Source organism: Pseudomonas sp. 3HC3 (assembly GCF_044904505.1).
GTDB classification, from domain to species: domain Bacteria; phylum Pseudomonadota; class Gammaproteobacteria; order Pseudomonadales; family Pseudomonadaceae; genus Aquipseudomonas; species Aquipseudomonas putida_Y.
Genome location: NZ_JADDRH010000016.1, coordinates 1 through 57,671 on the forward strand (window position 1 = coordinate 1; position 57,671 = coordinate 57,671).

General features: G+C 62.7%; 45 protein-coding genes (1 of these 45 running past the window's edge). 31 read left to right on the top strand and 14 right to left on the bottom strand.

From position 1 onward, the window contains the following. A partial coding sequence (locus INQ47_RS19080; protein WP_404702336.1) for an amino acid adenylation domain-containing protein occupies nt 1–5,281 on the top strand: 5,281 nt, incomplete at its 5' end. Between the two features lie 55 nt (nt 5,282–5,336). Next, entirely contained in the window at nt 5,337–6,290 is a 954-nt protein-coding gene (locus INQ47_RS19085) for an alpha/beta hydrolase (RefSeq protein WP_404702337.1), read from the top strand. A gap of 203 nt (nt 6,291–6,493) precedes the next feature. On the opposite strand, the gene INQ47_RS19090 is transcribed toward INQ47_RS19085, so the two are convergent. The 6 genes from INQ47_RS19090 to pvdM all read right to left on the bottom strand — a co-directional run bounded on the left by INQ47_RS19090 (nt 6,494) and on the right by pvdM (nt 15,790). Continuing rightward, nucleotides 6,494–8,920, bottom strand: a complete 2,427-nt coding sequence (locus INQ47_RS19090; RefSeq protein ID WP_404702338.1) for a TonB-dependent siderophore receptor — start codon at nt 8,918–8,920, stop codon at nt 6,494–6,496. A gap of 241 nt (nt 8,921–9,161) precedes the next feature. Next, on the bottom strand, nt 9,162–10,811 hold the full coding sequence (locus INQ47_RS19095) for a cyclic peptide export ABC transporter (protein WP_104961110.1): 1,650 nt from the start codon (nt 10,809–10,811) through the stop codon (nt 9,162–9,164). A 16-nt stretch (nt 10,812–10,827) separates the two neighbouring features. Then, nucleotides 10,828–12,162: a lysine N(6)-hydroxylase/L-ornithine N(5)-oxygenase family protein gene (locus tag INQ47_RS19100; RefSeq protein ID WP_051101449.1), complete on the bottom strand. Its 1,335-nt coding sequence runs from the start codon at nt 12,160–12,162 to the stop codon at nt 10,828–10,830. A gap of 115 nt (nt 12,163–12,277) precedes the next feature. Further along, complete coding sequence (locus tag INQ47_RS19105; protein ID WP_051101450.1) at nt 12,278–13,138, bottom strand: formylglycine-generating enzyme family protein; 861 nt, start codon at nt 13,136–13,138, stop codon at nt 12,278–12,280. 14 nt (nt 13,139–13,152) lie between these two features. Continuing rightward, entirely contained in the window at nt 13,153–14,427 is a 1,275-nt protein-coding gene (locus tag INQ47_RS19110) for an aminotransferase class V-fold PLP-dependent enzyme (protein WP_129933962.1), read from the bottom strand. Nucleotides 14,428–14,443: 16 nt separating this feature from the next. Beyond that, complete coding sequence (pvdM, locus tag INQ47_RS19115) at nt 14,444–15,790, bottom strand: pyoverdine-tailoring dipeptidase-like protein PvdM (RefSeq protein ID WP_404702339.1); 1,347 nt, start codon at nt 15,788–15,790, stop codon at nt 14,444–14,446. A gap of 219 nt (nt 15,791–16,009) precedes the next feature. On the opposite strand from pvdM, the gene INQ47_RS19120 reads away from it, so the two are divergent. Next, the gene (locus INQ47_RS19120) at nt 16,010–17,638 is read left to right on the top strand and encodes a twin-arginine translocation signal domain-containing protein (protein WP_064493130.1); all 1,629 of its coding nucleotides are present in this window, start codon (nt 16,010–16,012) and stop codon (nt 17,636–17,638) included. A gap of 140 nt (nt 17,639–17,778) precedes the next feature. Here INQ47_RS19120 and INQ47_RS19125 read toward each other — a convergent pair whose 3' ends face one another. Genes INQ47_RS19125 through INQ47_RS19135 form a run of 3 tightly spaced genes read right to left on the bottom strand, consistent with a single transcriptional unit; the run spans nt 17,779 to nt 22,329 of the window. Continuing rightward, complete coding sequence (locus tag INQ47_RS19125) at nt 17,779–19,182, bottom strand: efflux transporter outer membrane subunit (protein WP_404702340.1); 1,404 nt, start codon at nt 19,180–19,182, stop codon at nt 17,779–17,781. 3 nt (nt 19,183–19,185) lie between these two features. Continuing rightward, nucleotides 19,186–21,150 (bottom strand): MacB family efflux pump subunit, encoded by a 1,965-nt coding sequence (locus INQ47_RS19130; protein ID WP_404702341.1) that lies wholly within the window; start codon nt 21,148–21,150, stop codon nt 19,186–19,188. Continuing rightward, nucleotides 21,151–22,329, bottom strand: a complete 1,179-nt coding sequence (locus INQ47_RS19135; RefSeq protein ID WP_064493133.1) for an efflux RND transporter periplasmic adaptor subunit — start codon at nt 22,327–22,329, stop codon at nt 21,151–21,153. 213 nt (nt 22,330–22,542) lie between these two features. Between INQ47_RS19135 and INQ47_RS19140 the strand changes: the two genes are divergently transcribed. From INQ47_RS19140 to INQ47_RS19150, 3 genes are all read left to right on the top strand, one after another. Continuing rightward, entirely contained in the window at nt 22,543–23,019 is a 477-nt protein-coding gene (locus INQ47_RS19140) for a sigma-70 family RNA polymerase sigma factor (RefSeq protein ID WP_404702342.1), read from the top strand. Between the two features lie 168 nt (nt 23,020–23,187). Further along, nucleotides 23,188–23,667: a histidine kinase gene (locus INQ47_RS19145; protein ID WP_252459851.1), complete on the top strand. Its 480-nt coding sequence runs from the start codon at nt 23,188–23,190 to the stop codon at nt 23,665–23,667. Nucleotides 23,668–23,739: 72 nt separating this feature from the next. Next, on the top strand, nt 23,740–25,065 hold the full coding sequence (locus INQ47_RS19150) for an MFS transporter (RefSeq protein ID WP_252459850.1): 1,326 nt from the start codon (nt 23,740–23,742) through the stop codon (nt 25,063–25,065). Between the two features lie 372 nt (nt 25,066–25,437). On the opposite strand, the gene INQ47_RS19155 is transcribed toward INQ47_RS19150, so the two are convergent. Then, nucleotides 25,438–27,120, bottom strand: a complete 1,683-nt coding sequence (locus tag INQ47_RS19155; RefSeq protein ID WP_010954959.1) for an electron transfer flavoprotein-ubiquinone oxidoreductase — start codon at nt 27,118–27,120, stop codon at nt 25,438–25,440. Nucleotides 27,121–27,655: 535 nt separating this feature from the next. On the opposite strand from INQ47_RS19155, the gene INQ47_RS19160 reads away from it, so the two are divergent. The 9 genes from INQ47_RS19160 (at nt 27,656) to INQ47_RS19200 (ending at nt 34,541) form a co-directional block, all read left to right on the top strand. After that, entirely contained in the window at nt 27,656–28,405 is a 750-nt protein-coding gene (locus INQ47_RS19160; protein WP_003254232.1) for an electron transfer flavoprotein subunit beta/FixA family protein, read from the top strand. Continuing rightward, a complete protein-coding gene (locus INQ47_RS19165) occupies nt 28,406–29,335 on the top strand; it encodes an electron transfer flavoprotein subunit alpha/FixB family protein (protein ID WP_252459849.1) in 930 nt (309 codons plus the stop codon). 75 nt (nt 29,336–29,410) lie between these two features. Beyond that, a complete protein-coding gene (locus INQ47_RS19170; protein ID WP_252459848.1) occupies nt 29,411–30,232 on the top strand; it encodes an ABC transporter substrate-binding protein in 822 nt (273 codons plus the stop codon). Nucleotides 30,233–30,241: 9 nt separating this feature from the next. Further along, a complete protein-coding gene (locus INQ47_RS19175; protein ID WP_252459847.1) occupies nt 30,242–30,595 on the top strand; it encodes a DUF4398 domain-containing protein in 354 nt (117 codons plus the stop codon). Then, a complete protein-coding gene (locus INQ47_RS19180) occupies nt 30,592–31,404 on the top strand; it encodes an OmpA family protein (protein ID WP_404702343.1) in 813 nt (270 codons plus the stop codon). The genes INQ47_RS19175 and INQ47_RS19180 overlap by 4 nt, the downstream gene beginning before the upstream one ends. Nucleotides 31,405–31,575: 171 nt before the next feature. After that, nucleotides 31,576–33,018: a PLP-dependent aminotransferase family protein gene (locus INQ47_RS19185; RefSeq protein WP_252459845.1), complete on the top strand. Its 1,443-nt coding sequence runs from the start codon at nt 31,576–31,578 to the stop codon at nt 33,016–33,018. A gap of 64 nt (nt 33,019–33,082) precedes the next feature. Next, entirely contained in the window at nt 33,083–33,517 is a 435-nt protein-coding gene (locus tag INQ47_RS19190; RefSeq protein WP_404702344.1) for a hypothetical protein, read from the top strand. A 130-nt stretch (nt 33,518–33,647) separates the two neighbouring features. Further along, nucleotides 33,648–33,902: a YkgJ family cysteine cluster protein gene (locus INQ47_RS19195; RefSeq protein ID WP_003254220.1), complete on the top strand. Its 255-nt coding sequence runs from the start codon at nt 33,648–33,650 to the stop codon at nt 33,900–33,902. 33 nt (nt 33,903–33,935) lie between these two features. Beyond that, nucleotides 33,936–34,541, top strand: coding sequence for an START domain-containing protein (locus tag INQ47_RS19200; protein WP_404702345.1), 606 nt, complete (start codon nt 33,936–33,938; stop codon nt 34,539–34,541). A gap of 283 nt (nt 34,542–34,824) precedes the next feature. On the opposite strand, the gene gltA is transcribed toward INQ47_RS19200, so the two are convergent. Beyond that, nucleotides 34,825–36,114 (bottom strand): citrate synthase, encoded by a 1,290-nt coding sequence (gltA, locus tag INQ47_RS19205; protein WP_021784847.1) that lies wholly within the window; start codon nt 36,112–36,114, stop codon nt 34,825–34,827. Nucleotides 36,115–36,466: 352 nt separating this feature from the next. Here gltA and sdhC point away from each other — a divergent pair, with 352 nt between their 5' ends. From sdhC to INQ47_RS19260, 11 genes are all read left to right on the top strand, one after another. Further along, nucleotides 36,467–36,853, top strand: a complete 387-nt coding sequence (gene sdhC / locus INQ47_RS19210) for a succinate dehydrogenase, cytochrome b556 subunit (RefSeq protein ID WP_008091902.1) — start codon at nt 36,467–36,469, stop codon at nt 36,851–36,853. Next, the gene (sdhD, locus tag INQ47_RS19215) at nt 36,847–37,215 is read left to right on the top strand and encodes a succinate dehydrogenase, hydrophobic membrane anchor protein (protein WP_003254214.1); all 369 of its coding nucleotides are present in this window, start codon (nt 36,847–36,849) and stop codon (nt 37,213–37,215) included. The genes sdhC and sdhD overlap by 7 nt, the downstream gene beginning before the upstream one ends. Nucleotides 37,216–37,218: 3 nt before the next feature. Beyond that, nucleotides 37,219–38,991, top strand: a complete 1,773-nt coding sequence (gene sdhA, locus INQ47_RS19220; protein WP_003254213.1) for a succinate dehydrogenase flavoprotein subunit — start codon at nt 37,219–37,221, stop codon at nt 38,989–38,991. Between the two features lie 11 nt (nt 38,992–39,002). After that, nucleotides 39,003–39,707 carry a succinate dehydrogenase iron-sulfur subunit gene (locus INQ47_RS19225; RefSeq protein WP_003254212.1) on the top strand — a complete coding sequence of 235 codons (705 nt, stop codon included), beginning with the start codon at nt 39,003–39,005 and terminating at the stop codon, nt 39,705–39,707. A gap of 246 nt (nt 39,708–39,953) precedes the next feature. Then, nucleotides 39,954–42,785, top strand: coding sequence for a 2-oxoglutarate dehydrogenase E1 component (locus INQ47_RS19230; RefSeq protein ID WP_021784848.1), 2,832 nt, complete (start codon nt 39,954–39,956; stop codon nt 42,783–42,785). A 42-nt stretch (nt 42,786–42,827) separates the two neighbouring features. After that, entirely contained in the window at nt 42,828–44,051 is a 1,224-nt protein-coding gene (gene odhB / locus INQ47_RS19235; RefSeq protein WP_021784849.1) for a 2-oxoglutarate dehydrogenase complex dihydrolipoyllysine-residue succinyltransferase, read from the top strand. Between the two features lie 96 nt (nt 44,052–44,147). After that, nucleotides 44,148–45,584 (top strand): dihydrolipoyl dehydrogenase, encoded by a 1,437-nt coding sequence (gene lpdA / locus INQ47_RS19240; protein WP_252459841.1) that lies wholly within the window; start codon nt 44,148–44,150, stop codon nt 45,582–45,584. 172 nt (nt 45,585–45,756) lie between these two features. Continuing rightward, nucleotides 45,757–46,923 (top strand): ADP-forming succinate--CoA ligase subunit beta, encoded by a 1,167-nt coding sequence (gene sucC, locus INQ47_RS19245; RefSeq protein WP_003254205.1) that lies wholly within the window; start codon nt 45,757–45,759, stop codon nt 46,921–46,923. Next, entirely contained in the window at nt 46,923–47,807 is an 885-nt protein-coding gene (sucD, locus tag INQ47_RS19250; protein WP_003254203.1) for a succinate--CoA ligase subunit alpha, read from the top strand. The genes sucC and sucD overlap by 1 nt, the downstream gene beginning before the upstream one ends. 403 nt (nt 47,808–48,210) lie before the next feature. After that, on the top strand, nt 48,211–49,524 hold the full coding sequence (gene brnQ, locus INQ47_RS19255) for a branched-chain amino acid transport system II carrier protein (protein WP_252459840.1): 1,314 nt from the start codon (nt 48,211–48,213) through the stop codon (nt 49,522–49,524). A gap of 235 nt (nt 49,525–49,759) precedes the next feature. Next, entirely contained in the window at nt 49,760–50,509 is a 750-nt protein-coding gene (locus INQ47_RS19260; protein ID WP_176682173.1) for a DUF599 domain-containing protein, read from the top strand. Between the two features lie 67 nt (nt 50,510–50,576). On the opposite strand, the gene INQ47_RS19265 is transcribed toward INQ47_RS19260, so the two are convergent. Next, the gene (locus INQ47_RS19265) at nt 50,577–50,861 is read right to left on the bottom strand and encodes a hypothetical protein (protein ID WP_176682489.1); all 285 of its coding nucleotides are present in this window, start codon (nt 50,859–50,861) and stop codon (nt 50,577–50,579) included. 153 nt (nt 50,862–51,014) lie between these two features. Here INQ47_RS19265 and INQ47_RS19270 point away from each other — a divergent pair, with 153 nt between their 5' ends. The 4 genes from INQ47_RS19270 (at nt 51,015) to INQ47_RS19285 (ending at nt 54,748) form a co-directional block, all read left to right on the top strand. After that, a complete protein-coding gene (locus tag INQ47_RS19270; protein ID WP_021785473.1) occupies nt 51,015–51,491 on the top strand; it encodes a PaaI family thioesterase in 477 nt (158 codons plus the stop codon). Further along, the gene (locus INQ47_RS19275; protein ID WP_252459839.1) at nt 51,488–51,970 is read left to right on the top strand and encodes a PaaI family thioesterase; all 483 of its coding nucleotides are present in this window, start codon (nt 51,488–51,490) and stop codon (nt 51,968–51,970) included. The genes INQ47_RS19270 and INQ47_RS19275 overlap by 4 nt, the downstream gene beginning before the upstream one ends. Nucleotides 51,971–52,039: 69 nt before the next feature. Continuing rightward, nucleotides 52,040–53,944 carry a molecular chaperone HtpG gene (gene htpG / locus INQ47_RS19280; RefSeq protein WP_404702346.1) on the top strand — a complete coding sequence of 635 codons (1,905 nt, stop codon included), beginning with the start codon at nt 52,040–52,042 and terminating at the stop codon, nt 53,942–53,944. A 78-nt stretch (nt 53,945–54,022) separates the two neighbouring features. After that, complete coding sequence (locus INQ47_RS19285) at nt 54,023–54,748, top strand: dienelactone hydrolase family protein (protein ID WP_404702347.1); 726 nt, start codon at nt 54,023–54,025, stop codon at nt 54,746–54,748. 390 nt (nt 54,749–55,138) lie between these two features. Here INQ47_RS19285 and INQ47_RS19290 read toward each other — a convergent pair whose 3' ends face one another. Further along, entirely contained in the window at nt 55,139–56,002 is an 864-nt protein-coding gene (locus INQ47_RS19290) for a pirin family protein (protein WP_404702348.1), read from the bottom strand. Nucleotides 56,003–56,118: 116 nt separating this feature from the next. Here INQ47_RS19290 and INQ47_RS19295 point away from each other — a divergent pair, with 116 nt between their 5' ends. Continuing rightward, nucleotides 56,119–57,126 (top strand): amidohydrolase family protein, encoded by a 1,008-nt coding sequence (locus INQ47_RS19295; RefSeq protein ID WP_404702349.1) that lies wholly within the window; start codon nt 56,119–56,121, stop codon nt 57,124–57,126. 134 nt (nt 57,127–57,260) lie between these two features. Here INQ47_RS19295 and fabB read toward each other — a convergent pair whose 3' ends face one another. Continuing rightward, nucleotides 57,261–57,671, bottom strand: the 3' portion of a protein-coding gene (gene fabB, locus INQ47_RS19300) for a beta-ketoacyl-ACP synthase I (protein ID WP_176682179.1). It continues 810 nt past the right edge of the window; the window shows 411 of its 1,221 coding nt (coding positions 811–1,221); its start codon lies off the right edge, out of view; its stop codon occupies nt 57,261–57,263.

Here is a 57,671-nt window from a genome sequence, read left to right on the forward strand (position 1 = left end):
CAGCGAGCTGGCCTACTGGCAAGGGCAACTGGCCGGTGCGCCGCTGGACCTGCCCGAGGCCGAGCTGGGCGCCAGCCTGCAGAACCGTCACCGCCAGAGCGTGCAGGCACGCCTGGATGCCGAGCTGACCCGACGCTTGCTGCAACAGGCCCCGGCGGCCTACCGCACCCAGGTCAACGACCTGCTGCTGACCGCCTTGGCCCGGGTGGTGTGCCGCTGGAGCGGCGCCGATTCGGCGCTGGTGGAGCTGGAAGGCCATGGCCGCGAAGACCTGTTCGACGACATCGACCTGAGCCGTACGGTGGGCTGGTTCACCAGCGCCTACCCGGTGCGCCTGACCCCGGCCGCCGAGCTGGGCGCCTCGATCAAGCAGGTCAAGGAACAGCTGCGCGGCGTGCCGCACAAGGGCATCGGTTTCGGCGCTTTGCGCTACCTGGGCGACGAGGCTGCGCGCGCGAGCCTGGCCGGGCTGCCGGTGCCGCGCATCACCTTCAACTACCTGGGCCAGCTGGATGGCCAGTTCGATGAGCGGGCGCTGTTCGTGCCCGCTGCCGAAAGCGCAGGTGAGGAGCAGAGCCCGCTGGCGCCGCTGGGCAACTGGCTGGTGCTCAATGGCCAGGTGTATGGCGGTGAGCTGAGCCTGGCGTTCAGCTTCAGCGGGCAGATGTTCGCCCGCGCGACGATCGAGCGGCTGGCGCGGGCCTACGAGGCGGAGCTGGCGGCGCTGGTCGAGCACTGCCAGGCGCCGCAAGGGCTGACGCCGTCGGACTTCCCGCTGGCGGGCCTGAGCCAGGCGCAACTCGACGCACTGCCGGTGGCGGTGGCCGAGGTCGAAGACATCTACCCACTGTCGCCGATGCAGCAGGGCATGCTGTTCCACAGCCTGTCCGACGAAGGCGACGACCTGTACGTCAACCAGCTCAGCCTGCCGGTCGAGGGGCTCGAGCAAGAGCGCTTCCGCGCCGCCTGGCAGCATGTGATCGGCCGTCACGAGATCCTGCGTACCTCCTTCCACTGGGAAGGCGGCCAGAGCGCGCCGTTGCAGGTGGTGCACCGTCACGTCGACGTGGCTATGACCGTGCTCGAATGGCGGGCACGATCCTTTACCGCCGCCGACCTCGAGGCGGTCGCCCGCGCGCAGCGTGGCTTCGACCTCGGCCAGGTGCCGCTGCAACGCCTGTTGCTGGTGCGCACGGGCGACGCCGAGCACCAGCTGGTGTGGACCAGCCACCATATCCTCATGGACGGCTGGAGCAGTTCGCAGTTGTTCGGCGAGGTGCTGCAGCACTACGCCAGCGGTGAAGTGACCGGCGACAGCGGCCGCTACCGTGACTTCATCGCCTGGTTGCAGGAGCAGGATCAGGGGCGCCTGCAGGACTACTGGCAGGGCCGTCTGCGCCTGCTCGATGCGCCGACCCAACTGAGCCAGTCGATTCACCCGCGGCACACTGCCGACCTGCCGGGGCACGAGGCGCTGTACACCCGTTGGGACGCCCAACGCACCGCCGCCTTGCAGCAGCACTGCCGGGCCCAGGGCATTACCGCCAACACCCTGATCCAGGGTGCCTGGCTGTTGCTGTTGCAGCGTTACACCGGACAGCGCAGCGTGGCCTTCGGCGCTACAGTGGCCGGTCGTCCCGAGAGCCTGGCCAACGCGCAGCACATGCTTGGCCTGTTCATCAACACCTTGCCGGTGATCCAGACCCTCGAGCCGACACAGCGCCTGGATCGGTGGCTGCAGCAACTGCAGGCCGACAACCTGGACCTGCGCGAGCACGCCCATGCGCCGCTGGCCGACATCCAGCGTTGGTCGGGGCAGGGTGGCCAGGCCCTGTTCGACAGCATCATCGTGTTCGAGAACTACCCCATCGACCAGCGCCTGGAACAGGCCCAGGGCGGCCTGCGCTTCGGTGCCTCGAGCAGCCACGACGTCACCAACTTCCCCATGGACCTGGCGGTAACCCTCGGCGAAACCCTGGCCATCGAGTACCTGTTCCTGCGCAGCCACTTCACGCCCGAGGCCGTGCAGGGCATTCGCGCACTGATGGAGACCTTGCTGCAGTCGATGATCGACAGCCCTGTCGAATACATCGGCAACCTGCAACGGCTCAGCCCGGCGCAGTATCAGGCGCTCGACGCCTGGGGCGCGGTGCCGGCGCAGGCCGGCGAGCGGGTGATGCTGGCGCAGCTGATCGCTCGCCAGGCGGCCGCGCGGCCCGAGGCCATCGCCGCCGAGTGTGCCGGCCAGAGCCTCAGCTACGCGGCGCTGGAGGCCCGTTCCGACGTGCTGGCGCGGCAACTGCTCGCCCGTGGTGCCGGCCCGGAGGTACTGGTGGGCGTAGCCCTGGAACGCTCGGTGGATATGCTGGTGGCCCTGTTGGCGGTGTTCAAGAGCGGTGGGGCTTATGTGCCGCTGGACCTGGACTACCCGGCCGAGCGCCTGGCCTTCATGATCCAGGACTCCGGCATGCGCCAACTGATCGGTCGTGCCGACCTGGGGCAGCGCCTGGCCCTGCCCGAGGGCCTGGAACCGCTCGACCCGGCGACCCTGGCGTGCGAAGCCGGTACGCCGGCCAGCGTGTTCCCGGTGCCGGGCGAGCACAGCCTGGCCTACTTGATCTACACCTCTGGCTCGACCGGTGTGCCCAAGGGCGTGGCGGTCAGCCATGGACCTTTGAGCATGCATTGCCAGGCTATCGCCGAGCTCTACGAGATGGAGGTCGGCACCCGAGAGCTGCACTTCATGTCGTTCGCTTTCGACGGCGCCCACGAGCGCTGGCTAACCACGCTGGCGGTGGGCGGTACGCTGATCCTGCGCGACAACGAACTGTGGACGCCCCAGCAGACCTGCGAGGCGCTGAGTCGGGGCCGGGTCGACATCGCCTGCTTCCCGCCCGCCTACCTGAAGCAGGTGGCCGAATATGTGCAGCGCAGCGGTGTCGAGCCGCCCCCGGTGCGTATCTATTGCCTGGGCGGCGACGCGGTGCCGGAGCAGACCTTGGCCGAGGTGCGCGAGGTGCTGCGGCCACGCTACATCACCAATGGCTATGGTCCGACTGAAACGGTAGTCACGCCGATGCTCTGGAAGGCCTCGGCCGAAGAGCCCTGCGGCGCGGCCTACGCACCCATCGGCCGGGTCGTGGGGCAGCGCTCGCTACGGGTGCTGGACGATGACCTCAACCCATTGCCGGTCGGTTTCGCCGGGCAGCTGTTCATCGGTGGCCATGGCGTGGCTCGCGGCTATCACCAGCGACCATCGATCACTGCCGAGCGGTTCGTGCCGGACCCATTCGGTGAGCCTGGTGCGCGTTTCTACCGTTCCGGGGACCTGGTGCGCCTGCGTCAAAGCGGGATACTGGACTACGTCGGGCGTCTGGATCACCAGGTGAAGGTGCGGGGCTTCCGCATCGAGCTGGGCGAGATCGAAGCCAGCCTGCGCCAGCAACCGGGTGTCGGCGATGCCGTGGTGATCGCTCGCGACGGCGTCTCCGGCAAGCAGTTGATCGGCTACGTTGCGGCCACCGCCGAGGTTCGCGGCGATCAGCTCAAGGCCGCCCTGGCCGAGATGCTGCCGGCCTACATGGTGCCGTTGCAGGTGATCTGCCTGGAGCGCCTGCCGGTCTCGCCCAATGGCAAGCTCGACCGCAAGGCCCTGCCGGAGCCCACCTTCGACCTGGCCAGCCATGTGCCCCCGCGCTGCGAGGAGGAACAATGGATGGCGCAGATCTGGGCCGAGGTGCTGCAGGTCGAGCAGGTGGGGATCGCCGATAACTTCTTCGAGCTGGGTGGCGATTCGATCCTCAGCCTGCAGGTTATTTCGCGGGTGCGCAACCATGCGCAACTGAAACTGGAGCTCAAGCTGCGCGACCTGATGCGTTGCCAGACCATCGCCAACCTGTTCGACCAGCAGGGCGTGTCGCGGGTCAGCGGCGAGCAGCAGGCCGTGGTGGTGGAGGGCGCCTTCCCGCTGATCCCGATCCAGGAGTGGTTCTTCACCGCGCAGACCCATGCGCCGGAACACTTCAACCAGGCGTTGATCCTGCGTGCCAACCAGCCACTGGATGCGCGGGCGCTGGAGCGCACACTGACCTGCATGCTCGGCCAGCACGATGCCTTGCGCCTGCGTTTCACCCACGAGCAGGGGCGCTGGATCCAGCGTTACCAGCCGTTGCAGGAGTGCCTGCAGCGCCTGGGCGACGACCCGCTGCTGTGGGTGCGCGAGGTGGCCGACGAAGAGGCGCTGGAGGACCTGGCCAATGAGCTGCAACGCAGCCTGGACCTGGCCCAGGGGCCACTGATGCGCGGCTTGCTGGCGACCGTGGGCAATGGCCAGGTACGCCTGCTGCTGGTGATCCACCACCTGGTGATCGACGGTGTGTCCTGGCGTGTGCTGCTGCAGGACTTGCAGGAGGCCTACCAGGCTTTCCTCGCCGAACGGGAGCCGCAGCTGCCGCTGCGCACCAGCAGCTTCGGTGAATGGGCCGCTGGCCTGGCCGGCCATGCGGTGACCCTGCGCGAGCGTGAGCTCGAGTACTGGGTGGCGCAGCTCGACCGGCAGGACGGGCCGCTGCGCTGTGACAACCCACGTGGCGGCAATCTCATGTGCCACCGCGAAGAGGCCGCGTTCAGCCTGGATGCGCAACGGACCGCACAGTTGCTCAAGGAGGCGCCCGCGGCCTACCAGACGCAGATCAACGACCTGCTGCTGACTGCGCTGAGCCGGGCCCTGTGCCAATGGGACGACAGTGCGTCGGCGCTGGTGCTGCTGGAAGGCCATGGCCGCGAGGATCTGTTCGAGCAACTGGACCTGAGCCGTACCCTGGGCTGGTTCACCAGCATGTATCCGGTACGCCTGAGCCCGGTGTCCGAGCCCGGGGCGTCGATCGTGGCGATTCGCGAGCAGTTGGCCCAGGTGCCGGACAAGGGCATCGGCTACGGCGTGCTGCGCCACATGGACGAACCGTGGGTGCGCGCGCGCCTGGCCGACCTGCCGCAGGCGCAGGTCACCTTCAACTACCTGGGGCAGCTCGACCAGAGCTTCGATGCCGAGCAGGCGCTGTTCCTGCCCGCGCCGGAGAGCGTTGGCGACAGCTTCTCGCAGCAGGCGAGCCTGGCCAACTGGCTCGAAGTGGTAGGCCAGGTGTTCGACGGCAAGCTGTCGTTCCGCTGCATCTACAGCAACCGACGCTTCCGCCAGGGCACCATCACGGCCTTCATGGAACAGTTCCAGGCCGAGTTGGTGCTGTTGATCGAGCACTGCCTGCAGGTCCAGGCCAACTGAATTTTCCTTCTTCTGACAGGCCGGATGCGGGTGCGTCCGGCCCAGGAACCGAGCCATGCCACTGAATCCTGAAATTGCCGAATTCCTCGACCTGGTCGACGCCAGCCCAGGCGATGGCCAGTCCATGGCCTTTCACCGCTCGACCCCCGCTCAGGCGCGCGACGCCTTCGAGCAGGCCTCCGTGCGCATGCGTTGGGAAGCGCCACAGGTGCACAGCGAGGACCTGCATTGCCAGGCTCGCGATGGCGCCACCCTGACGCTGCGTCTTTACCGGCCCTGCGCGCCTGCCGAGCAACCACTGCCGGTGCTGCTGTACCTGCACGGCGGTGGATTCGTGGTGGGCAGCATCGCCTCGCACGATGGTGTCTGTCGCGAGTTCTGCGCGCGCACCCCCTGCGCGGTGCTGACCGTCGATTACCGGCGCGCCCCGGAGCAACGCTTTCCGGTGGCGCTGGACGACTGCGCCGATGCCTTGGCGTGGCTGGCACACAACGCGCGCGAGTGGGGGCTGGATGCCAGCCGGGTGGCCGTGGGCGGCGACAGTGTCGGCGCGACCCTGGCCAGCGTGCTGGCGATCGACGCCGCCCACCTGGGTGGGCCTGTCCAGCCGCGGCTGCAATTGCTTTGCTATCCAGTGGCCGATGCCTCGAAGAGCTGGGAGTCGCGTACGCTGTTCGCCGAGGGCTACCTGCTGGAAAGCGCCACCCTGGAGTGGTTCTACGATCACTATGCGCGCCAGGCCGAGGACCGCTCGAACTGGCGTTTCTCGCCGCTGCTGGCCACCGGCTTGCAGGGCGTGGCGCCGGCATACATCGGCCTGGCAGGCTTCGATCCACTGCTAGATGAAGGGCAGGTCTATGCGCGTCACCTGCGCGAGCAGGGGGTGACGGTCAGCAGCGAAGTGTTCGAGGGGTTGGTGCACGACTTCCTGCGCATGCGCCTGGTCACGGCCGAGATCGACACGGTGTATGCGAGGTTGGCACAGGTGCTGCGTGATGCCTTGAACTGATGTTTTGCACTGGATATCGAGGGCCGCTATGCGGCCCTTTTGCGTTGCCCCGCGGGCAAGCCCGCTCGTGCAGATGAGCACAGGGCTTGAGAGTGACGGGGGGCTGTGGGGGCGGGCTTGCCCGCGAATAGGGGGGCGTTGCTGCGTGGGGTGTGGCGCCAGGCCCACGACCCAGGGCCTGGCGCCCTGGGTCGTGGTTGCGGTCAGAACTTGTACTGCACGCTGGTCATGAAGTTGCGGGGCGCGCCGTACACGCCCCAGCTGTCGACGTAGGAGAAGTACTTGCGGTCGAAGACGTTGTTGAGGTTGAGCGATGCGCTCAGGTTCTGGGTGATGTCGTAGCGCGCCATGAGGTTGGTCACGGCATAGCTGCCCTGGGTGAAGGTGTGCAGGTCCTGGCCGGTCTTGCTCTGCCAGTTCACGCCACCGCCGATGGTCAGCTTGTTGTCCAGAATGCCGGGCAGGCGATAGGTGGTGAAGGTCTTGGCGCTGTGACGGGGGTTGTTGGTGACGATGCGGTTGTCGTCGGAGTCGGTGCTGACGCTGTAGGCGTAGCCGGCGAACGCCTGCCAGCCCTCGGCCAGCTCGCCGTTGAGCTCCAGCTCCACGCCCTCGGTGGTGGTGCCCTGCTCGGCGCGGTAGATGTCCGGCGCACGCACATAGACGGGCAGGTTGTCCTGTTCGATGCGGAACAGCGCCAGGCTGGCGTTGAGTTTTTCGTCGTTGAAGCTGCCTTTCACGCCCAGCTCGTAACCGGTGCCTTCCTGTGGGTCGAGGGCCTTGAACTTCTCATCGTGCACGCCATAGGGCTGCGGGTTGAAGATCTTGGTGTAGCTGCCGTAGACCGACCAGGTGTCGTTGAGGTCGTAGACCACGCCGGCATAGGGCAGGAATACGCCGTGGCGGTTTTCGTCGCTCTTGTTGTCGAGCGTCGGATCGTTCCAGTTCTGGTAGTCGCTGGTGCGTCGCCAGTCGGTGACGCGACCGCCGAGAATCACGGCCAGGTCGTCGGTCACGTGGAAGCGACCGGTCATGTAGGCGGCGTACTGGTTTTCCTGGATGTAGGTCTTGCCGACGGTGGTGGTGTCCGGGCGCGGGCCCTGGCCTTTCCAGTCCCAGATATTGTCGATGGTGCCGTCATAGCCGGTCCAGGGACCGAACCAGCCACCGTGATCCGGGGTGTTTTCGGTGTAGCGGGACAGGGTGACGCCGGTGATCAGCTCATGCTCGTGACCGAACAGGGTGAACGGGCCGGTCAGGTAGGCGTCGAGGTTGTTCTGGCGAGGCTTGCCCGACCAGCGGTTGGGGTACATGTAGGCGCCGGAGCCGTCCACCGAACTGATCTCGCCGTTCATGTAGTTGATCAGCTCGTCGAAGTCCATGACGCTGTGGCTGAGCTCGACCTTGCCGCTCCAGCCGTTGTCGAACTGATGCTCGAGGGAGGTGAAGACATTGGTCTGTTTGCGGTCGTTGTACGACCAGGTCGGCGAACTGTTCTTCGAGCGGCTGAAGTCGGTCTTGCTGCCGTCGGCGTAGCGGACCTGGAAGCCGGTGCGCAGCGGGTCGTTGACCTGGGTCTTGAGGTAACTGAAACCGACGGTCAGCATGGTTGCTTCGCTGAGGTCGAACTCGGAGATGCCGTAGATCAGCTGCGTATCCTGCTCGAGGCGGTCGACGAAAGAGTTCTGGGTCTTGTAGTCGACCACCAGACGCCCGCGGACGTTGCCGCTGTCGGTCAGTGGGCCGGAGACGTCGAATCCGGTGCCGTAACGGTCCCAGCTGCCAGCTTCGGCGGTCACGCTGCCCTGGAAGGTCGCGGTCGGGCGCTTGCGGATCATGTTGATGGTCGCCGACGGGGTGCCGGTGCCGCTGATCAGGCCGGTGGCGCCACGCACGATCTCGACACGGTCGTACATCGCCGTGCTCTGGGTGGTGTTGTCCAGGCGAGGGGAGGTGGGAACACCGTCGATCTCGAAGTTGTTGATCTGGAAGCCGCGCGACCAGTAGGTGTCGTTCTCGGCGCCGATGCCGGTGCGGAGCACGGTGATGCCTGGGGTGGCCTCGAGCACCTCGGTCAGGTTGGTCAGCTTCTGGTCGTCCAGGCGCTGGCGGGTGACCACGGTGACCGATTGCGGGGTTTCCTTCTGGCTCAGGTTCAGGCGCGTCGAACTACTGGACATGTAGGTGGTGTACAGGCCGGAGCCTTCGGTGATCGAGCCCGGCGCCATGCCCGAAATCGAGGTCGGGCTCAGCTCCAGTGCGGCCTCGCCGGCACTGGGTGGCGGCATCAGCAGGATGGTGTGGCCGTCCACGCGGTAGGACAGGCCGCTGCCCTGGAGCATGCGCTGCAGCACCTCGTCGGTCGACAGCGAGCCGGATACCGGGCTGGACTTCAAACCTTGCACCAACTCTGGGCTGTAGAGGATCTGCATCTGAGTCTGCTGGCCCAGTTGCTGCAAGGCGGTGGACAGCGGCTGGGCGGCGATGTTGACGGAGACCTGCTCGGCGTGCGCTGCGCTGCTCCCCAGCAGCATCAGGGCGAGCAGGGCGCCCGGCAGTACCGTACGGTTCGACTGCGATGGACGTACGGCGCGTGCCAGAGGGGTCGGGGACAGATTTGGGCGGTGCATGGGTGAAAGGGACTCCTGAAGGAAGTGGGCAGTTTTTCTTTTGGAATAATCAGTAACTGATAATTAGACGCATCACGGATTGAAAACCGGAAAAACAGAATCAACAATCTGTCCTTTGCGATTTATCTGATGAAAACCCCGAGCGGTAATGCTATGGCGTCGACTGTTCCAGCTTCCTTGCGGGCGGATCGCGGCGCCGTGCCCCGGACAGGCCGGGCCGTGCGCCGCGCTCGTGGAGTGGTCAGGCCGGGACGTGCTGGGTGACCACGCGACCGGCTTCCATGCGTACCAACTGGTCGGCGATATCGAAGTAGCGATCATCGTGGGAGATCACGATGATGGTCTTGCCCAGGCGCTTGAGGTCGGGCAGCAGCTCGGTGTAGAAGATCCGGCGGAAGGTCGGGTCCTGGTCGGCTGCCCACTCGTCGAACACCAGCACCGGGCGATGCTCCAGCCAGGCATTGATCAGCGCCAGGCGCTTGCGTTGCCCGGTGGACAGGTCGGTGGTGGTGAACTTGCCGTCCTGGATGCTCACCTTGTGTGAGATTTCCAGGCGTTCCAGGTACTGGTTGGCATCTTCGGGAATGCTCTGTTCACCCTGGATCACATCGTCGAACAGGTAGTAGTCGGCGAAGATCGTGGTGAACAGCTGGCGATACTGGTCCCTGTCGCTGGCATCGATGATCTTGTCATCCAGTGCGATATGCCCCTGTTGTGGTGCGTAGAGTCCCAGCAACAGCTTGATCAGCGTGGTCTTGCCACAGCCGTTCTCGCCGACGATGAAGACGATTTCGCCCTGTTCGATCCGCAGGTTGACCGGCCCCAGTTGGAAGGGCGCGGCATCGCCCACCGCTGGGAAGGCGTAGCTCACCTCGACCAGTTCCAGGCTGCGCACCGTGGCCTTGGCAGCCGGTGCGTCGGTCAGCAGCAGGTGCGGCTCGGGGGAGGAGAACTGCCGGGAAAGATCGGCGATGCGCTGGAAGGCGATGCCGGCACGGCCGACGATGGGCAGCGTGCCGATCAGGTGTTCCAGCGGGCCTTTCATGTACAGCAGCACCAGGACGAAGCCACTGATGACCGCTTTGTCCTGTCCAGGGCCGGCACCGTGCATCAGCAGTGCGACGCCGATGACCACGAAGAACAGCATGGAGCCGAAGGTCTTGGCGATCACGAAGGTGTTGATCGCGCGGATCTGGGTCTTGCAGATGAAATCCGCGGTGGCCTGGATGCCATGCACGAACATGCGGTGGCGACGTGGGCGGTGGATGCGCAGTTCCTTCGCGCCACCGGCGACGGCGTTGTACTGGCGTTGCAGGTCGTCCTCGGCGTCGCGGGCGGCCATGAAGCCACGCACGCCTACCGATTGCGCCAGGTACTGGGCGCTCGTGCCCACGGCGATGGCCGCCAGCATCAGCAGGAACATCGGCCATGACAGCATGGCCAGGTAGCCCAGGCAGCCCAAGGTCACCGTCAGCGAGATCGCCAGGGGCGCGAAGGCGAAGGCGAAGTCGCTGATGGTGTCGACATCATGGGTCAGTACCGGAATCAGACGGTGGCTGCGAAAGCGCTCGATCTGCTCGATCGGCGCGGCGAGCACCTTCTCCCCCAGTGTTTTACGCAGGCGGGCGATGATGTGCTGGCCGACATAGTTGGTACCGATATCCGACAGGATCGTGCTCACCAGTGCCAGCAGGCACAACCCGGCAAAGCCCAGGATCAGGCTGTGCCCCAGGTCGCCCTCGGCGTGCAGCGCGCCGTTGATGGTGGCCAACAGCGTGGTCACGCTCAGGCCCCCGATCATGCCGAGGAAGATGGACAGGGTGACGATCGGCCAGAATGGCCTGAGCAGGGCCAGCAATTCACGCAGGGCCCCGCGGTTGGAAGTGCTCATCGGCTGGTTCCCGTCCTCAGGCGCAGGTCTGGCGCAGGCTGGCCGGCGCGTTGCTGGCCTGCTTGCCCAGGTGCTGGTAGAGCGACTGGCCGATCTCCGCCGCGCGTGCCGGCAATACCGACAGCAGCGTGTCGCTCAGGCCGTGGGAGGCTTCGCAGAACCCTTGCAGGTAGACGTTGGCGCCGAACTCAGGGTTGGCCAGCGCGCGGTAGTCGCGGTCCACCTCGAAGTCCTTCAGGTGCTGCTGCAGTGGCGCCAGCAATTCGCGGTGCGAGCGGCGTTCGTAGCCGGTGGCGAGGATCACCGCGTCGTAGCGGTGGGTCTGGCGCACATCGGTGGCCAGGTCGCGCAAGGTCAGCTCGATGCCTGCGGCAGTTTCCACCACATCTTCGATGGTGCGGCGGCACAGTACGGCGTGGCGGTGCTGATGGGCGACCTTCTGGCGGTAAAGGATGCCGTAGATGCGCTCGAGCAGGTCGACGTCGACTACCGAGTAGTTGGTGTTGTGGTATTCGCTGACTAGCTTCTCGCGCTCGGCGTGGGGCTGGTTGAACACCAGGTCGGTGTACTCGGGGGCGAAGATCTCGTTGACGAACGGGCTGTCGTCGGCCGGTTTGAGGGCCGAGGCGCGCAGGATCATGTCGACCTTTACCGATGGATAGCTGTCATTGAGATCGATGAAGGCCTCGGCGGCGCTCTGCCCGGAGCCGACCACGGCGATGCGCATCGGCTTGCCTTCGTTGCAAGGCAGCTGCTGCAGTGCGCTCAGGTACTGGGAGTGGTGGAATACCCGCGGGTCGTTCTTGAAGGCGCGGAAGGCGTCGGGGATCTTCGGCGTGCCGCCGCTGCCGACCACCACCGAGCGGGCACGGCGCTGGGTTTCACGGCCCTGCGGGTCGCGGGAGACGATGCGCAGGTGGTCGACCTTGCCCTCGCGTAGCTCAGGTTCGATGCGCAGCACTTCCTCGCCGTACACCGCCTGGGTGGCGAAGTGCTCGGCGGCCCAGCGCAGGTAGTCGTTGTACTCCAGGCGGCAGGGGTAGAATGTGCCCAGGTTGATGAAGTCGGCCAGGCGCTGCTTCTGGTGCAGGTAGTTCACGAAGCTGTAGGGGCTGGTAGGGTTGCGCAGCGAAACCAGGTCCTTGAGGAAGGAGATCTGTAGCTCACTCTGGGTGGCCAGGGTGTTGCCGTGCCAGCGGTAGTCGGTCTGCTTGTCGATGAACAGGGCGTCGAGGGCGTGGCCGTTGGTCTCGGCGAGCTCTTCCAGGGCGATGGCCAGGGCCAGGTTGGAAGGGCCGAAGCCGACGCCGATGAGGTCGTGGATTTTTTCGGGGGAAGAGGTCTGGCTCATGGTTGCGGTTCCTTGGATGGTCGAGTGGGGCGCCGCTGAAGGGCGCCCCGTGTCCTGCGCAAGTACACCGATAGGAACGAGCCTGCTGGCGGAGAATTTACCGCCGCCGGGCGCTTTACAGCTCGCGGACCACGCGGAATCCGATCCAGTCGCCACGGTCGTCGCGCACTGTGGTGTTGCGGTTGCCCGAGCGCGAGAAGATCGGCGCCTCGCCCCAGTCGTTGCCGCGGATCGAGATCTGCCGGCAGTCGGCTTCCTTCCTGGCGCTGCCGTCGGCCGGCGCGCCGACATAGCTGTCGTGGTAACAGTCGGCGACCCACTCGTAGACGTTGCCGTGCATGTCGTACACGCCGAAGGCATTGGCCGGGAAACTGCCCACCGGTGAGCTGTAGCTGAAGCCGTCCTTGGGGCCGTAGACGTTGGCGTTCTTGCTGATCTCGAGATTGGCGTCCGGCTCGAACGGGAACATGCCGGTGCTGCCGCCGCGTGCGGCGTATTCGCGCTGGGCTTCGCTGACCATGGCGTAGTGCTTGCCGGTCTTCTTCGACAGCCAGGCCACATAGTGCTCGATGTCTTCGTAGCTCATGCACACCGCCGGCTGGCGAGGGCCTTGCTGGTAGCTGGGCTTGCTGTTGGTGCAGCGCCGTCCGGGACGATCGTCGCCGTCGGCGATGACGATGCCGGTGGCCTTCTGGTAGTCGGCCCATTCACCGGCGGTGATCTGGAAACGGCTGATGGCGAACGGTTTGGCGAAGGTCACCGGATGCTGCGGACCTTCGTCGTCCTGGCGGCCCATCTCGTCGGGCGGAGTGCCCATGGTGAAGGTGCCGGCGGGCAGCACGACCATTTCCGGGCAGGTCTTGTCGCAGTCGCGGAACACCGTGCCGGGCTTGTCCGACGGCTGCGCGGCCAGGGCCGGTAGGCTGCAGGCGGCCAGCACGGCGGCCAGGGTGAGGCGGTGCAGAGGTGCGCTCATGGAAGATGCCTTGTTCAAAGTTGCTGGGTAATGAGGGACATGGCCCGGTCTATCTGCTGCTCGTCGTTGAGCAGGCTTGGCGCCAGGCGGATCACCGGGCCGACGTCGCGATATACGGCGTCGCACATCACCTTGTTGGTGGTGAGGTGCGCGGCGACGGCGTCGGCGTCACGATCCTTGATGCGGAAGAAGGTGAAACCGGCGGAGAACTGTTCGCTGCGCGGGGTCACCAGCTGGATCTGGCGGTGCTCGAGCAGGCGCTGTTTGAGCAGGCTGTTGAGCTGGTGGATGCGCTGCTGCACCTCGGCCTTGCCCAACTGCAGGTGCAGCTTGAACGCTTCGCCGGCGGCCCAGCGGTGCTCGAAGGCGTGGTAGCCGCCCGGGGTCATGATGGTGGCGAAGTCCTCATCGCGGGAGAAGGTGGCGACGCTGGGCACCAGGTGCTGCATGCCGGTGGAGGCGGCGCAGATGATCCCGGTGCCGCGCGGGCCGAACATCCACTTGTGGGTACCGGCGATGAAGTAGTCGCAGTTGAAGTCGGCGAAGCGGGCGTTCTCCACGCCGAAGCCATGCACGCCGTCGACCACATACAGGATGCGCTCGGCTTCGCTGCGCTCGCGGTTGTGTCGGCGCACCAGTTCACCGATCTCGCCCACCGGCAGCTTGACGCCGCTGCCAGAGTGCACCCAGGTCATGCCCAGCACCCGGGTGTTGGGCTTGATGGCCTTGTCGAGGATGCTCAGCACCTGGTCGGTGGAGACCGTCCATGGGTCGTCGAACAGGCGGATCTGGCGCACCGCGGTGCCCTGGCGCTGGTTGCGGAACTCCAGCGCCTTCTGTGCGGAATAGTGTTCGTGCTCGGTAATCAGGATCTCCTGCCCGGCGCCGACTTTGAGGCCGCCATAGATCATCGCCAGGCCTTCGGTGGTGCTGCCGGTCAGGGCGATCTGGCGCGGGCCGACCTCCAGGTAGCGTGCGGCCCACTCGCGTACTTCATCCTCGCGCTGCCATTCGTACTGGCTTTCCCAGTCCATCAGCGCGGCGGGGTTGCGGTCGAGGTCGGCGCGGTGGCGGTCGATGGCGGCCTGCACCGGGCGTGGGTGGGCGGTGACCAGGAAGTTGGCGAAGTGCGCCACGTTGGGGGCGAGGGGGAACAGCTCACGCAGGTTGCGCCATTTGTCGGCGCCGCTCAGCGGCTTGTCGGGGCTATCGGCCAGGGCCTGGGGCAGCAGCGGCAGGCTGGCGGCCAGCAGGCCAGCCTGCTTGAGAAAGGTGCGACGGTTGCTCATGGAAGACAGGCTCGACTCAACGGTTGGCGACGGGGTGGGCGGCTTTCTGCACTTGCTCCCAGACGCGCAGGAAGTTGCCTGCCCAGAGTTTCGCGATGTCCGTTTCGCTGTAGCCTCGGGTCAGCAGCTCGGCGGTGACGTTGCGGATTTCGCCGACGTTGTTCCAACCGTCCAGGCCGCCGCCGTCGTTGAAATCCGAGCTGATGCCGACATGGTCGATGCCGACTTTCTTCACCGTATAGTCGATGGCGTCGACGTACTGCGCGAGAGTAGCCTTGGGTTCTTCTTCCAGAGTGCTGTACAGCGCGCTTGCGTATTCGCCGAAACGCGCTTCGGGCCAGATGGCGATCACCGCATCGCCCGGCATCAGGGCGTTGGCCAGGCCCTGCAGTGGTTGCAGGTCGAAGCGCGCGCGCAGGGCGTCGAGTTTTTCCATCACCGGCTTGCTCAGGGGCTTGACGTACTGGCCGAAGCCGACCACCTGGATGACACCGCCGCTGTCCTTGATCAACTGCATCTCCTTGTCGGAGAGGTTGCGAGGGATGTCTACCAGCGCCCGGGGCGCGGAGTGCGAGGCGACCATTGGTGCGCGGGTAAGGCGTGCGACATCTTCAAGCGCCAGGGTGGACATCTGCGATACGTCGATGATCACGCCCAGATCGTTGAGGCGCTTGACCGCCTGCTCACCCAGCGGCGACAGGCCACCGAGGGCATCGGCGGTGTCGTTGAAGAACGGCAGTGGGCGCGAGGAATCGGCCCAGTCGTTGTTGCCTGTGTAGCTGAAGCCGAACATGCGCATGCCGCGCGCAGCCCACAAGTCCAGCTGCGACAGGTCGTGGCCCAGTGGGTAGGCGTTGAGCATGCTGATGAAGATGGCGAACTTGCCTTCGCCATTGAGCCGGCGGAAGTCATCGGGGGTGTAGGCGATGCCGGCCTGGTTGGGAAAGTCCCGGACCATCCCGCTGATGATCTTGTAGCGAGCTTCCTGTTCCTGCCGGGCGGCATCGACGAAGCCGGGGGTAGGGCGGTGCGGGGCGTTTGGGCCGTTCCAGATTTCCGGCCAGCCGAAGATGGTCAGCGCCGCACCGGACAGGCGACCACGGTTGGCCTTGACCAGGTCGAACTGGCCCGGGCCGTCCTTGTCGATTTCGTGGCCGGCGCTGCCCAGTTCGAGGGGCACGGTGACATGGCTGTCGAACGACAGCATGTGCTCGTGCAGGTCGTTGGCCTGTTGCACGATTTTCAGCGGGTAGCCGGCGTGCTGCTGTTGCCAGAAGAAATAGCCGGCGGCACCCCCCAGGGCGGCCACCAGGGCCAGGGGTAGGCCGATGTACAGGGCCTTGCGGGAACGGGTCTTGGTCATTGCCATCTCGTTGCACGATTGATCGGGGCGGCCTGCCGACATGAAGCGTGCTGCTTGGGCAGGGCTTGGGTATCAGGTGAACGAGCGACGGCCGGGCAAATTTATCGCCAGCTTCGGACCAGGCGGAGTCACGCCTGCGCTAAATTTCGCCGATGGCGCAACGTTTTAGCCTTGGACGGGCCGTGCTCCACGGCCGCAATGAATGCTCAGGTAGTTGCAATGACGATTTCTCGACGCGGGTTCATCGCCGGTGTGGCATTGGCAGGCGTGGCGGTGCCCGGCGCGATGTATGCGCAGCACGTGCAACGCCAGCGGTTTGACGAGCAGTTTCCGGAAACCCCCGGCGAGGCGGTGGTGGAACTGGCCGACGCGGCGCTGCAGCAATTGGGCGACACCTTGCGCGGTATCTGGCGTTTTACCCTGCAAGGGGAAGATGCCGGGCTGCCCGGCCTGCCTGAGGGTGAGTTGGAAATGTTTCTCGATGTTGCCCCAAGTGGCCGCGGCCTGCGTGGTTACCTGGACACGCCTGAGCGCCTGCGTGGCTCCGAGGAGCCACGTTACCGAGTGCTTGGTGACCTGCTGGTGGATACGAACAGGGCCTTGCGGTGGCGGCTGTTTCCTACCTGGCCGGGGGAAGACCAGGCGGGCTACCAGTGCACGGTGGTGCTCGACGAAGTCTGGGGTGGGTTCGGTAATGCCGGGCAGGCCACCCTGAATGGGCGCATCGCGGCGCTGGGGCGTTCGTTGACCCTACCCGTGCAGGACAACAAATTTCTTGCGCTCAAGCGCAGTTTCCCCGAGGCACGCGAGCGCACGCCTTTGTCCTCGGCCTTGCTGGCCTGGCTGATTGCGCCGGAGCACCGTCTGTTCCACCAGTTGTGGCATGCCTCGCGTGACAAGTGGCACAACCTCGACAAGGACAAGCAGGCGGCCCTACGCGGCTTGGGTTGGCAGCCTGGGCCGCGCGACCAGGAGCGTGACGCCCGTGGCCGGCACAAGGATCGCAATGGCTCGGGCGAGGACTTTTTCTTCATGCACCGACACATGCTGCGTGCCGCTCGGGCCATCCAGGACCTGCCGTCATGGGCGCGTTTCCCACTCCCGCAGCCAGAGCTCGAACGCGACCGCGTCGGCTTCGCCAGCTATTTCGACAACCATGACGGTACGGCCTTGCCACCCACCTGGCTGGCTTCGGACGATGCCGCCTATACCCAGTGGGTGCGCGATATCAAGACGCCGGATACCTTCCACGGTAACTTCCAGGTCTGGGAGTCGAGGTACACCGACCCGCATTACCTGAGCACCCTCACCCTAGGGCAGTTCGGTTCGCAGATGGAGTTGGGCCTTCACGATTGGTTGCACATGCGCTGGGCCTCGGTGCCGCGCGACCCGTCCAGCGGCTTGCCGGTGCCGTTCGCGCGCCAGCCGGAGGACTTTGCCGCACGCTGGTTCGAAGCGGAAAACGACTTTCTCGGCGACCCGTTCTCGTCCCATGTAAACCCGGTGTTCTGGCACTTCCATGGTTGGATCGATGACCGTATCGAAGATTGGTTCCGCGCCCATGAGCGCGCGCATCCCGGCCAGGTGCGGCGCACCGAGGTCAACGGTGTACCGTGGTTCGCGCCGGGGCGTTGGGTAGAGGTAGCCGACCCATGGCTGGGGCCGGATACCCATGGCTGTTCGACTGTGCCGGGGCTGCGGCCGGGCCGCAGTGTGGAGATGGACCCAGAGACCATGAAGCTGGCGCTGCGTATCATCTTCGCTGATGACGACCTGTTTGCCAGCTTGCGGCCGAAGGTGCCGCAGCGGCCCTGGTATGCCCGCAACCTGAAACTGGCGCGGCGCTGACACCGTGCGGGTTCAGCCTAATGCCAGTGTTAGGTAATCTTGGGCCGCTTTGCGGCCCATCGCCGGCAAGCCAGCTCCCACAGGAATCCCGTAATTACCTGTGGGAGATCACCCAGCCCCTTGACGCTATCTGACAGGCATCAGCGCTCGACCTGCCAGCCACCTCCCAATGCCTTGTACAACGCTACGCTGCCCTGCAGTCGAGCCAGGTGCAGTTGCGCCTGTTGGTCCTGGGCGACATACAGCGTGCGCTGGGTTTCCAGCACGGTCAGCAACGTCTCGGCGCCGGCGCTGTAGCGCTGCTGCGCAAGGTCGAAGGCGGTGCGGGCTTCCTGTACCTCCTGGTCCTGCCACTGCTGCTGGCGGTCTACGCCATGGATCGCATTGAGCGCTTTTTCCACGTCGGCGAAGCCTGCCAGGATTGCGGTGCGATAGTCGTGCAGCAGCTCTTCCTGTTCGGCACTGGCCAGTTCGCGTTCGGCGCGCAGGCGGCCGTTGTTGAAGATGGGTGCGACAATGCCGGCAGTCAGGGTATAGAAGGGGCTGTCGAGAATATCGCCGAAGGTCCGTGCACCGCTGCCCAGGTCCGCTCCCAGGGTCAGCTTGGGCAACATGGCGGCCCTCGCCACTTGTACGTTGGCGCTGGCGGCGGCCAGTCGGGCCTCGGCGGCGGCAATGTCGGGGCGCCGGCCGAGCAGGTCGCTGGGCACGCCGCTGCCGATCGCCGGCCAGCGCAGGGCGCCGATCGATTCGTTGGTGTCCGGCAATGCCTGCACCGGATCACCGAGCAAGGTGGCGAGGGTGACCCGGTTGTCCTGCCATTGCTGCTCCAGCAGGGGCACCTGGCGCTCTTGTGCCGCCACCAGGCTGCGTTGCTGCGCCAGCTCCAGTCGCGTGGCCGAGCCAGAACGCTGGCGTGCCTCGACCAGGCCCAGCACGTCCCGGGCGTTTTTGAGGTTGAGGCGAGCGATACGCAGCTGTTCCTCCAGGGCCAGGCCCTGTAGGTAGCTATCGGCGACGGCGCTGGTCAGGGTCAGCTCCACCGTCTGGCGATCGAAGCGGCTGGCGTCCAGGCCATGCAGGGCGCTGTCGCGGGCGGCGCGGATGCCGCCCCAGAAATCGACCTCGTAGCTGGCGCTCAAGCGTGTGCCGAATGAGGTACTGGTGCGCTCGCTGCTGCTGGCGTCGAGTTGGTCGTTGCCGTCGCCGCGCAACAGGCGCTGGCGGCTGCCGTCCAGGCCGAACGTCAGTTCCGGCAGCAGCGGAGCGCCGGCGATCACGGCTTGGGCTTGGGCCTGGCGCACCCGTGCCGCGGCGGCGGCCAGGTCGTGGCTGTTGTGCCGGGCGCGTTCGATCAGACGGTCCAGCTCGCGGCTGGCGAAGGCTTGCCACCAATGGGCATCCGGCAGGGGCTGGCTGGGAGCGTCGGCACGGGATTGCCAGGTTGGCGGCGCAGCAATACCGGCCTCGGGGGCGGGCGGTGTGCTGCAGGCGGCCAGGGCCAGGCTGAGGGTCAACAGGCTGATGCGGCTTGGCAATGTCATGGGCTATACGCTGGTAAGGGCTTTGACCGGATCGAGGCGAGCAGCCTTGCGGGCCGGCATGAAACCGAACACCACGCCGGTGATGACGGCGCAGGTGAAGGCGCCGAGAATGGCGGGTAGGGCGAATGCCACGGCGATGCCGGCGAGCATCAGGCCGCCACCGATGCACAGTGCCAGCACGATACCCGTCACCCCGCCGACCATTGACAGCATCACCGCCTCGCTGAGGAACTGACGCAGGATATCGCGCTGACGGGCGCCGGTGGCCATGCGGATGCCAATCTCGCGGGTACGTTCGCGCACGGTCATGAGCATGATGTTCATCACGCCGATACCGCCGACCAGCAGGGAAATCGCGGCGATGGCACCGAGCATCAGCGACAGGCTGTTCTGGGTGCGCGCTTCGGCCTGGATCAGTGCGGCGTCGTTGGTCAGTTCGAAGTCCTGCTTGCCTTGGTGGCGCTGGCGCATCAGGTGGGCGATTGCCCGCTCGGTCTCACTAACCCGGCTCGAATCGGCAGCGGCGATGATCACGTATTCCGGGTCTTGCTTGCCGAACAGGCGCACGGACGCGGCGGAGTAGGGCACCACGATGCGCTCGTCGCTGTCCTGGTCGCCGGAGCTGGCACCTTTGCCGGCGAGCAGGCCGACCACTTGGAAGGGCACGTTGCCGATCAGCAAGTACTGGCCCAGCGGATCGCTGCCAGGCTCCATGAGCTTGTCCCGGACCTTCTGGCCGATCACCGCGACGGCGGCGGCAGCTTGTTCGTCAGCTTCGGTGAAGAAGTTGCCTTCGACGACTGGCCAGTTGAGGATCTCGGAGAACTGGGTGTTATTGCCGCCGACGTAGAACTGCTGGTTGTTGTTGCCGTGGCGCACGGTCAACTGGTCGCCGATCACCGGCATGATGCGCTGGACCTGGGGTAACTGGGCGATGGCGGCGACATCGTCCAGCGTGACGATGCCGGCCGGTTCGCGCAGCGTGGCGTGGCGGCCACTGAGGTAGAGGATGTTCGAGCCGAACGCCGCCATCTGCGCCATGACCTGGCGCTTGCTGCCTTCGCCGACAGCCAGCATCACTACCACCGAGGCCACGCCGATGACGATGCCGAGCAGGGTCAGGGCGGTGCGGAAGCGGTTGATCCACATGACCCGCCAGGCCGCTTGCAGGGCTTCGAGCAATTCGCCCTTCCAGGCTCCGCGCAAGGTGGCGCCGCGGTCCAGTCGCTGACGCAGGTCGTCGGCCTGCAGGCCTGGATGCGTTTCGTCGGGGGGCTGGTCGGTCGCCGAGTCGCTGATCATCAGGCCGTCGCGGATCTCGATCACCCGTCGCGCCCGGGCCGCTACTTCACGGTCGTGGGTGATGAGGATGATCACATGGCCCTGGCTGGCCAGCTCGTCGAGCAGGGCCATGACTTCGGCGCCGCTGTGGCTGTCCAGGGCGCCGGTGGGTTCGTCGGCGAGGATGATGTGGCCGCCGTTCATCAGGGCTCGGGCGATCGACACCCGCTGTTGCTGGCCGCCAGACAACTGGTGCGGCCGGTTGCCCGTGCGGCTGGCCAGGCCGAGGCGTTCGAGCAGGGCTGCGGCGCGGGCATGGCGCTCGGCGGCCGGGGTGCCGGCATAGATGGCTGGCATTTCGACATTTTCCTGGGCCGAGCCGGAGGGGATCAGGTGGTAGCCCTGGAATACGAAACCAAAGGCTTCGCGCCGCAGCCAAGCCAGTTCGTCGCTGTCCAGTTCGGCAACGTCCTTGCCAGCGAAGCGAAAACTACCGCTGGTGGGGTGATCGAGGCAGCCAAGGATGTTCATCAGGGTCGACTTGCCCGAGCCGGAGGCGCCGACGATGGCGACGAACTCGCCAGGGTGGATGCTCAGGCTGATGCCGCGCAGCACTTCCACCTTCGGCGAATCGATGCCGCCGTAGTGCTTGCGGATGTCAGTGAGTTCAATCAGGGGCGCTGTCATTCAACCTCCGCTGGCGGCTGGGGCGCCGATGACCAGTTGCTCGCCTTCGGCGAGGCCATCGAGTATCTGCACACGCAGGCGGTCGCTCAGGCCGGTGCGCACCTTGCGCTGTTCGATCTTGCCGTCACGGGTGAACACCTGGGCCAGGCGCAGGCCTTCGTCTTCGGCATCATCCAGGGCTGCCAGCGGCGCCGTGAGCACTTGGCTGGCCTGGCCGGCGACGAAGAATACCTGGGTGGTCATTTCGGCCATCAGGGCCCCATCCGGGTTTTCCACATCGAGCAGCACGGTGTATTGCACCACTTGGGCGCCAGTTGTGCCGGCGGTGACGCTGGCGGGGCTGCCACCGCCCTGACTGGTCTGATCCAGCGGCCTGGGCGGGATCGGCAGGATTTGGCGCACGGTGCTGGTCCAGCGGCGCTTGCCGCCGGCCAGGGTGGTGAAGTAGGCGGTCATGCCGGGTCTGACCTTGCCGATGTCGGCTTCGGACACCTGTGCCCAGACGGTCATCGGCGAGAGTTTGGCGATGCGCAAGATCAGCGGTGTTTGCTGCTGGGCGTTGAGCGTTTGGCCTTCGCGGGCATCCACCGCCACCACAGTGCCGTCCATGGGCGCATAGATGCGGGTGTAGCCCAGCTCTGCCTGGTCGCTGCGCAGGCTGGCCTGGGCCTGGAGGATCTGCGCTTGGTACATGTCGATGCGGGCCTGGGTCACCTTGAGCTGGGCATCGGCGATTTGCAGGTCTTCCTCGCGGGTGGCACCGGCAGCGGCCAGGTCGCGCTGGCGCTTGAGTTGTTGCTGGGCCAGGCGGTACTGGGCACGCTGCTCGGCCAACTGGGCCTTGAGGTTTTCGATCGAGTATCGGCCGGCATCAAGCCTGGCCTGCTGGGTGGAAGGGTCGATTTCCACCAGCAACTGGCCTTGGCGGACCTGGTCGCCCGCTTCTACATGCAGGCGACGGATCTGCCCGGAGGCCTGGGCGCCGACGTCCACATAGCGGCGTGGTTGCAGCGTGCCGAGGGCGGTGACGCTGCTTTCTATATCGGCGCGGGTCACGGCCACGGTGTTGACCGGATGATTGTCCAAGGGCAGGGTCTTCCAGGCCAGCAGGCTGCCCAGGCCAAGCAGGCCCAGGCCACCGAAGAGGATGCGGCGGCGAGTATTGGGTAAGCGTCTCATGCGGACTTCCAGCCATGGATGTTGGCCATACGCAGCCAATCGAGGCGCGCAGGGAGGTCCCAGTTAGACGAAGACGAGTGGGCGGGATTTACCCGCACTGGAGGGGGAGGCTGTGTGTTGCTGAGAATAATTATAATTTGTAAGATTGCAAGCTGATATCACACACTCCCGCGCCTCTGCCGCCGTCCAGGCTGGGGGGCGCCAGGTACCGTCGTGGAACATTATTATCGTGAACTGGTGAGCTTCCTTTCCGCACGCCTTGGCAGTCGCCAAGCGGCGGAAGACGTTGCCCACGATGCATACCTGCGGGTACTGGAGCGCACCGGCACCGAGCGCATCGAGCACCCGCGCGCCTTCCTCTACCGCACCGCGCTAAATCTGGTGGTCGACCGCCACCGCCGCCACCTGGTGCGCCAGGCCGAGCCGCTGGAGGTGCTGGATAGCGACGAGCGCTGGCATACTCCGGCGCCGGCCCACGACATGCAGCAGGACCAGCGCCTGGCGCTGATGCAGCGTGCCCTGGATGAGCTGAGCAAGGTCTGCCGCGAGTGCTTCTTGCTGCGCAAGCTCGACGGCCTGTCGCACCAGCAGATCGCCGAGCACCTGGGCATTTCCCGCAGCCTGGTGGAAAAGCACATCGTCAATGCCATGAAGCACTGCCGGGTGCGCATGCGGCAATGGGAATCCTGATTGCCAGGTTAAAGGCAAATGCAAATTCCGTCAGTCAATCACTTGATTTATGCGGCTTTCCCGACTTCTATCAGATAAGACCGTTGCCGTACATGGCCTTGGCAGTAGCCGTTACTGGCGCAGTATGGTCATGGAGCGTGCCCATTACCTAATGGCCCAGGTCCGACCATGGCAAACAAGACCCTGCGCATTCTCATCGCCGATGCACACCCGTGCCAGCGCCTGCAGCTGGAGCGGTTGCTCAATGGTTTGGGCTATTACCGGATAGCCCCCGTGGATAGCTTCGAGGAGCTGCAGCGCCTGGTGCAGTGCGCCTTGCAGCCCTTTCACCTGTTGCTGGGTAATATCGAGTTGGCCAGCCATTGTGGCGTAGACCTGGAGCGTTTCTGTCGTGTCAGCACTCAAATCCAGCACGCCTTGCTTTACCATTCCAGCCAGTTGAAAGTGCCAGCAGTGCCGCAGACCGAGCGCCAGGCGGTCAGCCTGAGCCTGCCACAGGCGCCCGATAACGAGGCGCTGGAGACGTTCATGGCAATCATCGACGCACCGATGCTGGTCGGCAAGCTACCGCTGCCGGGCACACTGCCGGCCAGTACAGCGCGGCCACGGCCGCGAGCCAACTTCGCGCATACGGTGTTCAACCGCTAGCGGTGCTGCCGGCGGGGCAATCGGGCAGCTATTTGTTATGCTTTTGCCCTTTGCCGATCTGCGGACCCTGCCATGACTGCCATCGATACCGCTCGCCCGCCCCGGTTCAGCCGCGGCGACCATCGGACCCTGGGCCTGGCGGCGCTGGGCGGCGCGCTGGAAATCTACGACTTCATCATTTTCGTGTTCTTCGCGCTGACCCTCAGCCAACTGTTCTTCCCGCCCGAGATGCCCGAATGGCTGCGCCTGCTGCAAAGCTTCGGCATTTTCGTCACCGGCTATCTGGCGCGGCCGCTGGGCGGCATCCTGATGGCGCACTTCGCCGACCACCTGGGGCGCAAGCGGGTCTTCAGCCTGAGCATCCTGATGATGGCCCTGCCGTGCCTGCTGATCGGGGTGATGCCGACCTATGCCGATATCGGCTATGCCGCTCCGCTGATCCTGTTGGCCCTGCGCATCCTCCAGGGTGCTGCCGTAGGCGGTGAAGTGCCCAGCGCCTGGACGTTCGTCGCCGAGCACGCACCAAACGGGCGGCGCGGCTATGCTCTGGGCTTTCTTCAGGCGGGGCTGACCTTCGGCTACCTGCTGGGCGCGCTGACCGCAACCTTGCTGGCGCAACTGTTCACCCCGCAGGAAATCCTTGATTACGCCTGGCGCTACCCGTTCCTGTTGGGTGGGGTGTTCGGTGTGATTGGTGTGTGGCTGCGCCGCTGGCTCAGTGAAACACCGGTGTTCCTCGCCCTGCGCGCGCGCCAGGAGCAACCTGTGACGTTTCCGCTGCGGCGAGTGCTGGGCGAGCACCGCCGGGCGTTGATCCCTGCCGCATTGCTGACCTGTGTGCTGACCTCGGCGGTGGTGGTGCTGGTGGTGATCACCCCGACGGTGATGCAGCAGCGTTTCGGCATGAGTGCCGGGCACACCTTCGCCCTGAGCAGCGTGGGCATCGTCTTCCTCAACATTGGCTGCGTGCTGGCCGGGCTGCTGGTCGACCGTGTGGGTGCCTGGCGCGCGCTGATGTTGTATAGCCTGTTGCTGCCGCTGGGTATCGGCGCGTTGTACGCCAGCCTGGTGGGGCAGTGGGGCATGACCTGGCTGGCCTATGCGCTGGCGGGGTTGAGCTGCGGCGTGGTGGGGGTGGTGCCCTCGGTGATGGTGGGGCTGTTCCCGGCGCAGATCCGCGTATCGGGCATTTCCTTCACCTACAACGTGGCCTACGCAGTGTGGGCCAGTACCACGCCGCTGGCACTGATTGCGCTGATGCCGTGGAGCCCATGGGTGTGTGTCGGGTTTTGTCTGATCATGGGCGCGGTGGGGCTGCTGACGGCCTTGTATTTCGGGCGTCGTGAGCCATTGGTGTTTGCTGCGGAGCCGATGCCGGTCATGTGTGGCGACAAATGAGCAGGTGCATGTCTTGGGTTGTGTAGCAAGGCTTGCACCGAGCGCCGCCCGCGCGGCGCATCGCGAGCAAGCTCGCTCCTACATTTGTTCCGGGCCAATTATGCCTGTGGGATTTGCGCGCGAACGCCCTGGCGCATGGCTCGATATCGCGTCGTACAAACAAGGCGGTCGCGCGCGCCTGGCACAGGATGGACTGGCTCGAAACAGATGTAGGAGCGAGCTTGCTCGCGATGCGCCGCGCGGGCGGCGCTCGATCTGATAGGCGCTGAACCTCTCACGGCGAACACCTCGTAGGTCCAGACGCATACTCACAACAAAAAGCCCCCGGCCCATGAGGACCGGGGGCTTTTTGTTGCCGCTAGGGCAGGGGCCTTACATGTTCGGGTAGTTCGGCCCGCCAGCGCCTTCAGGGGTGACCCACGTGATGTTCTGGGCCGGGTCCTTGATGTCGCAGGTCTTGCAGTGCACACAGTTCTGCGCGTTGATCTGGAAACGCTTGTTGCCGTCTTCCTGGGTGACCACTTCGTACACGCCGGCCGGGCAGTAGCGCTGGGCAGGCTCGTCGTACAGCGGCAGGTTGCTGGCGATCGGAACGCTTGGATCGGTCAGCTTCAGGTGGCAGGGTTGTTCCTCTTCGTGGTTGGTGCTGGAGAGGAATACCGAGCTGAGTTTGTCGAAGCTGAGCTTGCCGTCCGGTTTCGGGTAGTCGATCTTTTTCGAGTCGGCGGCCAGCTTGAGGCAGGCATAGTCCGGCTTGGTGTCGTGCAGGGTGAACGGCAGTTTGCCACCGAACCAGTTCTGGTCGACATAGTTGAACGCCGCGCCCAGCAGCGGGCCGAACTTGTGCATGGCCGGGCCGAAGTTGCGGCTGGCGAACAGTTCTTCGTACAGCCAGCTGGCCTTGAAGGCGCTGACATAGCTGTTCAACTGATCACCGCCTTCGCTACCGGCGATCAATGCGTCGGCCACTGCTTCGGCGGCAAGCATGCCGGACTTCATCGCGGTATGGCTGCCCTTGATCTTGGCCACGTTCATGGTGCCCAAGTCGCAACCGATCAGCGCGCCGCCATTGAAGACCATTTTCGGCAGTGAGTTGATGCCGCCCTTGGCCAAGGCGCGGGCGCCATAGCTGATGCGCTTGCCGCCTTCGAGGTACTGGCTGATCACCGGGTGGTGCTTGAGGCGCTGGAATTCGTCGAACGGCGACAGGTACGGGTTGGCGTAGGACAGGTCGACGATCAGGCCGACCACCACCTGGTTGTTTTCCAGGTGATAAAGGAACGAGCCACCGGTGTTTTCCTTGGCCACCACGTCCAGCGGCCAGCCGGCGGTGTGCACCACCAGGCCCTGTTCGTGCTTGGCTGGGTCGATTTCCCAGATTTCCTTCAGGCCGATGCCGTAGTGCTGGACGTCGGACTCGCTGTCGAGGTTGAAGCGCTTGATCAGCTGTTTGCCGATATGGCCACGGCAGCCTTCGGCGAACAGGGTGTACTTGGCGCGCAGTTCCATGCCTGGGGTGTACAGGCCGTCCTTGGGGTTGCCCTCCCGGTCGACACCAAGGTCGCCGGTGACGATGCCGCGGACCACGCCGTTGTCGTCGAACAGCGCTTCCTGAGCGGCGAAGCCCGGGTAGATCTCCACACCGAGGTTCTCGGCCTGCTGGGCCAGCCAGCGGCACAGGTTGCCCAGCGAGATGATGTAGTTACCATGGTTGTGCATGGTCTTGGGCACGAACAGGTCAGGCACCTTGGTCGCGCTGCCGGCATCCTTGAGCACGTAGATGTCATCGCGCTTCACTTCGGTATTGAGCGGTGCGCCGAGTTCTTTCCAGTCGGGGAACAGCTCGTTCAGGGCGCGAGGTTCGAACACCGCGCCAGAGAGGATGTGGGCGCCGACTTCAGAGCCTTTCTCCACCACGCAGACGCTGATTTCGCTACCGGCTTCGGCGGCCTTCTGCTTCAGGCGGCAGGCGGCGGACAGGCCCGCCGGGCCGGCGCCGACGATGACCACGTCGAATTCCATGTATTCGCGTTCCACTGGTTCTCTCCTACTCATCAAGGCTCGTGCTGTTGCTTTGTCTTATGGGTGCGGGGCATTCGCAGCGGTTCTACGCAACGGCGGAACTGTAGCTGGGCAAATGACGGACTACACCGTTTTGTCTTGGCCGCGCATTATATCTACACCACTTGGCGGGTCCAATACAAACGTTTGTTTGAATTTGCCGCAGGCCAGTAAAATCACAGGAACGCGGCTGGAGGGTGACCGATTTGCCGTATTGACCGGAATGGGTGTTACGGTCAAGATACGAGCGGTTTTACGTTCGCCGTAGGCTTGCAGCCGGGCGCAGGTACACCTCTAAAGACCAGGTGTGGAGCAGGGTTTTGCGGGCTTAGGCCGGTTTGTAGTGGAGTTTACACGCCACGACAGGAAATGACCCGTGAGGATTTGTCGCAAGAGTCCGAACAAGACTGTTTGGTCACTGTGAAGTTACTGCCTCCCGATACGTTTTTAGAGGTGCCCTTGTACCCACGCGCATCGCTGGGCTCTGCCCCAGGCGACTATCTATTCACCGGAGAGTAACGAGGAATCCATGAAGGTTCTTGTAGCTGTCAAACGAGTGGTCGACTACAACGTCAAGGTTCGCGTCAAAGCGGACAACTCCGGCGTCGACCTTGCTAACGTCAAGATGTCCATGAACCCCTTCTGCGAAATCGCCGTGGAAGAAGCCGTACGCCTGAAGGAAAAAGGCGTTGCGACCGAGATCGTCGTCGTTTCCGTCGGCCCGACCACTGCCCAGGAGCAACTGCGTACTGCCCTGGCCCTGGGTGCCGACCGTGCCATCCTGGTAGAAGCCGCTGACGAACTGAACTCCCTGGCCGTGGCCAAGGCGCTGAAGGCCGTTGTCGACAAGGAGCAGCCGCAGCTGGTCATCCTCGGCAAGCAGGCCATCGACAGTGACAACAACCAGACCGGCCAGATGCTGGCCGCGCTGACTGGCTTCGCTCAGGGTACCTTCGCGTCCAAGGTCGAAGTCGCTGGCGACAAGTTGAATGTCACCCGTGAAATCGATGGCGGCCTGCAGACCGTTGCACTGAACCTGCCAGCCATCGTCACCACCGACCTGCGCCTGAACGAGCCACGCTACGCGTCGCTGCCGAACATCATGAAGGCCAAGAAGAAGCCGTTGGAGACTGTTACTCCAGACGCGCTGGGCGTTTCCCTCGCCTCCACCAACAAGACCGTGAAGGTTGAAGCCCCGGCTGCCCGCAGCGCTGGCATCAAGGTCAAATCGGTGGCCGAACTGGTCGAGAAGCTGAAGAACGAAGCGAAGGTAATCTAAATGACTATCCTGGTTGTCGCTGAATACGAGAATGGTGCCGTAGCCCCGGCCACCCTGAACACTGTCGCCGCAGCCGCCAAGATCGGTGGTGATGTGCACGTGCTGGTCGCAGGCCAGAACGTCGGTGGCGTTGCTGAAGCCGCTGCCAAAATCTCTGGTGTTGCCAAGGTGCTGGTGGCTGATAACGCCGCCTACGCCCACGTCCTGCCGGAAAACGTCGCGCCGCTGATCGTCGAGCTGGCCAAGGGTTACAGCCACGTGCTGGCCCCGGCTACCACCAACGGCAAGAACATCCTGCCGCGCGTTGCCGCGCTGCTGGACGTGGACCAGATCTCCGAAATCATCTCGGTCGAGTCCGCCGACACCTTCAAGCGCCCGATCTACGCGGGTAACGCCATCGCCACCGTGCAATCGAGCGCGGCCATCAAGGTGATCACCGTCCGTACCACCGGCTTCGATGCCGTGGCTGCCGAAGGTGGTTCGGCTGCTGTCGAAGCTGTTGGCGCTGCACACGACGCCGGCATTTCGGCTTTCGTTGGCGAAGAGCTGGCCAAGTCCGACCGCCCAGAGCTGACCGCTGCCAAGATCGTCGTTTCCGGCGGCCGTGGCATGGGCAACGGTGACAACTTCAAACACCTGTACAGCCTGGCCGACAAGCTCGGCGCTGCTGTCGGTGCCTCGCGCGCCGCAGTCGACGCAGGCTTCGTGCCGAACGACATGCAGGTCGGCCAGACCGGCAAGATCGTTGCGCCACAGCTGTACATCGCCGTCGGTATCTCCGGCGCGATCCAGCACCTGGCCGGTATGAAAGACTCCAAAGTGATCGTGGCGATCAACAAGGACGAAGAAGCGCCGATCTTCCAGGTGGCCGACTACGGCCTGGTTGCTGACCTGTTCGAAGCGGTTCCAGAGCTGGAAAAGCTGGTCTGATCCGGCTGCTTCACTTATAAAGAACCCGGCCCTCGCTTTGAGGGTCGGGTTTTTTTATGGGTTGAGGAGTGAGGCATGACGTTGCGCGGAACGGGCAGGGTGCTGGCATGCGTGGCGCTGTTGCTGCCGCCACTGGCGATGGCAGCAGGCAAGTGCGAACGTCTGGTGGCGACTGGCAGCCCTGATGCGCCGCCCTATTCCTGGCAAGACCCGAAAGACCCCAGGCACCTGATCGGCGCTAACGTCGACCTTTTGCGCCAGGTGGCCGGCGAGCTGGGTCTGAAGGTCGAGGTGCTGAGCGCCGGTCGCCGTGACCAGGCGCTGGAAGAGGTGCGCAGTGGGCGCATGGACCTGCTGCTCGACACTCCTATGCAGGTGGAGCAACTGACCGCGCTGGACTACATCCATCCGCCGTTGCAGCTCAATGAGTACCTGGTGTGGACCCGCCATGATGCAGCGGTGATCTTTGATGGCCCGGCCGATCTGGCCAGATACCAGGGCAGTTTGTCCGACCGTGCGCGCCTGACCCCGGCCTTTACGGCGTTCGCCAAGGCCCAGCTCAAGCTGGTGCCGGCGCAGAACCTGACCCAGGCGTTCCAGAAACTGGTACTCGGCCAGGTGGATTATGTGCTGGCTGGACGGTACTCCGGTATGGCCATGGCCCAGAGCCTGGGCATGAGCAACGACCTGATAGCCCGCGGCTTGCCGGTGGACAGGCCGGGCCTGTACCTGGCGCTGTCGCACAACTCGGCGTGCAATGACAGCTGGTTGCGTGGGCAATTGGCAAAAAAACTGACAGAATTGCCGATCTCTGGTGCATCCGAAGCTGTGCTGCAACGTAATCTCGAGCGCTGGAAAGCGCAGTTGCAGGTGCCGGCGGACGCCCCCAAACACTAGGAAGATTGCGTGAGAATCCAACCACTAATCCTTGCCCTGGCCGTGCTCGGCCTGGCTGGCTGCGCCAATGATCCGGCCCCTGACGAGCAGATGCGCATTTCCGAACAAGCACTGGACCAGGCCAAGGCCGTCGGCGCCACCGGGCAGGTCGAAGCGCTGAAACTGGCTGAAGACAAGCTGGCCCGCGCCCAGGCCAACATGCTTACCCAGGACTACCGCGATGCGCGCATGCGCGCCGAGCAAGCCGAGCTGGATGCGCGCCTGGCCGAGGCCCAGGTGCTGAACCAGAAGAGTGAAGAGCAGCTGCAGGTGCTGCAGTCGCGGGTCAAGCGCTTGCGCAAGCAACTGGAGGTGCAGCCATGATTCGTCGTACGCCTTTGGCTGCACTGGCATTGTTGGCGCTGACGGCAGGTTTGCAAGGTTGCGCCAGCCACCGCAGCAGTGCCGCGCTGGATGAGGCCGCTGTCGCCTTCCAGGGGGTCAAAGATGATTCCGATGTGCTGCGCAGCGCGCCGCGCGACGTGATTCGCGCGGGCGAATCGCTTGCTCGCGCCGAGCGCTTGTCCAGCTACATCGGCACTGGTTCTGATGTGCGGCATTATGCTTACCTCAGTCAGCGCTACAGCGAGATTGCCCGCGAGCATGCCAAGCTGGCGCTGAACCAGGAACGCCAGGCCAAGCTCGACCTGGAGCGCCAGCGTCTGCAGCTGGCTTTGCGTGAGGCCAAGCTGGCCAGCGTGCAGCAGCAGGGCCAGTGGGTCGAATCGCAGATTGCCGCGTTGGCTTCGGAGCAGGCCGACCGTGGCTTGGTGATGACCTTGGGCGATGTACTGTTCGATACCGGCAGTGCCGACCTGAAGAACTCGGCCAGCCGGACTGTGCTCAAGCTGGTGCAGTTCCTGCAGCTCAACCCGCGCCGGGTAGTGCGTATCGAGGGCTATACCGACAGCACTGGCGCGGGTGAGGACAACCTTAAGCTGTCGCGCGACCGGGCGCAGTCCGTGGCCGACATGCTTGTGGACCTGGGCATCGACGAAAAGCGCTTGCAGGTTGAAGGCTATGGCGACCAGTACCCGATCGAGGCCAATGCTTCGGAGCGGGGCAGGGCGCAGAACCGTCGGGTGGAGATCGTATTCTCCGATGACAAGGGTCGGCTCGCACCAGCGCGCTGAGTCGTGTGAAAAGGGGCCGCTATGCGGCCCGTTTTATGTCGGTTTAAGCGTTTCGATAGCTGTCACGCTGTTGTATTGTCGACTATGTTGCAATCTGTCCCAGTACACTTTGCAACTGTTACGGTATCCTCTACCGTCAGTGACCTGTACAAGAACAACGAGCATGTCGACATGACCAACCTGCTGCTGTACCAGCGTATCGCCCAGCAACTGGCCGATGATATCCGTCGCGGTGTCTACCAGCCAGGCGAGCGGGTACCCTCCGTGCGCAAGATGAGCGCCCAGCTCAATGTCAGCCATGCCACGGTGTTGCAGGCCTATGCCAATCTTGAGGACCAAGGGCTTATCCGGGCGCGGCCGCAGTCTGGCTATTACGTGCACCAGACGCCTGCCTTGACCGCGCAAACCCCGGACATCGCCCGGGTGGAGCGCCCCGGCCTGGTCACGCGCGCCAGCATCATCCAGCAGGTGCTGACTGAGGCGCGTCGCGATGGTGTGTTCCCGTTTGGTGCTGCAGTGCCGCATGTCGACTACCTGCCAGTGCGCGCCTTGCATCAGCAAATCGCCAAGGTGACACGCTTCCATAGCCCGCGCGCCTTCAGCTACATGTTCAGCCCCGGTTTCGAGCCGCTACGCAGGCAGATCGCCATACGCATGCGCGATGCCGGCGTGTTGGTCGACCCGCGTGAAGTGATTGTGACCCATGGGTGCGTAGACGCCCTTCAGATGTCGCTGCGTGTGCTGACCCGTCCAGGTGACCTGATCGCCGCCGAGTCGCCGACCTATTACGGCTTGCTGCAACTGGCTGACCTGCTGGGTTTGAAAGTGATCGAAATCCCCAGTGACCCGTCCACCGGTATCAGCCTCGAAGCCTTGCAACTGGCGGCAAACCAGTGGTCGATCAAGGCGCTGGTGCTGACTGCGCGCTTGAGCAACCCGCTGGGAGGCACCGTTCCAGAGGAGCGGCAAAAACAATTGCTGCGCCTGGCCTCGGATTTCGATATCCAGATCATCGAGGATGATATCTACGGTGAGCTGATGTTCGAGCAGGGCAAGACCAAGGCGCTGAAGGCGTTCGACCGGCTGGACCGGGTCATCTACTGTTCGAGCTTCTCCAAGACTTTGTCCCCCGGCGTGCGTGTGGGCTGGATGATCGCCGGGCGTTACCAGGACGAGATTCAGCGCCTGCAGACTTTTACCACCCACTCGGCCTGCAGCGTGACGCAGATGGGGGTGGCAGCCTATCTGGAAAATGGCGGCTACGACCGGCATCTGCGCTACATGCGCCAGGAGTATCGCAAGAACCTCAGTGCCTATCAGTTGGCGGTACAGCAGCACTTCCCCGAGGGCACCCAGATGACCCGGCCGACAGGTGGCTTCATCCTTTGGGTAAGCCTGCCGGGTCGGGTCAATACCCAGGAGCTGCATGTGCGTGCGCTGGAGCAGGGCATCAGCATTGCACCGGGACTAATATTCAGTAACACAGAGCAGTTCAACCACTGTGTCCGACTCAATTGCGGCATTCCATGGAATAAAGAGGCCGAGCGGGCTGTGATTACGCTGGGTTTGCTGGCGCAACAGTTGTGCAGGGAGACTGCGGTCACGCTGCTGTGAGGCTTGCAAGCCGCCTGTGGAACAGGGAGCATAAGCATTTTTCCTGCCAGTCTGTCCATTTGCCATGAACGCTTTGCGCTGCTTTGTTCTGATCGTGTGCCTTCTGCCGTTCTGCTACCCGGTCGTCCCCGCCTTGGCTGCGCAACCGGCAAACCAGGCTCAGGCAACTCCGGGTAAGCAGGTGCCAAAAAAGGCGACAGCCAGGCCCGCGCACAAGCCGCTCAGCAAAGCGGTTGCCAAGCCATTACCCAAGACAAAGCTGGACCTGAGCCTGCCAGTCGATATGGTCAACAACCTTGAGCCGAATGTGGGCACACCTTCGCCAATCCAGCGGCGCAAGCCTTTGTTGCCACCCATGTTCACAGAAAAGCCAGAGACCAATGACAGTCCGTTCCAGCTCAATGGCCGGCTGATCAATAACGAGATGCAGCTGCAACTGCGCAATGACAGCCGTCATGACGTGGAGGGAGCAGCCATCGATTTCGAGTATCGCCAATAGGCGGGAACTGACTGCAGGGTCACGGCAGATTTCATCGTGCCAGCAATTTCAAACGGCTGTTTGAGCGGTTACTATCCAGGGACGTTCGTCCCGTTTTGTTCCAAGGGAGTCCTGATTTTGGTGAATAGCCATGAAATGCCGTGAGGGCTGTGGTGCCTGCTGCATCGCCCCGTCCATCACTTCTGCGATGCCGCGAATGCCCAATGGCAAGCCGGCTGGTGAGCGCTGCCTGCACCTGACGGCCGCCAACCTGTGCGACCTGTTCGGCAAGCCTGAGCGACCGGCGGTATGTGGTGGTTTCAAGGCGGATGCCGAGGTGTGCGGCAGTGATCGTGACGAGGCAATCAGGATCCTTGGCTGGTGGGAGCAGATGACGGCGGCGTGACAGGCTGGATCTTCGACAACAAGGATAAACATGATGAGATCGTTCAAGCGTATTGCACTGCTGTGTGGCGTGGGTGTTCTGCTGTCGCCTGTGGCCTGGGCTGAAAACTGGCAAGTGGCCAAGAACGAGGACGGGATCAAGGTATCCCTCAGCGAAGTGGCCGGTTCCAAGTACAAGGCCTATCAGGGTGTTACCGTGATCAAGGCGCCGTTGGCCAAGGTGCAGGCGTTGCAGGAAGATGTGGTGGGTGCCTGCGCGTGGATTCATGAGTGCAAGTTGCAGAAATTGCTCAAGCAAGAAGGTGACCAGGTCTGGACCTACACGCAGTTCAATACACCCTGGCCGGTGACGCCGCGTGATTCGGTTTTGCATGTGACCACGGTCAAGGAGGCGGACGGCAGCCTGGTGCGTAACCTGAAGGAAGAGCCGACCTATCTGCCGGAAGAGAAGGGCTTTGTGCGGGTGGCCAAGGTTGAGGGCTTCTGGAAGCTGGTGCCCAAGGGCGACAGCACGGAGGTGACCTACCAGGTGCACACCGAGCCGGGCGGTAGCGTGCCGGCAATGGTGGCCAACAAGTTCGTGGTGGATGCGCCGTTCAATACCCTGAAAGAGCTGCGTGAGCGGGCTGAGAAAAACTGAGGTTTTGTGCTGCCTGTAGCGGCCTCTTCGCTCTGCGGTCCCTGAAATTTGTGGGGCCTTTGTAGGGGTTGGTTTACCCGCGAAAGGCTCGGGCCTGCTGGCCAATCTCCACCCGCCGTTCACGGTTGTCGCAGCCACCGTATTCGCGGGTAAACCCGCTCCTACGCACTGATCGGTGGTGGGCGCAGGCCATTGTAGGGTTTGCTCGCGAAGAGGCCGGTACAGGAAAAGGCCATAAAAAAGGCTGCCCGAGGGCAGCCTTTTTGCGTTCGGCTATCAAAGCTTACTTGCGGTCCTTCAGGGCAACGAGGTCGCGCTTTTGCTCGCCGGTGTACAGCTGGCGCGGACGGCCGATCTTGTACGGGCTGGAGAGCATTTCTTTCCAGTGCGAGATCCAGCCCACGGTACGTGCCAGGGCGAAGATCACGGTGAACATGCTGGTCGGAATGCCGATTGCCTTGAGGATGATCCCCGAGTAGAAGTCGACGTTCGGGTACAGCGAGCGCTCGATGAAATACGGATCGGTGAGGGCGATCTCTTCCAGGCGCATGGCCAGTTCCAGCTGCGGATCGTTCTTGATGCCCAGCTCGCGCAGGACTTCGTCGCAGGTCTGCTTCATCACGGTGGCGCGCGGGTCGCGGTTCTTGTACACGCGGTGACCGAAGCCCATCAGCTTGAACGGGTCGTTCTTGTCCTTGGCCTTGGCGATGAATTTGTCGATGTTCGAAACATCACCGATTTCATCGAGCATGGTCAGTACGGCTTCGTTCGCACCGCCGTGGGCCGGGCCCCACAGTGCGGCGATACCGGCGGCGATACAGGCGAACGGGTTGGCACCCGACGAGCCGGCCAGACGCACGGTGGAGGTGGAGGCGTTCTGCTCGTGGTCGGCGTGGAGGATAAAGATCCGGTCCATTGCCTTGGCCAGCACCGGGCTGATCGGTTTGATCTCGCACGGGGTGTTGAACATCATGTGCAGGAAGTTTTCCGCGTACGACAGGTCGTTGCGCGGGTACATCATCGGCTGGCCCATGGAGTACTTGTAAACCATCGCAGCCAGGGTCGGCATCTTGGCGACCAGGCGCACCGCGGAGATTTCGCGGTGTTGCGGGTTATTGATGTCCAGGGAGTCGTGATAGAACGCCGACAGGGCGCCGACTACGCCGCACATCACCGCCATGGGGTGAGCGTCGCGGCGGAAGCCGTTGAAGAAGGTCTTCAACTGCTCGTGAACCATGGTGTGGTTCTTGACGGTGCTGACGAACTGGGCCTTTTGCTCGGCATTCGGCAGTTCGCCATTGAGCAGCAGGTAGCAGGTTTCGAGGTAGTCGGACTGTTCGGCGAGTTGCTCGATCGGGTAGCCGCGGTGCAGCAGGATACCTTTGTCGCCGTCAATATAGGTGATCTTCGACTCGCACGAGGCAGTCGCCATGAAACCTGGGTCGAAGGTGAAGTGACCAGTGGCCCCTAACCCGCGGACGTCGATTACATCAGGACCAACGGTGCCGGTTAAAATGGGCAGCTCGACGGGGGCAGCGCCCTCGATGACCAACTGCGCTTTTTTGTCAGCCATGTGGCCTCCTATTAATGCTTGAAATCATCAGACAGACCCCCCACGCAGGGCCCGCACCACTATAGAGGGATAAATTCAGATGTCAATTTGCCTAAAGGCTTGTTGAATCAAGCATTCAAGCCTGATTTTTCCCGAAATTCTCGCCCATTTACGCCTTTTGTTCATTAAAGGCAATGCGCTATTTGGGCTACCCCGTCACGTTGTCATAAGCAGCCTAACTGTCTATACTCGGCACCCGACCGCCAGGGGCTTCCAAGCCCGAACTGCTGGGGGTCGCCGTTCCCTGGGTGGTGGGTACCTGACCAGTACACTTACCAACAACTTTGCCCTGATTCGCTAGGGGCTCTTCAGTGTGAAAAAAGCCGTGAAAAGCCAACGACCTGTAAACCTAGACCTAAGGACCATCAAGCTCCCCGTCACTGCATACACGTCCATCCTGCACCGTATCTCCGGCGTCATCCTGTTCATCGGCCTTGCCATCATGCTTTATGCACTGGGCAAGTCGCTGGGTTCCGAGGAAGGCTTCGGTGAGGTGAAGGCGTGTCTGACCAGCCCGCTGGCCAAGTTCGTGACCTGGGGTCTGCTGTCCGCCCTGCTTTATCACCTCGTGGCAGGTGTTCGACACCTGATCATGGACATGGGTATCGGTGAGACGCTGGAAGGCGGCAAGCTGGGCTCGAAAATCGTGATCGTCATCTCCGTGGTGCTGATCGTTCTGGTGGGAGTTTGGGTATGGTAACCAATGTCACGAACCTGTCGCGTTCGGGCCTCTATGACTGGATGGCGCAGCGCGTTTCTGCGGTCGTTCTCGCGGCTTACTTCCTCTTCCTGATCGGCTACGTGGTCGCCCACCCAGGCATCGACTACACCCAGTGGCATGGTCTGTTCTCCAACAACGCGATGCGGATCTTCAGTCTGCTGGCCCTCGTTGCCCTGGGCGCTCACGCCTGGGTCGGCATGTGGACCATTGCAACCGACTACCTGACGCCTATGTCGTTCGGCAAGTCGGCAACTGCGATTCGTTTCCTGTTCCAGGCGGTATGCGGCGTTGCGATGTTCGCTTACTTCGTCTGGGGTGTGCAGATTCTCTGGGGTATCTGATCCATGGCTAGCATTCCAACCATTTCCTTCGACGCCATCATCATCGGTGGCGGCGGCGCCGGCATGCGCGCAGCGCTGCAACTGGCTCAAGGCGGCCACAAGACTGCCGTAGTCACCAAGGTCTTCCCGACCCGTTCGCACACCGTATCCGCCCAGGGCGGCATCACCTGCGCCATCGCTTCGGCCGACCCGAACGACGACTGGCGCTGGCACATGTACGATACCGTCAAGGGTTCCGACTACATCGGCGACCAGGACGCTATCGAATACATGTGTCAGGAAGGCCCGGCTGCGGTCTTCGAGCTGGACCACATGGGTCTGCCGTTCTCGCGCACCGAAACCGGCCGCATCTACCAGCGCCCGTTCGGCGGTCAGTCCAAGGACTTCGGTAAAGGTGGCCAGGCCGCCCGTACCTGTGCCGCTTCGGACCGTACCGGTCACGCGCTGCTGCACACCCTGTACCAGGGCAACCTGAAAGCTGGCACCACGTTCCTCAACGAGTACTACGCCGTTGACCTGGTGAAAAACCAGGACGGCGCATTCGTTGGTGTGATCGCCATCTGCATCGAAACCGGCGAAACCCTGTACATCAAGTCCAAGGCCACCGTGCTGGCCACTGGCGGTGCGGGCCGTATCTACGCTTCCACCACCAACGCCCTGATCAACACCGGTGACGGTATCGGCATGGCCCTGCGTGCAGGCGTGCCGGTGCAGGATATCGAGATGTGGCAGTTCCACCCGACCGGTATCGCCGGCGCCGGTGTACTGGTCACTGAGGGTTGCCGCGGTGAGGGTGGCTACCTGATCAACGCCCACGGCGAGCGCTTCATGGAGCGTTACGCGCCGAACGCCAAAGACCTGGCCGGCCGCGACGTGGTTGCCCGTTCCATGGTCAAGGAAATCATCGCCGGCAACGGCGTGGGCCCGAACAAGGACCACGTACTGCTGAAGCTGGACCACCTGGGCGAGGAAGTGCTGCACAGCCGCCTGCCAGGTATCTGCGAGTTGTCCAAGACCTTCGCCCACGTCGACCCTGTGGTCGCGCCGGTGCCGGTCGTGCCGACCTGCCACTACATGATGGGCGGCGTTGCCACCAACATTCATGGCCAGGCCATCACCATGGACGCCGACGGCCAGGATCACATCATCCCGGGCCTGTTCGCCGTAGGTGAAGTGGCGTGCGTATCGGTTCACGGTGCCAACCGCCTGGGCGGCAACTCGCTGCTCGACCTGGTGGTGTTCGGCCGTGCTGCCGGCCTGCACCTGGAGAAGGCGCTGAGCGAAGGCGTGGAATACCGCGACGCCAGCGACACCGACGTCGATGTTGCCCTGAACCGCCTGAACAAGCTCAACGAGCGTACCAGCGGTGAAGACGTTGCCAGCCTGAAGCGCGAGCTGCAGAGCTGTATGCAGAACTACTTCGGTGTATTCCGTACTGGCGAATACATGCAGAAGGGTATCGAGCAATTGGCCGGTCTGCGTGACCGTATCGCCAACGTCAAGATCAACGACAAGTCCCAGGCCTTCAACACCGCGCGTATCGAAGCGCTGGAGCTGCAGAACCTGCTGGAAGTTGCCGAAGCTACCGCCATCGCGGCGGAAGCCCGTAAAGAGTCCCGCGGCGCTCACGCCCGTGAAGACTTCGAAGACCGTGACGACGAAAACTGGCTGTGCCACACCCTGTACTACCCGGGTGAGAAGCGCGTTGCCAAGCGCGGCGTCAACTTTGCGCCGAAGACTGTTCCAGCCTTCGAACCAAAAGTCCGGACTTACTAAGGGTGGCTGCTATGTTGAAAGTCGAAGTTTATCGTTACAACCCGGACACCGACTCGGCGCCGAAAATGGAGTCGTTCGACGTCGATACCGGCGGCAAGGACCTGATGGTGCTGGATGTATTGGCACTGATCAAGGAAAAGGACGAGGGTTTCTCGTACCGTCGCTCCTGCCGTGAAGGTGTCTGCGGTTCCGATGGCATGAACATGAACGGCAAGAACGGCCTGGCCTGCATCACCCCGCTGTCGGCGGTGGTGAAGGGCGGCAAGCTGGTTCTGCGTCCGCTGCCAGGCCTGCCGGTCATTCGTGACCTGGTGGTCGATATGAGCATCTTCTACAAGCAGTACGAGAAGGTGAAGCCGTTCCTGCAGAACGACACCCCGGCACCGGCCATCGAGCGCCTGCAGTCGCCGGAAGACCGTGACAAGCTGGACGGCCTGTACGAGTGCATCCTGTGCGCTTGCTGCTCGACTTCCTGCCCGTCGTTCTGGTGGAACCCGGACAAGTTCCTGGGCCCGGCAGCACTGCTGCAAGCTTATCGCTTCCTTGCCGACAGCCGCGATACCAAGACTCAGGAGCGCCTGGCGTCCCTGGATGACCCGTTCAGCGTATTCCGCTGCCGCGGGATCATGAACTGCGTAAACGTTTGCCCGAAAGGTCTCAACCCGACCAAGGCAATCGGTCACGTACGTAACATGCTGCTGCAAAGCGGCACCTGATACAAAGTGTTGTACCTGCAATAAGCCGAGGTGCGGGTGGTGAGCCCGCACTGAGGTAAAACCCGAACAAGGGCCCACAAAGCCCGCGTTCATTACCTATGAAGATATGAGACCAGCAGGGGCTTTCCGGGCTGGTACCCGGAAAATCAGCAGGATCCAGGTGGCGTGGTTCAGTCGCTGTTTTCGGACTTTTCCAGGTTTGCTGTGGCTCTCGCCGATCAGTCCCCTAATCGAGGGTGACCAAGCATGCAAGAAAGCGTGATGCAGCGCATGTGGGATAGCGCCCACCTTTCAGGTGGTAACGCTGCATATGTGGAAGAGCTCTACGAGCTCTACCTGCACGACCCTAACGCTGTGCCAGAAGAGTGGCGCACTTACTTCCAGAAGTTGCCAGCCGACGGCAGCACCGCTACTGATGTATCGCACTCGACAATCCGCGACCATTTCGTACTGCTGGCAAAGAACCAGCGCCGCGCCCAACCGGTTTCCGCCGGGAGCGTGAGCAGTGAACACGAGAAGAAGCAGGTTGAAGTTCTGCGACTGATCCAGGCCTATCGTATGCGCGGCCATCAGGCTGCCAAGCTCGACCCGTTGGGGTTGTGGCAGCGCCCTGCGCCAGTAGACCTGTCGATCAATCACTACGGCTTGACCAATGCCGATCTTGATACGACCTTCCGTGCCGGCGACCTGTTCATCGGCAAAGAGGAGGCGAGCCTACGCGACATCTTCGATGCACTCCAGAAGACATATTGTCGCACCATTGGCGCCGAATTCACCCACATCGTCGATTCCGAGCAGCGCAGCTGGTTCCAGCAGCGCCTTGAAAGCGTGCGCGGCCGTCCGGAGTTTTCCGCTGACGTGCAGGCCCACCTGCTTGAGCGCGTGACCGCCGGTGAGGGCCTGGAAAAGTACCTGGGCACCAAATACCCGGGCACCAAGCGTTTCGGCCTTGAAGGCGGCGAGAGCCTGATTCCGATGCTGGATGAAATGATCCAGCGTTCCGGCTCTTACGGCGCCAAGGAGGTCGTGATCGGCATGGCCCACCGTGGCCGCCTGAACGTGCTGGTGAACACCTTCGGCAAGAACCCGCGCGAGCTGTTCGACGAGTTCGAAGGCAAGAAGATGAACGAGCTGGGCTCCGGTGACGTGAAGTATCACCAGGGCTTCTCCTCGAACGTGATGACCCCGGGTGGCGAAGTGCACCTGGCCATGGCGTTCAACCCGTCCCACCTGGAAATCGTTTCGCCGGTGGTCGAAGGTTCGGTGCGCGCCCGTCAGGACCGCCGCAACGACACCGTTGGCGACAAGGTGCTGCCGATCTCGATCCACGGCGACGCTGCGTTCGCTGGCCAGGGCGTGGTCATGGAAACCTTCCAGATGTCGCAGACCCGCGGTTTCAAGACCGGCGGAACCGTGCACATCGTGATCAACAACCAGGTTGGTTTCACCATCAGCAACCCGCTGGATGCGCGCTCCACCGAGTACGCGACCGACGTTGCCAAGATGATCCAGGCACCGATCCTGCACGTGAACGGCGATGACCCGGAAGCCGTGCTGTTCGTCACCCAACTGGCCATCGACTATCGCATGCAGTTCAAGCGTGACGTGGTCATCGACCTGGTCTGCTACCGTCGCCGTGGCCACAACGAGGCTGACGAGCCGAACGGCACCCAGCCGCTGATGTACCAGCAAATCAGCAAGCAGCGCACTACCCGTGAGCTGTATGCCGAGCAGCTGATCCAGGCTGGTCGCATCGACGCCGAGCGCGCTCAGGCCAAGATCGACGAGTACCGCAACGCGCTGGACAATGGCCTGCATGTGGTGAAGAGCCTGGTCAAGGAGCCGAACCGCGAGCTGTTCGTCGACTGGCGTCCGTACCTGGGCCATGCCTGGACCGCGCGTCACGACACCCGTTTCGACCTCAAGACCCTGCAGGACCTATCGGCCAAGCTGCTCGAGCTGCCGGAAGGTTTCGTGGTGCAGCGTCAGGTGTCGAAGATCTACGAAGACCGTCAGAAGATGCAGGCCGGTGGCTTGCCGATCAACTGGGGTTATGCAGAGACCATGGCTTACGCCACCCTGCAGTTCGAAGGTCACCCGATCCGCATGACCGGCCAGGACATCGGCCGTGGCACCTTCTCGCACCGTCACGCGGTGCTGCACAACCAGAAGGACGCCAGCACCTACATCCCGTTGCAGAACCTGTTCCCGGGCCAGCCTCGTTTCGACCTGTACGATTCGTTCCTGTCCGAGGAGGCGGTACTGGCCTTCGAATACGGCTATTCCACCACCATGCCGAACGCGCTGGTGATCTGGGAAGCCCAGTTCGGCGACTTCGCCAACGGTGCGCAAGTGGTGATCGACCAGTTCATCACCAGTGGTGAGCACAAGTGGGGTCGCCTGTGCGGTCTGACCATGCTGCTGCCACACGGCTATGAAGGGCAGGGGCCGGAGCACTCGTCCGCGCGTCTGGAGCGCTACCTGCAGCTGTGCGCCGAGCACAACATCCAGGTCTGCGTACCGACGACGCCGGCACAGATTTACCACCTGCTGCGTCGCCAGGTCATCCGCCCGCTGCGCAAGCCGCTGGTAGTCCTGACGCCGAAGTCGCTGCTGCGCCACAAGCTGGCCATCTCGACCCTGGAAGACCTGGCAGAAGGCTCGTTCCAGACCGTGATCCCGGAAATCGACGCAATCGATCCGGCCAAGGTCGAGCGTCTGGTGCTGTGCAGCGGCAAGGTTTACTACGACCTGCTGGAAAAGCGCCGTGCCGAAGGCCGCGAAGACATCGCCATCCTGCGTATCGAGCAGCTGTATCCGTTCCCTGAGGACGATCTGGTCGAAATCCTCGCGCCTTACACCAACCTCAAGCATGCGGTCTGGTGTCAGGAAGAGCCGATGAACCAGGGCGCCTGGTACAGCAGCCAGCACCACATGCGTCGTATCCTGGGCCGCCACAACAAGGCACTGACCCTGGAATACGCCGGCCGCGACGCTTCTGCCGCGCCAGCCTGTGGTTACGCTTCGAAGCACGTCGAACAGCAGGAAAAACTGCTGCAAGACGCCTTCACTGTCTAACGCCTTCGCGCACCTGAAACCGAATTTAAGGAAACACAGATAATGGCTATCGAGATCAAAGCCCCAACCTTCCCGGAATCGGTTGCCGACGGCACCGTTGCCACCTGGCACAAGAAGCCGGGCGAAGCCGTCAAGCGTGACGAGCTGATCGTCGACATCGAGACTGACAAGGTTGTCCTGGAAGTACTGGCTACTGCCGATGGCGTGCTGGGTGACATCGTCAAGGGCGAGGGCGACACCGTCCTGTCCGACGAACTGCTGGGTTCGATCGTTGAAGGCGGTGCTGCCGCAGCGCCAGCCGCGGCCGCCGCTCCTGCTGCTGCTCCGGCCGCTGCTGCCGCTGACGCCGGCGAAGATGACCCGATCGCTGCCCCGGCCGCGCGCAAGCTGGCTGAAGAAAACGGCATCGACCTGGCTACCGTGGCAGGTACCGGTAAAGGCGGTCGCGTCACCAAGGAAGACGTGGTTGCTGCTGTTGCCAACAAGAAGTCGGCACCTGCTGCTGCACCGGCTGCCAAGCCTGCCGCTGCTGCCGCTGCCCCGGTTGTCGTCGCTGCTGGCGACCGTACCGAGAAGCGCGTGCCGATGACCCGCCTGCGTGCCAAGATCGCCGAGCGTCTGGTCGAAGCCCAGTCCAACATGGCGATGCTGACCACCTTCAACGAAGTGGACATGACCGAAGTCATGGCCCTGCGTTCGAAGTACAAGGACCTGTTCGAGAAGACCCACAATGGCGTGCGCCTGGGCTTCATGTCGTTCTTCGTCAAGGCCGCTACCGAAGCGCTGAAACGCTTCCCGGCCGTCAACGCCTCGATCGACGGCAACGACATCGTCTACCACGGCTTCGCCGACGTCGGTGTTGCCGTGTCCAGCGACCGTGGCCTGGTGGTACCGGTGCTGCGTAACGCCGAGTCGATGAGCCTGGCTGAAATCGAGAACGGTATCGCTACCTTCGGCAAGAAGGCCCGTGACGGCAAACTGGCCATCGAAGAGATGACCGGTGGCACCTTCACCATCACCAACGGTGGCACCTTCGGTTCGATGATGTCGACCCCGATCGTCAACCCGCCGCAGGCCGCCATTCTTGGCATGCACAACATCATCCAGCGCCCGATGGCCATTAATGGCCAAGTCGTGATTCGCCCGATGATGTACCTGGCGCTGTCGTACGATCACCGCCTGATCGACGGCAAGGAAGCGGTAACCTTCCTGGTCACTATCAAGAACCTGCTGGAAGATCCGTCCCGCCTGCTGCTGGACATCTAATCGCGCAGCTGTAAGCTGCAAGCCGCAAGCTTCAAGCTGAAGCCTGCTGGTCTTGCGGCTTGCAGCTTGCCGCTTGAAGCTAAAAAGGAATCTTTTATGACCCAGAAATTCGACGTAGTGGTGATTGGTGCAGGTCCTGGCGGCTATGTAGCTGCCATCAAGGCTGCCCAACTTGGTCTGAAGACTGCCTGTATCGAGAAATACACCGACGCCGAGGGCAAACTGGCCCTGGGCGGCACCTGCCTGAACGTAGGTTGCATCCCTTCCAAGGCGCTGCTGGACAGCTCCTGGAAGTACAAGGAAGCCAAAGAGAGCTTCAACGTCCACGGTATCTCCACTGGCGAAGTGAAGATGGACGTCGCCGCGATGGTTGGCCGCAAGGCTGGCATCGTCAAGAACCTGACCGGTGGCGTTGCCACCCTGTTCAAGGCCAATGGCGTTACTTCGATCCAGGGCCACGGCAAGCTGCTGGCCGGCAAGAAGGTCGAAGTCACCAAGGCTGACGGCACCACCGAAATCATCGAAGCCGAGAACGTGATCCTGGCTTCCGGCTCGCGCCCGATCGACATTCCACCGGCTCCGGTCGACCAGAACGTCATCGTCGACTCCACCGGCGCCCTGGAATTCCAGACCGTACCGAAGCGCCTGGGCGTTATCGGTGCAGGCGTGATCGGCCTGGAGCTGGGCTCGGTATGGGCTCGCCTGGGTGCTGAAGTCACCGTGCTGGAAGCCCTGGACACCTTCCTGATGGCTGCCGACACCGCCGTGTCGAAAGAAGCCCAGAAGACCCTGACCAAGCAAGGCCTGGACATCAAGCTGGGCGCTCGCGTCACCGGCTCGAAAGTCAACGGCAATGAAGTCGAAGTGACCTACACCAACGCCGAAGGCGAGCAGAAGATCACCTTCGACAAGCTGATTGTCGCAGTCGGCCGTCGCCCGGTGACCACCGATCTGCTGGCTTCTGACAGCGGCGTGACCATCGACGAGCGTGGTTACATCTTCGTCGACGATTACTGCGCTACCAGCGTTCCGGGCGTGTACGCCATTGGTGACGTGGTACGCGGCATGATGCTGGCCCACAAGGCTTCGGAAGAGGGCATCATGGTCGTCGAGCGCATCAAGGGCCACAAGGCCCAGATGAACTACGACCTGATCCCGTCGGTCATCTACACCCACCCGGAAATCGCGTGGGTCGGCAAGACCGAACAGGCCTTGAAGGCCGAGGGCGTTGAGGTTAACGTGGGCACCTTCCCGTTCGCGGCCAGCGGCCGTGCGATGGCAGCCAACGACACCGGCGGTTTCGTCAAGGTCATCGCCGATGCCAAGACCGACCGCGTTCTGGGTGTTCACGTGATTGGCCCATCGGCTGCCGAACTGGTGCAGCAGGGCGCAATCGCAATGGAATTCGGCACCAGTGCCGAGGATCTGGGCATGATGGTCTTCAGCCATCCAACCCTGTCCGAAGCGTTGCATGAAGCAGCGCTGGCGGTGAATGGCGGCGCCATTCACGTGGCCAACCGTAAGAAGCGTTAATTATAAGAAACCACGGCGGGCTGCCCGTCGTGAGTCTTGCGTGCATGACTCACCGCGGAAAGTCCGCCGGACCGGATCACATGGGATAACCCGGGGTCAACGGTCACAGGTGGTGCGGCGCCACTGATGGCGCAGCGCCGAAGCGCAGTACCTAACGAAGACGGTAAAAAGCATGAATCTTCACGAGTATCAGGGTAAGCAGCTGTTCGCTGAATACGGCCTGCCAGTTTCCAAGGGTTTCGCAGTCGACACCCCTGAGCAAGCTGCAGAAGCCTGCGACAAGATCGGCGGGAACGAGTGGGTTGTAAAAGCCCAGGTTCACGCGGGTGGTCGCGGTAAAGCGGGCGGCGTAAAGCTGGTTCGCAGCAAGGAAGACGCCAAGGCGTTTGCTGCACAGTGGTTGGGCAAGAATCTGGTTACCTACCAGACCGATGCCAACGGTCAACCCGTCTCCAAGATTCTGGTCGAATCCTGCACTGACATCGCCAAAGAGCTGTACCTGGGCGCTGTAGTCGATCGTTCGAGCCGCCGTATCGTGTTCATGGCTTCCACCGAAGGTGGCGTGGACATCGAGAAAGTCGCTCACGAAACGCCTGAGAAAATCCTCAAGGCCACCATCGACCCACTGGTCGGCGCTCAGCCGTTCCAGGGTCGCGAGCTGGCATTCCAGCTGGGCCTGGAAGGCAAGCAAGTTCAACAGTTCGCCAAGATCTTCGTTGGCCTGGCCAAGCTGTTCAAGGATCACGACCTGGCGCTGCTGGAAGTGAACCCGCTGGTGATCAAGGCCGATGGCGACCTGCACTGCCTCGATGCCAAGATCAACATCGACGCCAACGCCATGTACCGTCAGCCGAAGCTGAAAACCTTCCACGACCCGTCGCAGGACGATGCCCGTGAAGCCCACGCTGCCAAGTTCGAACTGAACTACGTTGCCCTTGAAGGCAACATCGGCTGCATGGTCAACGGTGCCGGCCTGGCCATGGGTACCATGGACATCGTCAACCTGCACGGCGGCAAGCCGGCCAACTTCCTTGACGTTGGCGGTGGTGCTACCAAAGAGCGCGTAACCGAAGCGTTCAAGATCATTCTGTCCGACAGCAATGTCGCGGCCGTTCTGGTCAACATCTTCGGCGGCATCGTTCGCTGCGACATGATTGCCGAAGGCATCATTGGTGCAGTGAAAGAAGTCGGCGTCAAAGTTCCGGTCGTCGTTCGCCTCGAAGGCAACAACGCCGAACTGGGCGCTAAAGTACTGGCAGAAAGCGGTTTGAACATCATTGCGGCAACCAGCCTGACCGACGCTGCTCAACAAGTTGTCAAAGCTGCGGAGGGCAAGTAATGAGCGTCCTGATCAATAAAGACACCAAAGTCATCTGCCAGGGCTTCACCGGCTCGCAGGGTACTTTCCACTCCGAACAGGCCATTGCCTACGGCACCAAGATGGTCGGCGGTGTAACCCCAGGCAAGGGTGGCACCACCCACCTGGGCCTGCCGGTGTTCAACACCGTCAAGGAAGCCGTGGAAGCTACCGGCGCTGACGCTTCGGTCATCTACGTACCGGCTCCGTTCTGCAAAGACTCGATCCTGGAAGCGGCCTTCGGCGGCATCAAGCTGATCGTCTGCATCACCGAAGGCATTCCTACCCTGGACATGCTGGATGCCAAGGTCAAGTGCGACGAGCTGGGCGTTACCCTGATCGGCCCTAACTGCCCAGGTGTCATCACCCCGGGCGAGTGCAAGATCGGCATCATGCCAGGCCACATCCACCTGCCAGGCAAGGTCGGTATCGTTTCGCGTTCCGGCACCCTGACCTATGAAGCTGTGAAGCAGACCACCGACGCCGGCTTCGGCCAGTCGACCTGTGTCGGCATCGGCGGTGACCCGATCCCGGGCTCCAACTTCATCGATATCCTGAAGCTGTTCCAGGAAGACCCGAAGACCGAAGCGATCGTCATGATCGGTGAGATCGGCGGTTCGGCTGAAGAAGAAGCTGCGGCCTACATCAAGGCCCACGTCACCAAGCCTGTCGTTTCCTACATCGCCGGTGTTACTGCACCTGCGGGCAAACGCATGGGCCACGCTGGCGCCATCATCTCCGGCGGCAAGGGCACTGCGGACGAGAAATTCGCCGCCCTGCAGGACGCGGGTGTGAAGACCGTGCGTTCCCTGGCTGACATCGGCAAGGCCCTGGCCGAGCTGACTGGCTGGGAAGCCAAGAAGTAATACTGCTACACCCCCCACGCGCACAGAGGCCACCTTCGGGTGGCCTTTGTCGTATGTGGGGTTCGTAGGAGCAGGTTTACCCGCGAAGAGGCCGGTGCTGGCAATAGAGATTCTTCGATAGGTTTAATAGGAATTTTCACGCAGACGAATGTTTCAATCCGAGGATAATTCCAGCCGTCCTCGGTCACACAGACGACAAACATGTACGCACATCGGACAAGCAGCACTGTGCCAGTGCGTTTGACTGACAAACCAGTTACATTACGCGTTCACTCTGTGCCCGTACCCCAAAAGGGAACGACACGCTAAACGGGTCTGGCCTATCAAGCCGGGCAGCATTTCCCCTTACCCAAAGGGAAATCCCCTCTCGAATCCCGATTTCAGCAGTGTGGTACTACCTTAAATGAAAGTTCTCAAAGGCCAGGATATCCTGGCGCTTGGCTTTATGACGTTTGCGCTTTTCGTGGGTGCAGGCAATATCATCTTCCCGCCTATCGTCGGTCTGCAGTCTGGCCCGCACGTCTGGATGGCGGCCTTGGGCTTCCTGGTCACTGCCGTGGGCCTGCCGGTCATCACTGTTGTCGCCTTGGCCAAGGTCGGTGGTGGCATGGATGCACTGAGCAGCCCGATCGGCAAGTTCTTCGGCGGCCTGCTGGCGGCTGTGTGCTACCTGTCGGTCGGCCCGCTGTTCGCCACCCCGCGTACGGCGACCGTGTCGTTCGAAGTAGGCGTTGCACCGCTGACCGGTGAAAGCCCGCTGGCGCTGTTCATCTACAGCCTGGTGTACTTCATCGTCGTGCTGGCCGTGTCCATGTACCCTGGCAAGTTGCTCGACACCGTGGGCCGCTTCCTGGCGCCGTTGAAGATCATTGCCCTGGCGGTGCTGGGTATCGCTGCCTTCGCGTTGCCCGCCGGTACCATTGGTGAAGCACAGCCTGCCTATGCCGCCGCTGCGTTCTCCAAGGGCTTCTCCGATGGCTACCTGACCATGGATACCCTGGGTGCCCTGGTGTTCGGTATCGTCATCGTCAATGCCATTCGTTCGCGCGGTGTCGAGTCGCCGAGGCTGATCACCCGCTACGCCATCATCGCCGGCCTGATCGCCGGTGTCGGGCTGGCCCTGGTCTACATCAGCCTGTTCCGCCTGGGTGCCACCAGCCACGACATCGCGGCTGACGCCACCAACGGTGCGGCGGTGCTGCATGCCTACGTACAGCACACCTTCGGTTCGCTGGGCAGCGGCTTCCTGGCCGTGCTGATCGCGCTGGCCTGCCTGGTGACTGCGGTTGGCCTGACCTGTGCCTGCGCCGAGTACTTCAGCCAGATCCTGCCGCTTTCGTACCGCGCGCTGGTGGTGATCCTCGCCGGCTTCTCGCTGCTGATCTCCAACCTTGGCCTGACCAAGCTGATCATGTTCTCGATCCCGGTGCTCACCGCCATCTATCCGCCGTGCATCGTGGTGGTCGGCCTGAGCTTCGTGAAAGACCTGTGGAACTCGCCAACGCGCATCCTGGCGCCCGTGATGCTGGTATCGCTGCTGTTCGGCATGGTCGATGCGATCAAGGGCAGCAGCCTTGCCCACGTGTTGCCAGACTTCATGGCGCACCTGCCATTGAGTGATGCCGGCATGGCCTGGCTGGTACCTTCGGTGGTGACCCTGGCGGGTGCCGTGGCCTGCGACCGCATGCTCGGCAAGCCGCGTGAGGCGTTGGCCTGACCGTACAAGTCGAAGCCTGAGGGCGGCACCGGCCACAAGCCGAAGGGTGCGCGCCAAGGGTGAAAACAACAGAGCCCCGTATCCGTAAGGATGCGGGGCTTTTCGTTGGTTGTCTGTTACGGTCTCTTCGCAGCAGGTCAGGCATTTTTCACTGTGCAGGTGTGCCTTTTGCGGCTTGCCAGCGTCGAAATCCGGTCCCTATCCTTTAGGCACATGGCCCTTTCGGGAACCCTGCATGAACTTCATCCAAAGCAACCTCAACAACCTGCTGGCCATCGCCTGGTTCGCCCTGTGCTGGGGTGGCTATACCCGCTATGCGATCTGGAAGGGGCGCGACACCGCGTGCCTGGCCAGTGTGCTGCACCTGTACCGTGAAGACTGGATGCGCCGCATGTTGCTGCGCGACAACCGCATCGCCGATGCCAGCGTGATCGGTAACCTGGAGCGCAACGCCTCGTTCTTTGCCTCCAGCACCCTGATCATTCTGGCTGGCATCCTCACCGTGCTCGGTGCCTCCGACCGGGCCCTGTCGTTGCTGGCCGACCTGCCGCTGGTTCAGCAGACATCCCAGGGCATGTCGGAGATCAAGCTGCTGTGCCTGGCCATGGTTTTTGTCTATGCCTTCTTCACGTTCAGCTGGTGCATGCGCCAATACAACTTTGCCGCCGTGCTGGTGGGGTCGGCGCCGATGATCGGCGAACGGCTGGTCAACGAGCTGGAGCGCAAAGCGTTCGCTTCACGGGCGGCGCGGGTATTGTCGTTGGCGGCTAACCAGTTCAACCTGGGGCTGCGTTCTTATTACTTCGGAATGGCCATGTTGAGCTGGTTCATCAGCCCATGGTTGTTTATGGCGATGAGTGTGGGAGTAGTGCTGATTCTGTACCGTCGAGAGTTCCATTCGGATGTACTCGATGTGATGGTGTTCACACCGACCGAAAGTGTATTGTCGGAGCCTGCCAAGGAAAGCTCCGTAGCCTCTAACTGAAACGATTAATCGAAACTTTGCAGGCACAAAAAAACCCGACATCGTCGGGTTTTTTTGTTTCAGCCAATTATTGCTTGGCGGGTTCTGCCGGAGTAGCTGGAGCCGCTTCTGGCGCCGGAGTAGCCGGAGCGGCTTCTTCGGCAGCCTTCTGCTCGGCTTCGGCCTGATCTTTGGCAGCTTCAGCGTTTTCCTCGGCTGCTTCGTTCATCTTATCCTGAGCTTCACCCATTTTTTCCTGGGCTTGCTCGGCATGTTGCTGTGCGTCCTGGGCTTTGTCTTCGCTCGCTTTATCGCAAGCAGCCAGGCCCATGGCAGCGGCCAGCATCAGAGCAAAAGCAAAAGGTTTACGCATGGGGGTGTATCTCCTTGGTGGAATAAGTGACTTGTTCCTTCGAGTGCCACTACGCGGAATAAGTTCAACGAAGATTACAGATATATAACGCCTCGTTCTATATAGACTTTTCAACGAATTCATGCCGCTGCCCGCGGCTGGTGGGAACAGCCAATGAGCGATTCAACCTTGATGGCAATGGCCGAGCGCTTTCTCTCGGCATTAAAACATTGTCAGTTGTTGCAGATGCGCGTGGCGCAGGCTGATGGCGATGGCATGACCCTGGTCCTGCCGTGGTCGCCGGCCATTGTCGGCAACCCGCAAACCGGTGCCGTGCACGGCGGTGCACTGACCACGCTGATGGACACCACCTGTGGCATGGCCACGTTGTGTGTGCTGCCGCGCTTCGAAGTGTGTCCGACGTTGGACCTGCGCATCGACTACATGCACCCGGCTGAGGCCGGTAAGGACATTTACGGCCACGCCCAGTGCTACCGTGTAACCCGCGACGTGATCTTCACCCGTGGTACCGCCTACCAGGACGACCCCGACCAGCCCATCTGCCAAGTGGTGGGCACGTTCATGCGCCTGGGCCAGGACATCAAGGGCGGCATCCGTTTCGGTGACAGTCTGAAGGAGGGCGACGCATGATTCCGTACGCGGTGCGTCAGCAACTCAACGCCGCCCATGGGGTGGGCGACTATCGACCATTACTGGCGCTTATTCCCTATGCCGGGCTGATCGGCATCGAATGCGAGCGTCAGGGCGATGACTTGTTGTTTCGCCTGCCGGCCAGCCCGGACAATATCGGCAATCCGCTGCTACCGGCCATTCATGGCGGCGTGATCGCTGGCTTCATGGAGCTGTCGGCAGCGCTGTACCTGCTGATCTACAGTGAGAGCGCAAGCATTCCGAAAATCATCGACTTTTCTGTCGACTACCTGCGCGCCGGACATTTTCGCGATACCTACGCCCAGTGTCAGCTGTGGCGCCAGGGGCGACGGGTGACCAACGTGGCCATCACCGCCTGGCAGGGCGACAGACAGTCGCCGATTGCCACGGCCCGTGCGCATTTCAAGATCGAACCGGAAAAGCCCTTGAAATCATCCGGGCAGCCCCCATCTGCATGACATCCGCCGTTAACGCTGGCCGAACCGGCCGCCAGGCGCCACCGCCATCAGATCGGAGTTTCGAAGACCATGACTGTGGAAACACAAAAGGAAACGTTGGGCTTCCAGACCGAGGTGAAGCAACTGCTGCACCTCATGATTCACTCGCTGTACTCGAACAAGGAAATCTTCCTGCGGGAGCTGATTTCCAATGCTTCCGACGCCGCCGACAAGCTGCGTTTCGAAGCGTTGGCCAAGCCAGAGCTGTTCGAGGGCGATACTGACCTGAAGATTCGCCTGAGCTTCGACAAGGACGCCGGTACCGTGACCCTCGAGGACAACGGCATCGGCATGAGCCGCGAAGACGTCATTACCCACTTGGGCACCATCGCCAAGTCCGGCACTGCCGACTTCATGAAGAACCTCACCGGTGACCAGAAGAAGGACTCGCACCTGATCGGTCAGTTCGGCGTGGGCTTCTACTCCGCGTTCATCGTTGCCGACAAGGTCGATGTGTACAGCCGCCGTGCTGGTCAGCCAGCGGCGGAAGGTGTGCACTGGTCGTCGAAAGGCGAGGGCGAATTCGAAGTCGCCACCATCGACAAACCACAGCGTGGTACCCGTATCGTCCTGCACCTGAAGAAGGACGAGCAGGAGTTCGCCGATGGCTGGCGCCTGCGCAACGTGGTCAAGAAGTACTCCGATCACATTGCCCTGCCGATTCAACTGCCAAAAGAGCAGGCCGCCGCCGAAGGTGAAGAACAGCCGGCCGAAGAGTGGGAAACCGTCAACCGCGCCAGCGCCCTGTGGACCCGTTCGCGCACCGAGGTGAAGGACGAGGAATACCAGGAGTTCTACAAGCACATTGGCCATGACTTCGAAAACCCGCTGGCCTGGAGCCACAACAAGGTCGAAGGCAAGCTCGAATACAACTCGCTGCTGTACGTGCCGGCCCGTGCGCCGTTCGACCTGTATCAGCGCGAAGCGCCGCGCGGCCTGAAGCTGTACGTGCAGCGTGTGTTCATCATGGACCAGGCCGAGTCGTTCCTGCCGCTGTACCTGCGCTTCATCAAGGGTGTGGTCGATTCCAACGACCTGTCGCTGAACGTGTCGCGTGAAATCCTGCAGAAAGACCCGATCATCGATTCGATGAAAACCGCGCTGACCAAGCGTGTGCTGGACATGCTGGAGAAGCTGGCGAAGAACGAACCCGAGCAGTACAAGGGCTTCTGGAAAAACTTCGGTCAGGTACTGAAAGAGGGCCCGGCCGAAGACTTCGCCAACAAGGAGAAAATCGCCGGCCTGCTGCGCTTTGCATCCACCCAGGACGACAGCGGCGAGCAGAGCGTCGCACTGGCCGACTACCTGGCCCGTGCCAAGGAAGGTCAGGACAAGATCTATTACCTCACCGGCGAGTCGTACGCGCAGGTCAAGAACAGCCCGCACCTGGAAGTCTTCCGCAAGAAAGGCATCGAAGTGCTGCTGCTGACTGACCGCATCGACGAGTGGCTGATGAGCTACCTCAACGAATTCGACGGCAAGGCCTTTGTCGATATCGCCCGTGGCGACCTGGACCTGGGCAAGCTGGATTCGGAAGAAGACAAGAAAGCCCAGGAAGAAGTCGCCAAGGACAAGGAAGGTCTGGTCGAACGACTGAAAGGTGCGCTGGGTGACAGCGTGGCCGAAGTGCGCGTATCGCACCGCCTGACCGACTCCCCGGCGATCTTGGCCATCGGCGAGCAGGACCTGGGCCTGCAGATGCGCCAGATTCTGGAAGCCAGCGGGCAGAAAGTGCCGGAGTCCAAGCCGATCTTCGAGTTCAACCCGACTCACCCGTTGATCGAGAAGCTGGACCACGAGCAGAGCGAAGACCGTTTCGCCGAGCTTTCGCATATCCTGTTCGATCAGGCGGCGCTGGCGGCCGGTGACAGCTTGAAGGACCCGGCAGCGTACGTTCGTCGCCTGAACAAGCTACTGGTCGAGCTGTCTGCTTGAGTTGATGCATAGGAAAGCCCGCTTCGGCGGGCTTTTTTCATGGCTGCTTTTTTGTGAAGAGTGCCAAAGGAGTGCTAGATGAGCAAAGTTATCGTCGAATCGCTGGTTTATCACCTGTCCGGCAAGGCCTATGAAAGCCGTTTGGTCTATGAGCCGGGGGCGCTGGGCCGTCCGGGCCTGGTGATGGCGCCGAACTGGATGGGCATTGGCGAAGGTGCCGAGCGTATCGCCAAGGAAGTCGCCGAGAAGGGCTATGTGGTGTTGATTGCCGACCTCTACGGGCAATCGGTGCGCCCGTCCAATGCCGATGAGGCAGGCGTGGCGATGATGCCGCTGAAGAATGACCGTGACGAACTGCGCAAACGCATGCAGGAAGCCTTGGCGCAATTGTTGGGGCAGTCGAAGGCGCTGCTGGAGCCTGGCAAGGTGGCTACCTTCGGCTTCTGCTTCGGTGGCTGCTGCGCCCTGGAGCTGGCCCGTGGCGGCGCCGACCTGCGCGCGGCAGTGTCGTTCCACGGCACCCTGGACACGCCGAATCCTGAAGATGCCAAGCGCATCAAGGGCTCGGTGCTGGTGTTGCATGGTGCCTCCGACCCATTGGTGCCTAAAGAGCAGCTGCCGGCATTCGAGGACGAGATGAACGCGGCCAAGGTGGACTGGCAGTTGCTCAGTTATGGCGGCGCGGTGCACTCGTTTACCGACCCGAATGCCAATGTGCCGGGCAAAATGCAGTATGACCGGCGCACTTCCGAGCGAGCGTTCCGTTCGATGCATAATCTGCTGAGTGAAGTGTTCCAGCGCTGAGATTGTAGGGGGCTGCTTTGCAGCCCTTCGCGGGTAAACCCGCTCCTACGCGACGGCCTGCGCCCAATCACCAATGTGCGTTCACCCCCGATCAGGTGTAGGAGTGGGTTTACCCGCGAATACGGTGGCGACGGCAACGGTGAACAGCGGGTGGAGATTGGCCAGCAGGGCCGGCCCTTTCGCGGGTGAACCCGCTCCTACACGACGGCCTGTGTCCAATCACCAATGTGTCCACCCCTTCGGCGTAGGAGCGGGTTTACCCGCGAATACGGTAGCGGCATCAACGGTGAACGGCGGGTGGAAATTGGCCGGCAGGTCCGGCCTCTTCGCGGGTAAACCCGCTCCTACACGACGGGCTGCGCCCAGCCGTCGACCTGTGTCCACCCCCGATCACCGAGGTAACTCGATCCTCGAATGTTCCCCCGGCACCACCGGCCAATCTCCCGCAGCCCACCTGGCCCGGGCCCGCTCGATCAGCTCGGGGTCGCTGGCCACGAAATTCCAGTTCATCCGCCGCGGCCCATCCAGCGGTGCGCCGCCAATCAGTACCAATTGGCATTCACCCTCCGCATACAACGTCACCTCTTCACCCTCCGGCAGTACCACCAGGCTGCACGGTTCCACGTCTTCATCGTTCATCATCAACTCGCCATCAAGCAGGTACAGCGCCCGCTGCGCATGCTCGGTCGGTACCAGCAAGGTGGTTGCCGGTTGCATCTGAACGTGCGCATAAAGGGTAGGGGAGAGCACCGGCACTGGGGACTTCAAGCAGAACCCGCTGCCAGCAATCATGCAGATGCGCACACCCAGGCTGTCACTGACGGGCAAGCTCGCGGCTGGGTGATGGCTGTAGCTTGCCGGGCCTTGCTCAAACTCCCGCGGCGATGCCAGCCATACCTGCAGTCCGTGCAGGCGCGAGCCATGGGCCAGGGCGTCCGCCGGCGTGCGCTCGACGTGGGCCACGCCACTGCCAGCCGTCATCCAGCTGACATCGCCGGGCAGCACGTGTTGGTCCGAACCCAGGCTGTCCTTGTGCTGGATTGCCCCTTCGAACAGGTAGGTCAGGGTAGACAGGCCGATATGCGGGTGCTGGCGGATGTCCATGCCATGCCCCGGGGCATAGTCTGTTTCGAGCATGTGGTCGAAAAACACGAACGGGCCGACGCTGCGGCACTGGGCTGATGGCAGCGGGCGCAGGATCGGCTGGCCCTCGACCGATTCGGCACGGGGGTGAATGACCAGGGGGCTGCTCATGGGACGGCTCCAGGCGAGGTGACAGTGCTTCAAGCATAACGGTTTGCCTGCTGTGGCTGAACCGTCGCGTTGGCCGGCCGGTCTACTGTTTTCATACTCGGAGAAGGAACCTGCCCATGATTGCCAGAGCGCTGGCCTGCGTGATGTTGTCTGCCTGTCTAAGCCAGGCGGCCCAGGCACGCGACTACCGCTACAGCGATGCCCACTTGCATTACGTGGACTTTTTCCAGGAAAGCGAAGGCATGCCGGCCCTGCTTGAGGCCATGGATGCTGCGGGTATCGAGCAGTCGATGATTTCCGGAATACCAGTGGCCAAGAAATGGCACGAAGACGAACCCAAACGCCCGCGCTACTACGCCGGTGATGACGCTGATGCCTACTGGTACAGCGCCACCGACACCTACGTGGCTGCGGCTCTGCAGCAACTGCCGATCGAGCAGCGCAAGCGCTTTCACCCGTTTTTGAGCGGTTTCAACCCGGTGGACAAGAACGCGGTCAGTCATATCGAGCGCATGCTCGAAATGAACCCGGGTTTATGGCAGGGCATCGGCGAGGTGTTCACCCGTCATGATGACCTGACGGCGCTGACCAGCGGCGACACACCACGTGCCAACAATGAAGCCATGACGCGTATCTACCACCTGGCGGCCGAGCGCGATCTGCCGGTGCTGCTGCATTCCAACATTACTTCCAAGCGCGAGCGCAACCCGCTGTACCTGGCGGAGATCGAAGAGCCGCTGCGCAATCACCCGCATACGCGATTCATCTGGGCGCACGCGGGCAGCAGCATGGAGATACACCGTCACCAGACGCAGATGGACTTTCTACTGCCGGTGCTGACGCGATTGCTGGAGGACTACCCGAACCTGTATGTCGATTTGTCGTGGAGTGTGTTGCAGCCGTATTTGCTGGATGAGCACGGCGTGCCGCGCAAGGAGTGGCTGGCGTTGGTCGAGAAGTACCCGGAGCGCTTCATGCTGGGGTCGGATGTGGTGGGGCGGTTTGGCAGCCTGGGGGAACAGATGCACGGGTTCAAGCCGTTTCTGGATGCCTTGCCGGAGGCGGTGGCGCACAAGGTGGCCCTGGAGAACTTTCTGGCGGTGTTACCCAAGGCGCGCCATTAGCCTGCAGTGGCCATAAGCACTGTAAATGACCTGTGTAGGAGCGGGTTTACCCGCGAAGAGGCCAGCACAGGCAACCCAAACAAAAACGCCCCGAACCAGTCGGGGCGTTTTCATTTACATACAGCAGCAGCGTCTTACTTGCCTTCCCAGCGCTTGAGCACCAGGGTGGCGTTGGTGCCGCCGAAGCCGAAGCTGTTGCTCATGACCGTGTCGATCTTGGCGTTTTCTTCGGTTTTACGCAGGACTGGCAAGTCGGCGACTTCCGGGTCCAGCTCGTCGATGTTGGCAGAGCCGGCGATGAAGTTGTTTTCCATCATCAGCAGGCAGTAGATCGCCTCGTGCACGCCGGCGGCGCCCAGCGAGTGACCCGACAGGCTCTTGGTAGAGCTGATCTTCGGTGCCTTGTCGCCGAACACGGCACGCACGCCCTTGATCTCGGCCACGTCACCGACCGGGGTCGAGGTACCGTGGGTGTTCAGGTAGTCGATCGGGGTGTCGACGGTGGACAGCGCCTGCTGCATGCAGCGGATGGCGCCTTCGCCGCT

What these genes read in the sequence shown, in the direction of transcription:
- INQ47_RS19085 (WP_404702337.1), top strand. Translation starts at nt 5,337, where the DNA reads ATGCCACTGAATCCTGAAATTGCCGAATTCCTCGACCTGGTCGACGCC.
- INQ47_RS19090 (WP_404702338.1), bottom strand. Translation starts at nt 8,920, where the DNA reads ATGCACCGCCCAAATCTGTCCCCGACCCCTCTGGCACGCGCCGTACGT.
- INQ47_RS19095 (WP_104961110.1), bottom strand. Translation starts at nt 10,811, where the DNA reads ATGAGCACTTCCAACCGCGGGGCCCTGCGTGAATTGCTGGCCCTGCTC.
- INQ47_RS19100 (WP_051101449.1), bottom strand. Translation starts at nt 12,162, where the DNA reads ATGAGCCAGACCTCTTCCCCCGAAAAAATCCACGACCTCATCGGCGTC.
- INQ47_RS19105 (WP_051101450.1), bottom strand. Translation starts at nt 13,138, where the DNA reads ATGAGCGCACCTCTGCACCGCCTCACCCTGGCCGCCGTGCTGGCCGCC.
- INQ47_RS19110 (WP_129933962.1), bottom strand. Translation starts at nt 14,427, where the DNA reads ATGAGCAACCGTCGCACCTTTCTCAAGCAGGCTGGCCTGCTGGCCGCC.
- pvdM (WP_404702339.1), bottom strand. Translation starts at nt 15,790, where the DNA reads ATGACCAAGACCCGTTCCCGCAAGGCCCTGTACATCGGCCTACCCCTG.
- INQ47_RS19120 (WP_064493130.1), top strand. Translation starts at nt 16,010, where the DNA reads ATGACGATTTCTCGACGCGGGTTCATCGCCGGTGTGGCATTGGCAGGC.
- INQ47_RS19125 (WP_404702340.1), bottom strand. Translation starts at nt 19,182, where the DNA reads ATGACATTGCCAAGCCGCATCAGCCTGTTGACCCTCAGCCTGGCCCTG.
- INQ47_RS19130 (WP_404702341.1), bottom strand. Translation starts at nt 21,150, where the DNA reads ATGACAGCGCCCCTGATTGAACTCACTGACATCCGCAAGCACTACGGC.
- INQ47_RS19135 (WP_064493133.1), bottom strand. Translation starts at nt 22,329, where the DNA reads ATGAGACGCTTACCCAATACTCGCCGCCGCATCCTCTTCGGTGGCCTG.
- INQ47_RS19145 (WP_252459851.1), top strand. Translation starts at nt 23,188, where the DNA reads ATGGCAAACAAGACCCTGCGCATTCTCATCGCCGATGCACACCCGTGC.
- INQ47_RS19150 (WP_252459850.1), top strand. Translation starts at nt 23,740, where the DNA reads ATGACTGCCATCGATACCGCTCGCCCGCCCCGGTTCAGCCGCGGCGAC.
- INQ47_RS19155 (WP_010954959.1), bottom strand. Translation starts at nt 27,120, where the DNA reads ATGAGTAGGAGAGAACCAGTGGAACGCGAATACATGGAATTCGACGTG.
- INQ47_RS19160 (WP_003254232.1), top strand. Translation starts at nt 27,656, where the DNA reads ATGAAGGTTCTTGTAGCTGTCAAACGAGTGGTCGACTACAACGTCAAG.
- INQ47_RS19165 (WP_252459849.1), top strand. Translation starts at nt 28,406, where the DNA reads ATGACTATCCTGGTTGTCGCTGAATACGAGAATGGTGCCGTAGCCCCG.
- INQ47_RS19170 (WP_252459848.1), top strand. Translation starts at nt 29,411, where the DNA reads ATGACGTTGCGCGGAACGGGCAGGGTGCTGGCATGCGTGGCGCTGTTG.
- INQ47_RS19180 (WP_404702343.1), top strand. Translation starts at nt 30,592, where the DNA reads ATGATTCGTCGTACGCCTTTGGCTGCACTGGCATTGTTGGCGCTGACG.
- INQ47_RS19185 (WP_252459845.1), top strand. Translation starts at nt 31,576, where the DNA reads ATGACCAACCTGCTGCTGTACCAGCGTATCGCCCAGCAACTGGCCGAT.
- INQ47_RS19190 (WP_404702344.1), top strand. Translation starts at nt 33,083, where the DNA reads ATGAACGCTTTGCGCTGCTTTGTTCTGATCGTGTGCCTTCTGCCGTTC.
- INQ47_RS19195 (WP_003254220.1), top strand. Translation starts at nt 33,648, where the DNA reads ATGAAATGCCGTGAGGGCTGTGGTGCCTGCTGCATCGCCCCGTCCATC.
- INQ47_RS19200 (WP_404702345.1), top strand. Translation starts at nt 33,936, where the DNA reads ATGAGATCGTTCAAGCGTATTGCACTGCTGTGTGGCGTGGGTGTTCTG.
- gltA (WP_021784847.1), bottom strand. Translation starts at nt 36,114, where the DNA reads ATGGCTGACAAAAAAGCGCAGTTGGTCATCGAGGGCGCTGCCCCCGTC.
- sdhD (WP_003254214.1), top strand. Translation starts at nt 36,847, where the DNA reads ATGGTAACCAATGTCACGAACCTGTCGCGTTCGGGCCTCTATGACTGG.
- sdhA (WP_003254213.1), top strand. Translation starts at nt 37,219, where the DNA reads ATGGCTAGCATTCCAACCATTTCCTTCGACGCCATCATCATCGGTGGC.
- INQ47_RS19225 (WP_003254212.1), top strand. Translation starts at nt 39,003, where the DNA reads ATGTTGAAAGTCGAAGTTTATCGTTACAACCCGGACACCGACTCGGCG.
- INQ47_RS19230 (WP_021784848.1), top strand. Translation starts at nt 39,954, where the DNA reads ATGCAAGAAAGCGTGATGCAGCGCATGTGGGATAGCGCCCACCTTTCA.
- odhB (WP_021784849.1), top strand. Translation starts at nt 42,828, where the DNA reads ATGGCTATCGAGATCAAAGCCCCAACCTTCCCGGAATCGGTTGCCGAC.
- lpdA (WP_252459841.1), top strand. Translation starts at nt 44,148, where the DNA reads ATGACCCAGAAATTCGACGTAGTGGTGATTGGTGCAGGTCCTGGCGGC.
- sucC (WP_003254205.1), top strand. Translation starts at nt 45,757, where the DNA reads ATGAATCTTCACGAGTATCAGGGTAAGCAGCTGTTCGCTGAATACGGC.
- sucD (WP_003254203.1), top strand. Translation starts at nt 46,923, where the DNA reads ATGAGCGTCCTGATCAATAAAGACACCAAAGTCATCTGCCAGGGCTTC.
- brnQ (WP_252459840.1), top strand. Translation starts at nt 48,211, where the DNA reads ATGAAAGTTCTCAAAGGCCAGGATATCCTGGCGCTTGGCTTTATGACG.
- INQ47_RS19260 (WP_176682173.1), top strand. Translation starts at nt 49,760, where the DNA reads ATGAACTTCATCCAAAGCAACCTCAACAACCTGCTGGCCATCGCCTGG.
- INQ47_RS19265 (WP_176682489.1), bottom strand. Translation starts at nt 50,861, where the DNA reads ATGCGTAAACCTTTTGCTTTTGCTCTGATGCTGGCCGCTGCCATGGGC.
- INQ47_RS19270 (WP_021785473.1), top strand. Translation starts at nt 51,015, where the DNA reads ATGAGCGATTCAACCTTGATGGCAATGGCCGAGCGCTTTCTCTCGGCA.
- INQ47_RS19275 (WP_252459839.1), top strand. Translation starts at nt 51,488, where the DNA reads ATGATTCCGTACGCGGTGCGTCAGCAACTCAACGCCGCCCATGGGGTG.
- htpG (WP_404702346.1), top strand. Translation starts at nt 52,040, where the DNA reads ATGACTGTGGAAACACAAAAGGAAACGTTGGGCTTCCAGACCGAGGTG.
- INQ47_RS19285 (WP_404702347.1), top strand. Translation starts at nt 54,023, where the DNA reads ATGAGCAAAGTTATCGTCGAATCGCTGGTTTATCACCTGTCCGGCAAG.
- INQ47_RS19290 (WP_404702348.1), bottom strand. Translation starts at nt 56,002, where the DNA reads ATGAGCAGCCCCCTGGTCATTCACCCCCGTGCCGAATCGGTCGAGGGC.
- INQ47_RS19295 (WP_404702349.1), top strand. Translation starts at nt 56,119, where the DNA reads ATGATTGCCAGAGCGCTGGCCTGCGTGATGTTGTCTGCCTGTCTAAGC.